The 57,671-nt window shown below is 43.3% G+C and carries 40 protein-coding genes (1 of these 40 running past the window's edge); 3 read left to right on the forward strand and 37 right to left on the reverse strand.

Annotation, left to right across the window (positions count from 1 at the left end):
* The 18 genes from H8S65_RS16035 to H8S65_RS16125 form a co-directional block, all read right to left on the reverse strand.
* The coding region (locus tag H8S65_RS16035; protein ID WP_255489274.1) for a cysteine peptidase family C39 domain-containing protein at nt 1-233 on the reverse strand (233 nt) is incomplete at its 3' end.
* Complete coding sequence (locus H8S65_RS16040) at nt 230-1,678, reverse strand: vitamin K epoxide reductase family protein (protein WP_186930873.1); 1,449 nt, start codon at nt 1,676-1,678, stop codon at nt 230-232. The genes H8S65_RS16040 and H8S65_RS16035, both read right to left, overlap by 4 nt.
* A gap of 130 nt (nt 1,679-1,808) precedes the next feature.
* Complete coding sequence (locus tag H8S65_RS16045) at nt 1,809-2,933, reverse strand: DUF4934 domain-containing protein (RefSeq protein ID WP_186930874.1); 1,125 nt, start codon at nt 2,931-2,933, stop codon at nt 1,809-1,811.
* Between the two features lie 100 nt (nt 2,934-3,033).
* Nucleotides 3,034-4,245: a DUF4934 domain-containing protein gene (locus H8S65_RS16050; protein ID WP_186930875.1), complete on the reverse strand. Its 1,212-nt coding sequence runs from the start codon at nt 4,243-4,245 to the stop codon at nt 3,034-3,036.
* A 140-nt stretch (nt 4,246-4,385) separates the two neighbouring features.
* Nucleotides 4,386-4,730, reverse strand: a complete 345-nt coding sequence (locus tag H8S65_RS16055) for a DUF3244 domain-containing protein (protein WP_186930876.1) — start codon at nt 4,728-4,730, stop codon at nt 4,386-4,388.
* Between the two features lie 347 nt (nt 4,731-5,077).
* Entirely contained in the window at nt 5,078-5,284 is a 207-nt protein-coding gene (locus tag H8S65_RS16060; RefSeq protein ID WP_186930877.1) for a hypothetical protein, read from the reverse strand.
* A 78-nt stretch (nt 5,285-5,362) separates the two neighbouring features.
* Nucleotides 5,363-5,650 (reverse strand): hypothetical protein, encoded by a 288-nt coding sequence (locus H8S65_RS16065; RefSeq protein ID WP_186930878.1) that lies wholly within the window; start codon nt 5,648-5,650, stop codon nt 5,363-5,365.
* 113 nt (nt 5,651-5,763) lie between these two features.
* Nucleotides 5,764-6,927 (reverse strand): DUF4934 domain-containing protein, encoded by a 1,164-nt coding sequence (locus H8S65_RS16070; RefSeq protein ID WP_186930879.1) that lies wholly within the window; start codon nt 6,925-6,927, stop codon nt 5,764-5,766.
* Between the two features lie 210 nt (nt 6,928-7,137).
* Entirely contained in the window at nt 7,138-9,273 is a 2,136-nt protein-coding gene (locus tag H8S65_RS16075) for a tetratricopeptide repeat protein (protein ID WP_186930880.1), read from the reverse strand.
* A 971-nt stretch (nt 9,274-10,244) separates the two neighbouring features.
* Nucleotides 10,245-12,644 carry a family 78 glycoside hydrolase catalytic domain gene (locus H8S65_RS16080; RefSeq protein WP_186930881.1) on the reverse strand — a complete coding sequence of 800 codons (2,400 nt, stop codon included), beginning with the start codon at nt 12,642-12,644 and terminating at the stop codon, nt 10,245-10,247.
* A gap of 50 nt (nt 12,645-12,694) precedes the next feature.
* Entirely contained in the window at nt 12,695-18,853 is a 6,159-nt protein-coding gene (locus H8S65_RS21135; RefSeq protein WP_255489282.1) for a family 78 glycoside hydrolase catalytic domain, read from the reverse strand.
* A gap of 322 nt (nt 18,854-19,175) precedes the next feature.
* Nucleotides 19,176-20,468, reverse strand: a complete 1,293-nt coding sequence (gene tyrS / locus H8S65_RS16095) for a tyrosine--tRNA ligase (protein ID WP_186930882.1) — start codon at nt 20,466-20,468, stop codon at nt 19,176-19,178.
* Between the two features lie 97 nt (nt 20,469-20,565).
* A complete protein-coding gene (locus H8S65_RS16100; RefSeq protein WP_186930883.1) occupies nt 20,566-21,198 on the reverse strand; it encodes a TatD family hydrolase in 633 nt (210 codons plus the stop codon).
* A 2-nt stretch (nt 21,199-21,200) separates the two neighbouring features.
* Entirely contained in the window at nt 21,201-21,422 is a 222-nt protein-coding gene (gene yidD, locus H8S65_RS16105) for a membrane protein insertion efficiency factor YidD (RefSeq protein ID WP_036723952.1), read from the reverse strand.
* A complete protein-coding gene (gene rnpA / locus H8S65_RS16110; RefSeq protein ID WP_186930884.1) occupies nt 21,422-21,808 on the reverse strand; it encodes a ribonuclease P protein component in 387 nt (128 codons plus the stop codon). The genes yidD and rnpA overlap by 1 nt, the downstream gene beginning before the upstream one ends.
* Nucleotides 21,798-22,565, reverse strand: a complete 768-nt coding sequence (locus tag H8S65_RS16115; protein WP_186930914.1) for a uroporphyrinogen-III synthase — start codon at nt 22,563-22,565, stop codon at nt 21,798-21,800. The genes rnpA and H8S65_RS16115 overlap by 11 nt, the downstream gene beginning before the upstream one ends.
* Nucleotides 22,562-23,290 carry a DUF4271 domain-containing protein gene (locus tag H8S65_RS16120; RefSeq protein WP_186930885.1) on the reverse strand — a complete coding sequence of 243 codons (729 nt, stop codon included), beginning with the start codon at nt 23,288-23,290 and terminating at the stop codon, nt 22,562-22,564. The genes H8S65_RS16115 and H8S65_RS16120 overlap by 4 nt, the downstream gene beginning before the upstream one ends.
* A 112-nt stretch (nt 23,291-23,402) precedes the next feature.
* Nucleotides 23,403-24,839, reverse strand: a complete 1,437-nt coding sequence (locus H8S65_RS16125) for a Gfo/Idh/MocA family oxidoreductase (RefSeq protein ID WP_186930886.1) — start codon at nt 24,837-24,839, stop codon at nt 23,403-23,405.
* Between the two features lie 378 nt (nt 24,840-25,217).
* Here H8S65_RS16125 and H8S65_RS16130 point away from each other — a divergent pair, with 378 nt between their 5' ends.
* Nucleotides 25,218-28,034, forward strand: a complete 2,817-nt coding sequence (locus H8S65_RS16130) for a M16 family metallopeptidase (RefSeq protein WP_186930887.1) — start codon at nt 25,218-25,220, stop codon at nt 28,032-28,034.
* Nucleotides 28,035-28,115: 81 nt separating this feature from the next.
* Here the strand turns inward: H8S65_RS16130 and H8S65_RS16135 are convergent, their stop codons facing one another.
* From H8S65_RS16135 to H8S65_RS16185, 11 genes are all read right to left on the reverse strand, one after another.
* Complete coding sequence (locus H8S65_RS16135; RefSeq protein WP_186930888.1) at nt 28,116-29,015, reverse strand: YitT family protein; 900 nt, start codon at nt 29,013-29,015, stop codon at nt 28,116-28,118.
* A gap of 105 nt (nt 29,016-29,120) precedes the next feature.
* Complete coding sequence (locus H8S65_RS16140) at nt 29,121-30,239, reverse strand: glycoside hydrolase family 43 protein (RefSeq protein WP_186930889.1); 1,119 nt, start codon at nt 30,237-30,239, stop codon at nt 29,121-29,123.
* 109 nt (nt 30,240-30,348) lie between these two features.
* On the reverse strand, nt 30,349-31,233 hold the full coding sequence (locus H8S65_RS16145) for a hydroxypyruvate isomerase family protein (protein WP_186930890.1): 885 nt from the start codon (nt 31,231-31,233) through the stop codon (nt 30,349-30,351).
* A gap of 135 nt (nt 31,234-31,368) precedes the next feature.
* Entirely contained in the window at nt 31,369-33,144 is a 1,776-nt protein-coding gene (locus H8S65_RS16150) for a hypothetical protein (RefSeq protein ID WP_186930891.1), read from the reverse strand.
* A gap of 12 nt (nt 33,145-33,156) precedes the next feature.
* Nucleotides 33,157-33,969, reverse strand: a complete 813-nt coding sequence (locus tag H8S65_RS16155; RefSeq protein WP_186930892.1) for an alpha/beta hydrolase — start codon at nt 33,967-33,969, stop codon at nt 33,157-33,159.
* Between the two features lie 223 nt (nt 33,970-34,192).
* A complete protein-coding gene (locus tag H8S65_RS16160; protein WP_255489287.1) occupies nt 34,193-35,461 on the reverse strand; it encodes a polysaccharide pyruvyl transferase family protein in 1,269 nt (422 codons plus the stop codon).
* 7 nt (nt 35,462-35,468) lie between these two features.
* The gene (locus tag H8S65_RS16165) at nt 35,469-37,292 is read right to left on the reverse strand and encodes an FAD-dependent oxidoreductase (RefSeq protein ID WP_186930893.1); all 1,824 of its coding nucleotides are present in this window, start codon (nt 37,290-37,292) and stop codon (nt 35,469-35,471) included.
* 70 nt (nt 37,293-37,362) lie between these two features.
* Nucleotides 37,363-39,051, reverse strand: a complete 1,689-nt coding sequence (locus H8S65_RS16170) for a RagB/SusD family nutrient uptake outer membrane protein (RefSeq protein WP_186930894.1) — start codon at nt 39,049-39,051, stop codon at nt 37,363-37,365.
* A gap of 18 nt (nt 39,052-39,069) precedes the next feature.
* A complete protein-coding gene (locus tag H8S65_RS16175) occupies nt 39,070-42,321 on the reverse strand; it encodes a TonB-dependent receptor (protein WP_186930895.1) in 3,252 nt (1,083 codons plus the stop codon).
* A 184-nt stretch (nt 42,322-42,505) separates the two neighbouring features.
* Complete coding sequence (locus H8S65_RS16180) at nt 42,506-43,555, reverse strand: FecR family protein (protein ID WP_186930896.1); 1,050 nt, start codon at nt 43,553-43,555, stop codon at nt 42,506-42,508.
* Nucleotides 43,556-43,611: 56 nt separating this feature from the next.
* A complete protein-coding gene (locus H8S65_RS16185; protein WP_186930897.1) occupies nt 43,612-44,163 on the reverse strand; it encodes an RNA polymerase sigma-70 factor in 552 nt (183 codons plus the stop codon).
* A 258-nt stretch (nt 44,164-44,421) separates the two neighbouring features.
* Between H8S65_RS16185 and H8S65_RS16190 the strand changes: the two genes are divergently transcribed.
* A complete protein-coding gene (locus tag H8S65_RS16190) occupies nt 44,422-44,631 on the forward strand; it encodes a hypothetical protein (RefSeq protein ID WP_186930898.1) in 210 nt (69 codons plus the stop codon).
* 314 nt (nt 44,632-44,945) lie between these two features.
* On the opposite strand, the gene H8S65_RS16195 is transcribed toward H8S65_RS16190, so the two are convergent.
* The 6 genes from H8S65_RS16195 to H8S65_RS16220 all read right to left on the reverse strand — a co-directional run bounded on the left by H8S65_RS16195 (nt 44,946) and on the right by H8S65_RS16220 (nt 54,666).
* Complete coding sequence (locus H8S65_RS16195; RefSeq protein ID WP_255489289.1) at nt 44,946-45,968, reverse strand: MBL fold metallo-hydrolase; 1,023 nt, start codon at nt 45,966-45,968, stop codon at nt 44,946-44,948.
* An 89-nt stretch (nt 45,969-46,057) separates the two neighbouring features.
* Nucleotides 46,058-47,191, reverse strand: coding sequence for a metallophosphoesterase family protein (locus H8S65_RS16200; protein ID WP_186930899.1), 1,134 nt, complete (start codon nt 47,189-47,191; stop codon nt 46,058-46,060).
* Nucleotides 47,192-47,404: 213 nt separating this feature from the next.
* Nucleotides 47,405-49,297: a RagB/SusD family nutrient uptake outer membrane protein gene (locus H8S65_RS16205; RefSeq protein ID WP_186930900.1), complete on the reverse strand. Its 1,893-nt coding sequence runs from the start codon at nt 49,295-49,297 to the stop codon at nt 47,405-47,407.
* A 31-nt stretch (nt 49,298-49,328) separates the two neighbouring features.
* Entirely contained in the window at nt 49,329-52,745 is a 3,417-nt protein-coding gene (locus H8S65_RS16210) for a TonB-dependent receptor (protein WP_186930901.1), read from the reverse strand.
* Between the two features lie 285 nt (nt 52,746-53,030).
* On the reverse strand, nt 53,031-54,008 hold the full coding sequence (locus tag H8S65_RS16215) for a FecR family protein (protein ID WP_186930902.1): 978 nt from the start codon (nt 54,006-54,008) through the stop codon (nt 53,031-53,033).
* Nucleotides 54,009-54,081: 73 nt separating this feature from the next.
* Complete coding sequence (locus H8S65_RS16220; RefSeq protein WP_186930903.1) at nt 54,082-54,666, reverse strand: RNA polymerase sigma-70 factor; 585 nt, start codon at nt 54,664-54,666, stop codon at nt 54,082-54,084.
* 552 nt (nt 54,667-55,218) lie between these two features.
* Between H8S65_RS16220 and H8S65_RS16225 the strand changes: the two genes are divergently transcribed.
* Nucleotides 55,219-55,806, forward strand: a complete 588-nt coding sequence (locus H8S65_RS16225) for a DUF417 family protein (protein WP_186930904.1) — start codon at nt 55,219-55,221, stop codon at nt 55,804-55,806.
* Between the two features lie 74 nt (nt 55,807-55,880).
* Here the strand turns inward: H8S65_RS16225 and bamJ are convergent, their stop codons facing one another.
* Both bamJ and H8S65_RS16235 read right to left on the reverse strand, forming a co-directional pair.
* Nucleotides 55,881-56,447: a BamJ family beta-barrel-assembly machinery protein gene (gene bamJ / locus H8S65_RS16230; RefSeq protein ID WP_186930905.1), complete on the reverse strand. Its 567-nt coding sequence runs from the start codon at nt 56,445-56,447 to the stop codon at nt 55,881-55,883.
* 4 nt (nt 56,448-56,451) lie between these two features.
* A protein-coding gene (locus H8S65_RS16235) for a glycine--tRNA ligase (RefSeq protein WP_186930906.1) crosses the window boundary here: on the reverse strand, nt 56,452-57,671 show its 3' portion. 325 nt of this gene lie beyond the right edge of the window; only the last 1,220 of its 1,545 coding nucleotides appear in the window; its start codon lies beyond the right edge, outside the window; it ends in the stop codon at nt 56,452-56,454.

Genomic DNA, 57,671 nt, shown 5'->3' on the forward strand with positions numbered 1-57,671 from the left:
TCTGCCCTGAGCTGTTCCAACGTCACTTTCACCCCCATCGTCCGGAACCCGATCCGCTCGGCGGCATCGCTGATGCCTAACATCGACACCCCTTCGCGCGTGATGAATGCCTGTTCGCGGAGGTACTGGATGGAATAGCTGCGACCGTAGTATTTCGCGATCATGCGCAGGCACGAGGGACCGCAGTCGGCGGATTCGAGTTGGTGGTAATGGGGGAATGATCGCGAAGTCATATTAAATAAATCAAATCTTCCACTTTATACAAATCCGGCAAAACGCAACCATTGATCAATATAGTCGGGGTACTATGAATATCATGCTTATCTATAAAAGATTTATGTTTCATATATTCATCTTCCAAATCATACTCAAAATTATTTGATATGCTCTCTATCTCATTATCTATTTTTGTTTTATCATTCTTAAACCAACAGTCTAAACCATATAAAAATCCTGATTCTCCCTCCTTACGATACAAATTTATCATCCTTTTAGTATATTTCTCTATTTCTTCCGTTGGAGAGAAAAATATATATTGGATACAAACATCACTTTCCAGTTCTCCTTCTAAAGCTTTAATTCTACTATGCATATATGCACACGGGACACAATACAGATTTGTAATGAAAGAAATGACAATCTTTGCATTTTTATTTCCAATCAAAATAGAAGAAGCCTCTTTATAATCTAAATACTTATCCGACCTATGCAACACATATCCAAAAATATCCTCATTATATTTTAGTTTTAAAAGCCGTTGATAAAACTCTTTCTCTCCCTTATCTTCATTTCTACTCAAAGAGTACAAAAACAACAGAGAAAAAGGCACGCTATATATCATGAATAGAACCGGCCAAGACCAGATATCAGTCGGAAAAACTAATTTATCATGAAAAAACAGATTATGAAGAAAAATCACCCATAATAAAGCCTGAACTACCAGGCATAACACACACCACCGCTTCAATTTGACCTTTTGGCACCATATACTCCAAAATGAGTAAGGCAAGGCGAGTATGGATAAACAGAAAAAGAAAATATAATACCGCGGAAAAGCAAGTAGTAAAAGGATATTAGATAAAAAGTAACCTAATCCTATCTGGCTCCAACTGATTATCCCAAAAAGCTTGGCCTCCGCGCTATTTACCACATCATCGCAAGAACCTGATTTTATAAACGTACAGATTTTATCCACATACGAACGTGATAATCGAAAATCTTTCTGATATAGAAGAAAAGAAACATAAGCGCCTGCCATATTCAGCACCAAAGAGCTTAAAACAGCAATAGAATAAGGTGTATTCTTCACTATGATCGCGCAAATACAGAAACAGATGGATGCTAGAATCAATAACAAGCAACCCCTTTCCATAAACTGCGACATCAAATGCCGCTTATAATCTGGCTCCACTGAGAAATCTGTTTTTTCAGCTAACAAAATAACACCAGACCATTTTTGTAGGAAATCATCCAAAGAAGAAGAACGTCGCTTGCCCTCTTCCCAGTAAGAAACAACTGATTCAGATATCTGATATACAATAACAAAACCTTCTCCAAACGGGACAATAGCAGGTAGTTGACATGACACCAAATCAGTCTTTTGTTCAGCCATATCAATTACTAAATTATCAACTTTATATCTCTTCAACAAACTTGAATATCCATATAAAGTATCCATGAAAGGTAATTTCCAACAGTTTTTTTTCAATACTGAAGTATATTTCACTTTCAATAAAGTTAGGAAAAATGATAATATCTGATATGAATTCATGAATGTAGGTCGCTTCAAAATTAATAATGTATTTAGATCAATTTTTCAATGTAGCAATTACTATAATAGGATTATCTTCTTTAGAAATAGATTCTAAAGATTTCATACTTCCTTTTAATTCTATATTTGTTTTATTAATATATTCACAAACATCTGATGCAGACAATATACCCAAACAAACTCCACTTTCCAACATCACTAAAATCTCAAATGGCATAAAATTATTCAAATCATCTTCAAATCCATTCTCATAAGAAAAAAAAGAAGCTTTCGATATTTTTTTATCATAAACTCCTAATTCACGAAATATTTCCCTGAAATAATCAAATATTATAACATTGTCATTTTCAAAAATATAATACGGAGAAGAGACCGAGTTTACATCTACACGATAACGATCTTTATAGGGGAAAACATAAGGCGAAAAATCTAATCGATATTTCGGGATTAATTGCTCATTATTAACTTGATACACTGTATCTATAAACTTTTCTCTAAAATAAACTTGATTTTTATATCGATAAAAAAGTCCATCATTAGCATCATATACAAATTGATCAGTTTTCACAAAATGATAATTCGGATATTCTTTTACAGTTTCACCATATTGATTAAACAATACGATTCGTTTAGAGACCGAACCATTACTATTCGGAAAAAAAGCACAAAAATTTGTTGAATCTAATGGAATTACACATTTTGTAGAAGACCAGTTTGAACTCATTGGCATTTTAATTTTACCCACAAAATTCCCTTTCAGATTATATTTAATCAAAGAGTTGTAATAATCAAAAAAGTAATTTAAACCATCATACGGGTTATAAAAATTATCATACGTCTTATAAAATGCCTCTGGATCATCACCTTTATGCCCTATTTTCCTTATAAAATGCCCAGTTTTTGAATCAAATAGAAAACAATTGTCCGCATCCCACACTAATAAACTATCCCCAATCATATTTACTCTCATGGTTCCTAATCCCAGCAAACATGCATCAGTCGTTTCTAATGGTACATAATGAACTGAATCAAAAAACATACTTACTTTTGCCTTTATTTCCGGACGATTTTTTGATATATGAATTACAGGTAAATCTTTCGCGAAAGAAAGATTAAATACAAAAATAAAAACAAGCAACAACAAAGATCTATAAAAGCTCATATTCCATTCATTTTAAGCCTAAAAAACAGTCAAATATCGTGACAATAACAAATATGCATTCATAATTTCATATCGTATCAGAATCAACAATAAATCAATCTTACTCTTTCAAGGTGGCAATCACCACGATCGGATTATCATCAAATTGGAGGTTTTCCAATACTTTCTTTCCAGTCGGACTTAACTTCACATCTTTATGGGTCTCCATATAATCTAAAAGCTCTTCCGGCATCAGCAAACCAACCAGCTTATTTCCATCTAATTGTTCCATGAAAAAAGTACCCAATCCATCTATGTCATTCACAAAACCACATCTTTCCCCTTCACGCTTACAACTATACAATTGCTTGCTCCTCTTATCATAATAATTTGAAAAGCTAATATTAGAACTTAGCCCTTCCCATTCTGAGCAAGCAAAAAAGATATACCGATCCATCTGAAAAATACGCCAATAGCTCAAAAAGCCTTTTTTATATCGTCTAACCATTTCTACATCATCCGCTCCAAAATCGAATTTCCCAGTTTCGTATTTTTTTCCAAGAGTCTCGTTAAAATGGAATGCAATAGAGGGGATCAGCCGCTCTTCGCCCACCAAATAAATAGTATCATTGTCCGATGCTCCAGAAAAATACAAATTACCTCCTACCTCCTGAAACCATCCTGCATTATAGCAAGAAGACCGGGAGGATTTAAATGTTGGAGCCTGAAGGCCATTGTCTATCACCTTCAGAACCTCGCCGTTTTTATTAAAAACATAAAGCGCACAATGATCATTAACCTGTTCATCATTGGCAAAACCTAAATATAGACTATCCTTATAAAGGCAAAGGTTATTTATTTTTTGCTGAAATCTCATTTCCTTGATATATCGATATTCAGGTTTTACCACCTCATTTACACATTTGTTAGTTTCAATATCTATTCCTCTCCACTTCCTCCATATATCCACATAAAAAACATTTCTTTCCTTATCCAATGTACAATTTGTCATAAGATGTGCATAATCATCCGGTCCACCTCCTTCTTGACTGAGACGACGGATATACTTTCCGTTTTTCCTATCAAATAGACATATTTTACCCGCAAATTCAGTGGTTATAATATATCGATCTGTTAAAAAAATAGAGGGCTCTTTCAACAAAGATTCTTTTGTTAATTCTAACGGAATATATTCCAATTTAGAAACAAATTTACTCAACGGAATATCACCTACTTTTGCTTTCGTCATATCTATCACTAATGCTTTATCTTTAGCCTGTAAAGACAAAGACAAAAGGATACTCATTAATGCACCTATATATTTTATATTCATTGGCAATAAATCACAACACTATTAAAACTCAATAATACAAAAAAGAGACTGCCTGTCCACATAGTAAAATCACTAAGACTTCTCATAATCTTTTTTAATTTAATTGTTAAACAAATAAGAATAAATACATAAGCACTATTTTACATCTTAAACTCTCCAGTAAAAATCTTTTCCTCATAACTAATCTCAATCTCATACCCCCCACTGCTTTCTTGACTCATTAGTATAGAGACTGTTTGTGGAAAAGAAAAAGACATTGTCTGAATCTCGCTATTCTCTGTATTGGTAATAACGACAGTAGCAGTACTTGGCAAATCAAGAAACAATACATAAACCGTTTGGTTGTCTATCCAAGCACGAACGGGCGGCAAACTCCGCAATTCTTTATTTCCTGCTTTTGTCCGCAATTCTATATCACGTGTATCCGTTACTTTAGCGGACAATATAACAGGAGAGACAAATGTCAATCCCCATACAATAATCAAAAAAGAAAATAGTTCTTTTTCATAAAGCAGTCTGTTTTTAAAATTTCTATTGTAAATTTAAAGCCCTCCTCCTCTTAGATAACAGGAATAAATATATTTTTCTATTTTCACACATTAATAACATCATAATCAATCTATTAAACATCATTTTCACCCATTCAAAATGGTCCTGATTCCTGCTTTCAGAGATAAAAGCAGGAATCGCTAATATCATTTTTTATGATTTCGTCCAAAGAGTAAGCAGTAGATGTCGGAAAACACCGTTTCCGGATATCCGACTTTATCCGCCGGATCATATCTTCTCCCAAGTTGAAAACAGTAGAAACTTTCGCGGTCTTCAATCCCAATTAGGCCAGGCAGACAATCCGGATTTCACGTTCGGCCAAATCAAAACTGCCGGTCAGATGTGTGAGAAAACCTGGATATACCTGGTTGAAATTTTCCATAAAGATTTTCCAATCCCGCTCTTCCCAAATGCCCAATACTAACCGGTCTTGAATACTGGATAAATAACTATTTTGACTAATCAACTCCTTCTGCCAAGCTTCATACATTTTACACAGAGAGCTATAGTCTTCCTTGCTTTTTATTTCCTATGTTGTTTTCTGTTGCTCGCTCGTCAGGATGCCTATCTACTCTTTATATAGCTTTTCATCTTTCGACATCGAACTTAATTTCAAATTTTGCTGACTAAACAATAAATCCTTTTGATTGATTAAAATGTCTTTTTCACGCAGTATTTTTTCTTTTTCTTCAACAGTTCTCTTGCTTCGGGTTTCGATCTCTTCCAACTGCTGTTCATATTCAGCTTGTCTTTTGCGATTATCTTCTTCCAGCATACGGACTCGTTCATTTCTTTCTCGCGCCAAACGGTCTTTTTCCTCCTGGATTTGACTAAGCGATTGCTGAGCTGTTTCCAATCTCACATTATTCTCGCTCAGTTCTTTGTCTTTAATCGATAGTTGCCTCTTTTAGAAAGAGATCAATAGTTCTATATAAATATTTTTCTTGACTAATCATCTTTATATATATATCATTTTTTAGGGGTAGCTATTACGACTATAGGATTATCATCTTCCATAAGATTTGAAACAAGACGTTTACCTCTCTCACTCATTCCTCTCTCTCCATTTAGCTTAACATACTCACTTAATGCTTGTACATCCAAAACACCATAAACTTCTCCATTTTTATTCATACCACGTAAAATAACAGAAGTTAATCCATCTGTGTCATTTGTATATCCATAATGAGACTCACAAGCTTTTTTGCTATGAGGAATATATAGTTTTTTATTTTTTTTATCAAAAGCACAATTATAAGTTGTCATTGCCGAATATCCTTTAGCATATTTAAAGAAGATAAAACGATCACTTTCACCAACCCACAATATATTAATTTGGTCACTGACAGCAGATGAAGGAATGCCATCAAGTTGTAGGTCTGGAATCTCTTTATTTCCAGTCCGAAAAATAATATGAGGTAATATCTGTTTATCCCCAACCTCGTAAGTCATAGCATTAAAACCTATTCGTGAAAAATAAAGCTTCCCCTTATAATTATAAAAGATCAAGAGTCCATCACCTGACAAAACATCCGCTCCAAGAATGTTTTCTTTTTTATATACTTTAGAGATAAATCCCTGTTTATTAAAGACAACAAGCCTATATCCTTTTTTACAAAACTCAGCTGAAACATTTCCAATATATTGATTTGAATTTATTGCCCACGGACTAAATACTGTAATAATGTCATTGTTTATACTTGGCTTCTTTATAATATCTACCATCTCACCAGTCTCTATATCATAGCCTTTCCATTTATCAATATCATTAGCATAAAGAATATTACGTTTTTCATTCAACCCATTTAAATAAACAATCCAACGACGATATTCATCTGGGCCACCACCTTCACGATCCAATCCTCTAATAAACTTTCCTGTTTTTCTATCAAATAAATAAGTTTGCCAAAAAGTATTCATCGCGACAATATACTTATCTGTCACATAATAATAAGCTCCGGGCTTCAAGAAACATTCTGGTGTTGTTTCCAATGGGACATACTCTATTTTATCAAATAAAATGTTTAAAGATACATCTTCATTACTCTTTTCAAGATCAACAATAAAAGGTTTATTTTGAGCTAAACTTAAAAGTGAATATAATAAGCTACATAAACAAAAGAATATTTTCATACCTCTCTATAATTAAGAATATAAAATACATATTTATCCCTGTGAAATTTCGCAGGGATAAATTTAAAGCCCTCCTCCTATTAGATAACAGGAATAAATATATTTTTCTATTTTTCCACATTAATAACATCATAATCAATCTATTAAACATCATTTTCACCCATTCAAAATGGTCATGATTCCTGCTTTCAGAGATAAAAGCAGGAATCGCTAATACCATTTTTTTATGATTTCGTCCAAAGAGTAAGCAGTAGATGTCGGAAAACACCGTTTCCGGATATCCGACTTTATCCGCCGGATCATATCTTCTCCCAAGTTGAAAACAGTAGAAACTTTCGCGGTCTTCAATCCCAATTTGGTCAGGCAGACAATCCGGATTTCACGTTCGGCCAAATCAAAACTGCCGGTCAGATGTGTGAGAAAACCTGGATATACCTGGTTGAAATTTTCCATAAAGACTTTCCAATCCCGCTCTTTCCAAATGCCCAATACTAACCGGTTTTGAATACGGGATAAACAACTATTTTGACTGATCAACTCCTTCTGCCAAGCTTCATACATTTTACACAGAGAGCTATAGTCTTCCTTGCTTTTTATTTCCTGTGTTGTTTTCTGTTGCTCGCTCGTCAGGATGCCTATCTGCTCTTTATATAGCTTTTCATCTTTCGACATCGAACTTAACTTCAAATTTTGCTGACTAAGCAATAAATCCTTTTGATTGATTAAAATGTCTTTTTCACGCAGTATTTTTTCTTTTTCTTCAACGGTTCTCTTGCTTCGGGTTTCGATCTCTTCCAACTGCTGTTCATATTCAGCTTGTCTTTTGCGATTATCTTCTTCCAGCATACGGACTCGTTCATTTCTTTCCCGCACCAAATGGTCTTTTTCTTCCCGTAGTTTTTCTTTTTCTTCAACAGTCCTCTTACTTCGGGTTTCGATCTCTTCCAACTGCTGTTCATATTTAGCTTGTTGTTTCCGGTTATCTTCCTCCAGTATACGGACTTGTTCATTTCTCTCCCGCACTAAACGGTCTTTTTCCTCCTGGATTTGACTAAGCGATTGCTGAGCTGTTTCCAATCTCACATTATTCTCGCTCAGTTCTTTGTCTTTAATCGATAGTTGCCTCTTGTTTTCATTCAACATTTTCATTGTCTCCTGATTACGCAGTTTCTGCAAAGACAACTTCTTGTTAAAATAGAAATAGATAAACGTCCCGACTAACAAACTCGCCAAAAACAGGACCACCCACAACAACTGCCGGATCTCAGCCTCTTGTATCTGCCTGTCATGCCGGTTCTGCATCCGCTCTTTGTTGTAGAGGGCTTTCACCCGTTCCAATTCGTCAGGACGATAAAGATGCTCAATGGAATCCCTTAACTGCAAATAGGTTTCATTATACACAAAGGCGGAAGCATACTCCCGATTTTCTTTTGCCAATTGATATAACAAACGGTTGGCATTGCATTGAGTAAATAAATTTCCACTCTCCAATATCTTTCCAACATAAAACAGAGCGGAATCGGTCTGTCCCAACGCATGATAGATATCCCCCAGATTATAATACTCTGTATCCAAAAATTTCGGATTATCGGCATTACGAAATGCACCTTGATAATATTCCAATGCCGTGACATATTCTCCCCGAACTTCACTAATATTACCAAGAGAAGTAAGAATCATTCCTTTTTGCGTTTGGACATGCCCCTCGTCAGCCAATTTCAATGCTTTCTCATAATAGATTGACGCACTGTCAAGCAAATTCATCCCTTGAAAACATTTTCCGACATTACATAATGTATTGACCATACCTGCCGTATCAGAACTATATACATATGCCTGATGAGCCTCTTTATAATAAACAAGACTTTCCCGATGATTCATATTTTTCCAATACAAACCGCCCAAATGATTATTTATACGGGCACGTAAATCATAATCAATCGTTTGAGTCACTTGTTCCTTCGCCCTCAGATAGGCTTCCAAGGCCTCTCCTTCCAAATCAAGATCCGACAACACCCGCCCCTGGCAATAATAAGCCTGCGCCTTCCGATGCGGGTCTTTCCGTTTCTCAAAATACCGCACCGCCACATTGATCACCGAATCCGACGTATGTTCCACATAATTCTTATCCCGCGCTTGCGTGACCAGCAAACACCAGGTGGCATAGTCTTCCGCGGAAAGCTTTTCCAGAGAGCGGACGGATTCCAACAAGATCAACGAACTGTCCGGACGATTCGGCATGAGCGTTTCCGCCTTCTGCAAAAGAGAGTCGACATAGTGAGGCTGCCGGCACGCGCCCTGAACTAAGATCAACAATAGGAATATAGGCGATATAAGTTTTTTCATCAGACTGAGTTTGTTTTACATATTGCAATATTACTAATATTTGCCCGCATTCCCTTCTTATTTTGCCGACAATATCAACCCGCAACTACACACCTCTCGATATTACGGATCTCTTCCTGCTCCAAACGGTTCAAATCGTAATGGCAACTTTCATGCCTCCTTATTGTCAAAATCTCCGAAAAAGCCATTGGTTCAAATCGAAACTACTACCGCATCCAATTTGATTTTATACCCCATATAATCCAAATTACACGCAAGGATAATCTTTTTTAACAAACAACATATTCCATATATACCTACTAATCAAAGACTTACAAAATGGCTCTATTTCAGGAGGGGATATTGTCAATTTTTAGTACAAACTTAGAGCCATCTCCTGTAAACCATAAACAATATCATTTATCCTGAAAAAACCATATTTCCTGTCATTTTAATTCATTTCAAGCCATTTCCCTAACACACGCTTTGCTTGCTTTCCTCCTTTCAGCCTTAAAACGGCACGATTCCGCAGGGTCTTCCCGAAATCATCTAAATGATTTTTCAAATGATCTGAATGGTTTTGGAAAACTATTCAGACAATCGGAACAAACGATCAGGATAAAAATAGAAAATCATTTAGATGATTTTAGGGAAGGGTGCGGGACAAGGCATAAAACGGTCGTCAAGAGACTGCAAAAAGCCTCCAAAAAGCAATTTTAACAGCTAAAAGCCCTGTTGGAAAGATCGGTTGACGGTTGACGGTTTGACCGTATTTTCATCCTTCCACCCGACACCTTCCACCAATCGCACCGCACAACTTCACCCTTTCGGGAACAAAAAAAGAGATTTCCGGAGAAAAGAAGAGCAAAATGTCAATTCCAAACTGCTCTTCCTTCCCCTATTTGTAATCATCAGGATAAACGTACGGATATAAGCGGACCTACGAGTGGCAACTCTAACAAATTGTCAATTGTCCGCTATTTACAGATATACTAATTTGCCAACGGAAAAAGATGAGCGATCGTGTTCCTGCCACCAACAAGATTCAACTGCTGCCCGCCCCAGACAAACGTTCCGCTCAGCGAAGCCGGTAAAACGATATGGCCGGAAAGTCCTTTGCCGTTTTTCTTCAAACTGACTTCGATAAGCCCTGCCGGGTGAGGGATCTTTCCTTCTATCTGGTTCAACGATCCTAAATGAGGGGCGATGCGGACCGAACGGAATCCCGGTTCTACCGGCTCCACGCCACAGACCGTTGCCAGGAAGTCATAGACAGGGCTTGCACTCCAGGCATGGCAGTCCGAACGGGTCGGTTCGGGATTCTCGGCAAAGGTGGTCAAGCCCATTGCCAGCATATCCTGCCAGGGTTTGAGCATATCCGTGTATCGATCGGCCAAACCGACCTTTTTCAAGGCACGGAACAGGTAAAAGCGATAGTAGAAGGTAGCCTGGATCAGAGAAGGATCCGTATTCAGTTTATCGAACAACGCCTGCTGTTTCTCATGCGGGACGGCATCCGAAAGGATTCCCATGATATTAGCATGTTGGCTGTAGCTCGTACCTTCCAAATCATCCGCAAGCAACTGTTTTCCTTCGTCCCAGCATTTATCCCAGGTATTGTGGCACAACGAGCGATAGACTGCTTCATAACGGGCGGCCAGATCCGCTTCTCCAAACGCTTCCAACAACTCGACGGCATCTTTCAGTGTATAGGCCAATTGAAGGGAGAGGATCGAAGAACCTCCGCTGATAGCCGCCTTATGTGTTCCGCCCAAAGGCTGGTTATTGTTCCAGGGCCACTGTTTCGGCCAGTCGATAAAGTTCCAGTGAGGGACCGGTCCCAGCAGGTCGGTTTTCGGATCGATCTTGCCTGCAAACCACTCCAAGACACTCTTTACGCCCGGCATACATGCCTTTACAAATGCAGGATCATCCCTGTACATCCAGTAATCGTGCACCATATTGATCCAATATAAGGAGAAAGGCGGGATGTATTGCGGAACCCGGCTCGGATAACGGCTGGTCGTAATCCCTTCATACGAACGGGAATAGTCGAACATCCTGATCGCCTTGCGCATCAACCGGTCGTCACCGTCCACATACAGGGAAATCAATGCCTGGATACGCGTATCTCCCACATATTGGAGCTGTTCGTAATAGGGACAATCGTAATAGGTTTCATTGGCACACAGCCGGGCTGTACGCCAACCGGCTTCCCATATCTTTTGCAGTTCCGGTAGATTGCTGCTGAAACTGCCGTTCTCTTTAAACGGATAGGCGGTGTACATGCCATAGAGGTCCGACAAAGTTAGCGGTTCCTCCTTCGTCTCGATCTCCATTTGCAGATACCGGTACGTCCGGAACCATAGCGGACGGAACAGCCGGTTGCTTCCGCCGTCCGGATAAAACTTATCCGTGAAGCCTCCTATTTCACGCCCTTCTATCTCGTTACGGTTACCTTTCTGTCCATCCTTGTAGAGCGCCTCACCGTAGCGCATCCTGATCTCGCTGCCTTTCCCTCCCGACACTCTCAGTTCGGGATAAGCATTTGTCAGATAAGACTGGTCGATCAGCAACGTCACTTTCCGGTTCGCCGGGACCACCAGCGGGGCATTCCCTTCCAGGAAAGCGGACGATGCGGGCATTCCTTCCGAACGCCGGATCGTTTTCATCCGGAGCAACGTATCTTCCATCAAAGGAATATCGCGCCGGCACAACACCCAGTCATAGCCTGTCCCAGCTCCATAAGGCTGTCCGCGTCCCAACTGGACGGCGTTTTTCCATGAACCGTCGTCATATCCCTCCGTTTCCCATCCCCACGGATATAAAGAGGCGTTTACGATGTCAGCACACCCGACATCCTGACGGTTCTCGACAGACGGCTCATAAGCGGTATTCCGGTAAACTTTCCAGTCCGGCCCGGTATTCACAAGGGCTTCCAGGGCTGTATTCCCTTGTACGATCAGTCCGGTTTTCAATGTCATCTGCGCTCCGGGGGTATAGGGACCGGCATTCCAGACAATAGCGGCAAGCGTATTCTCGCCTGCTTTCAGTAAAGATGCAATATCCACTGTCTCAAAATACCAATGATTCAAGTCCCCGCGTGCCGGACCGTAGCAGACAGGCGTTCCATTCACAAAAAGCCTGTAGCGGTTATCCGCCGAAACATTAACCACGAACGATTCCGGTTGCCTGTCCAGTTTGAAATTCTTACGGAAATGATAAACGCCATAATCATAAAGAGAAACATCCGGGCAGGAAATCCAGTCGGCATCCCATTTGCCGGTCAATAACGAGGGAGCAGGAGCAACTTGTCGCACACTCTTGTTTTCTACGGCAGAACATAAAGCTGTACACCAGAAAACGACTGCTAATAAATAGTAGTATTTCATATTGTTAATTATTAGATCCAAACGAATAAAACCACACTCTCATCAAACAATCAAAAAAACGAAATGCTGACCGGTCCGATCAATCCGGCACACGGATCTCCTCGATAAGGAGTCGGCAAAGTTTGGTAATGATTTGCCAATGTGCTATAGACCAAAACTTCGATCCTATTCGTCCCTTCTTTTATATACGGACTGATTTCGAGCTGATAGGGCGGACTCATCATAATACCGGCGGAAGTGCCATTTATTCTGACTTCACAAGTTGCAACGACATTGCCTAAATCCAACAAGACCTCTCGTCCTTGTGATTTTGCCGGGAAGATAAAATCTTTTTCATATCTCATACCTCCGGAGTAATGGCGTAATGCTCCTGTTTCCGACCAATCGCCTGCCTGCATAAGCCCAGTTCCGCTTTTTAACTTCACCGGTTCTGCCAATACGGCTGTTCCTTGCCATCCGGTTTGAGCCTTCACAGAAAAGGCTACGACACCTGTCCTCCATTGTTTTTCCTGGCATTGAACCTGATAACGGTTGATACCGTCTGTCTGTTCTTCACCAACAAGCCGAACGGCTGAATCCGGTAGTCTTTTCCCATCAACCCAAACCTTCAAATCAGTACCTCTAACAGCAAACGACATCGATTCCAAGCCTGGGACAGAACGAAAACGATAATTCCACACCGAATATCGCCCTTGATAAGGATCAAAATACAAATGGTCTGAATTTGTCCAGCACATAGCCACCTGATCTGCATAAATGGATGGCTTTACCGGCATAGGAGCCTTCTCCGGCAAGAAGACGACCGCCCCTCGGGGACGGAAATCCCTGAAATCCCCCATTTTAGACTTGTATTCCATTTTAGGCGTATCTGCATATTCGACCTGCAACTGATGCCAACCCTTTGTTATATGGACTCTGTCCTCAATCCGTTTGCCATCTAACAATATGTTCTCTGCATACGTATGAACTTGCCCGATCCGGTAAACGCCAGATTCCCGCACATACACATAGGTCCTGAACAACTGCTTTCCTCCTCCGGACAGGATAAAGAAACCGTCACTGACTTTACTCTTCAATCCGTGATAACCTTGTGAACCCGGTTGGTCCCAAACTCCATACTGCCAGGAAAACGATACCGGACGCCAAACAGGAAGCGAGTCGGAATAGGTCTCTGCTTGCGGCCCATATCCATAAATGTCCTCGTCCCAGGAACTGTCATCGAAATCTGCATTCGTCCAGCCCGAAGGAACTGTTTCGCCAGGCATAAAACGGAAAACACGAGCTTCTGCCCCGATCAGTTCATCCGTAGCCGGTAAACGGAAATCTCCCCATTTATTATTCATGGTAGGCAGTAAATCAACTTTCCATTCCCCATCAACCTGTATCTGGAAAGAAGGAACGGTTTCCTTTTCTAACTTTTGTTCAACAACAGGCTCTCCCGGAGAAAAGACGATCAAATATGAATTGGTATATTCTTTGTTCATCCTCAACCACGTTCCTTTCCCGTCCTGCCGGATTATCGGATAAGGGCGTACGGTTCCATCCTGTGCATTCCACAACTCAACTTTTCCGGTGTTGCGGAAAAAACATTCCGATCCCTTATCGACATTCATCACCATATACACGTCCCGGTTTCCCGCTTTTCGATGCAATACTTTTCCACCATTCGCATTTGGGATAAAATCAGGTATGATCAGAGATGGTATATATTTTTCAACCGCACCATCAGCAATATACCATCCGATCCCGTTCGCGGCATTGGTCTGTTTTTGTCCTTCTTTACCCAAAGCTGCTTCGGCGGCAGTCATGCCAAATACTTCCTCCAGTATCTTATCGACTTCAAGATCCTGTTCCCCTTCCCGGCTGCTTGCAACAGGCAGTCCTCCCGTAGCTAAGACAATCCCGCCGGAACGATAAAAATCCCGTAACTTTTGCAAAGAAGAAAAATGCATGGCTTTCATTCCTGCAACTAACAAAATCTTATACTTTTCATTCATTATGTGCAGTTCCCCTTTCTCAGGACGGCTCTGCCTCAACGAACGAAAATCGACAAAATCATAATCCAAACCCTTCTGGCTGAGATTCATCGCTACATTAAATGCGACATCGGCCGTTGCCTCAGGATATGCCTGCATGGACTCGGTCGGATACATCAAAGCGATATCGCACACATGATCTCCCTGGCTCAACAAATAACTCAACCGTTCCGTATATGCCAACCAGGTTTTCATGTGCTCCCAATAAGGCATCCTGAAATGAAAACAGGGAGGAGCCCATTCCCACCATCCACCATGAGTGGAATAATATAGTCCATGCATACAAACCAGATTTCCTCCCGCAATAAAATGATGATCTATTTGCCGGGTCAGCCATTCGCCGGAACTACCCCAACCCATACTGTGAAACGCTTCCAGCCAGGTACGGGGACGATTGTACAAGTGAGTGATGGAACTGGAGACTTTCGTCTGCAAGAAGCTGGATCCTTTGGACGGAGCATCATTGCCTGGGGCTGTAAACCAACTGATTGCCCGGAAATAGTCAATATAGGCCAACGGATCTTTGCCTCTCCCTAAATTATCACAACCATATATAAGCCCCCTGTCGGCATGCCATTGATAAATCGGTTTATAATAGCGTTCTTCCGACAAATCCATCAATACTTCCGTATAGTCTAACCGTATCTTGGGGGTCAATGGGCCAATATATTCTTTCAGAGCGGGAAGATAAGGAGTTATATCATATCCTTTCCGTTTCTTAAACTCAGATTGGAAATCTTCAGACCAGGATAATATATGGATCGGGTACGACAGTTCGTCCTGAAAAAAGTAGTTCATCCCGGCCCTCTCTTTCTCATCCATCTTACTTTCAAAACGGTTGAAATAGACATCTACCAGAGCTTTTCCGTAATCGGGATGAAGGAGATAGCCATTCTTTGCCGTAATCACATAAACTTTAACGTCCTTCTTGGCCTGCCATTTGATTTTTCCTTGCCGTATATAACTGTCCAGGTCGATCTTTCCCGGCCAGGCTACGGCAGAAATATAGTTTTCCGGCAATTCATACTCAAAATATTCATTTTGCTTAACAGGTATTGCCTGAATATCCAGTTCCCCTTTATAACGTTTGAAAGTCTCCCGCTTTTCCAGTTCATCCGGATAATAGCCGTTTCCGATCCAACCGACAGTGTAGTCGTCCAGACCGACCCCTAATCCCCGCTTGGCACATTCTCCTGAAAACCATTTCCAGATATTCCACCATTCGTCTGAAAATACAGCCGGATCACCCGGCTCGGTCCGCCCGAACAATCCATGCCCTTTTTTATTAAAAAGCGAATCGGTGACCGGATCGGTATGTATATAACTGACAGCAAAGCCATCTGTCGCCGAAGTAGAAAGCAAATCCAATTGGGCTTCGAGACGATCCTTCGACAAATGATCTCCGCTCCACCAATAGAACGGGACGTTTCCGTACCCCTTGGGCGGACGTTGGAAACCCGGCAAAACATCCAAGTCAGCCTTTCTCGAAGGGAATCCTTTGTTTCTTTGTAATTGGGCGAAACCGGATGGCTGCGGGTCGTATTCCGATTCAAACCGGTGGATGCCTGATCCGACATCCCTGTATTTCTTGCCGTCCGGCAGGATAACCGTAGCAGTCGTATTGACGGGTATCTCGACTGTCAACTCGAACGAATCCGCTTCTATCCGCCAGTCCGAGCGGACAGGGCCGTACAGGGATTGATACGATCCCCGGCAATAAGTAAGGCCGCCTACCGGTTGAGGAGCGATGACGATGCGTTTCATACCCGGCTCCGCTTCATCATAACAGATTCCGGCAAGTGTCCGGTAAAACCAGGCCACCACGCTGCCGAACATCGGATGGCAACGGGAAGCCTTTCCTTCCCACCGCTCCCATAAACAGGAATAACGGTCGTCCATCACATACCCGAACCCCGGCATCTCACGCTGGTTCATCAACCGGAAAGCGATATCGGCACGTCCGTTGTCGCTTAATACTTTCAGGAGCAAAGGCGTTGCCATGATGCCTGTATCGAAATGATTCCCTATGCTGTCCAGATGAGCGAGCAAAGCGTTGAACACGGCTTCCTTTTCAGCTTCCGGAACCATTCCGAAAGCCAGCGGGAATACATCCGCACCTTGTCGCCCTTCCCAATAATGATGGGTCGACGGGTTGAAAAAGACTGTATTGAAATCCTGCCTGATCCGTGCGCGCAGCCGGTCAAAGTGCTGCCTGTCTTCCTCTTTCCCTAAGACAGCCGCAACCTTCGACATCAAGTCTGCCGAATGATAGTAATAAGCCGTATTGACCAGCGGTTCGGGCAGTTCCATCTTCTTCCCCGGCGCACACCAATCTCCCAGACACCAACCATCCGGCTCTTCCCGGACAACGATTCCACGGGCGTCGGTTCTCGTTTCCAGATAGGCGACCCACTGTTTCATGCCCTCATAATGGCGGTTCAGCAAAGCCGTATCGCCATAATAGCAATAATAGGCCCAGGGCATGATCACATAGGCCGAGCCCCATGCCGGACCGCCTCCTCCTCCACCGAAGGGTGCGGTATGCGGAACATAGCCGCTCTTCCGATTCCGGGCGTCCTCCATATCGTCAAACCATTTCCTGTAAAACTGGGTCATATCGAAAGACAAGATGGAACTTTCCACGACCACCTGCGCATCTCCGGTATAGGCCAGCCGCTCCCGGTGCGGACAGTCACTGCTGATACTGCCGTGGAAGTTATTCTGCTGCGTCCGCAGGTAGACCTCGTTGATCTTGTTAAACAATTCGTTCGAACAACTGAAACTTCCGGCAGGCTGCGGATCGGTATGCACGACTTTTGCAATCAGACTTTCCTTGCTCATCCTGACCTGGCGGGATATAACTTCGATATAGCGGAACGTGTGCCAGGTGAAACGCGGCTCCCATTGTTCCACCCCGCCACCCCTCAACGTATAGAGGTCCACCTGCCCGAAATCATCCTTTTCCTCTCCGATAAAACGGAGCTTGATCCGGTCCCCGGCATTGCCTTGCACCTTTATATGCGCCCAGCCGGAAATCATTTCCGGGAATGCGTACCAATAGGTGGAATCGTTCTTCTGTTCACAGCTTACCGGCTGCAATGTCCGGGTAATTTTCTCATAAGGGGCAAGTTGTGCATGCAGGCTGCCTTCCGGCGCCCTTACCAGAAGGGCTTTCTTCCAGGAAGAATCCTCGTACCCGTTCCGGTTCCAACCGTCCGGTTCCAGCCGGGCATCATATTCTTCACCTGTGAATATGGCGTCATGCAGCAAAGGGCCGGTCGTTGTCTTCCAGCTATCATCCGTAGCGACCAGTTCCGTCGATCCATCGGCGTATTCTATCTCCAACTGGCATAGCAGGCGGGGCGTATCGTACCACATACAGCCTTCCACCGTCCGGTCACGCTGGTTATACCAGCCGTTTCCCAACAGGACTCCGACCGTATTCTCCGCCTTTTGCACCAAAGGCGTGACATCGAACGTATTATAGAGAACCCTTCGGGCAGATTGATCGTCAAAGAAATACAACATCTTTTTGAGCGGACGGCGGTCGAAATTGGTAACGGCGGGAGCCAATACCTGGTCGCCTACCCTTTCGCCATTCAGGTACATTTCATAAAAACCCAGTCCGCATATATAGGCTTTCGCCTGCTTGACCGGCTTGTTTATCCGGAATGTTTTACGGAAATAAGGAGCCGGACCGGTCAACGTCGAATCGGGATAAGAATCTTCCCGGTTGCCGATCCACCGGGCTTTCCAGTCGGACGGTTTCAACAGTCCCATCGTCCATCGCCCTGTTTCACTCCAGGGCGAAGCCTCTCCCTCTTCATCCCAAACCATCGCTTTCCAGTAAAGCGTTTGCCTGGAATCAAGCGGTTTTCCTTCATATCCGACCTGGTTGGAACGGGAAGATATTACTTTTCCGGAATCCCAGAAATCCGCTTTCCCTTCAGCCAGCAAGGAAGGGGAACTTGCCACGAGGACACGGCAGGCTGTCTGGCTTTTCGCTTGTCCGGAGGATTGCAACTGCCAACTCAACAAGGGCTTTTCATTCTCCACCGCAACCGGATCTTCCAGATATTCACACCGCAGATTGCAGACAGACATTCTTTCCTGTCCCGAAACAGAAACCACAAATCCCCAAAGGAAAGAGAGTAACAGACAATAATACTTCATAACATTAAGATTAACTGAGTTTCCACGATATCCAACAGACAAATATATGGATATACCACCGTCTGCCACTTACAAATTTGGGAATTAATTATGCAGAAATGATACAAGAAGAAAGATTTCCCGCCCCAAAATCAAAAAAGGGCCGGAACTTTCATTCCGACCCTTTCGTTCTGTGAGTTGTCTCACGAGGATTCGAACCTCGACAGACAGAACCAAAAACTGTAGTGCTACCATTACACCATGAGACAATCCGACGCTTTATCTAAAGCGATGCAAAGGTAAGAATAAAATCTTACCTTGCAAGCATTTTTGCATAAAATTCTTATTTTACGATCAGCAAATAGTAGTTCTTCTTACCTCTCTGAACCAACAAATATTTCTCATCCAGCAGGGAAGAACAGTCGATAACCATATCCTGATCCGTCAGTTTTTCCTTGTTCACACTGATGCCGCCGCTCTGAACCAGCTTGCGCATTTCTCCTTTTGACGGGAAAATAGCGGCTTTTTCAGTGAACAGGTCGATAGCCTTGACTCCGGCACTCAGATCCTCGCGGGAAACTTCGAACTGGGGAACACCGTTGAACACATCCAACAATGTTTGTTCGTCCAAATGTTTCAATGCTTCCGACGTAGAGTTTCCGAACAGGATGTTGGAAGCCTCGACGGCAGCATCGTAATCTTCCTGGGAATGAACCATGACCGTCACTTCCTTTGCCAAACGTTTCTGCAACGGACGGAGATGCGGCGCTTCTTCCTGTTCCTTGATCAGGGCATCGATTTCATCCTTAGGCAGATCGGTAAAGATCTTGATATATTTGGCAGCATCGTCATCGCTCACGTTCAGCCAGAACTGGTAGAATTTGTAAGGAGATGTATAACGGCGGTCCAACCAGACGTTGCCGGACTCGGTCTTACCGAACTTGCCTCCGTCGGCCTTCGTGATCAACGGACAGGTCAAAGCAAAAGCCTCACCGCCCAACTTGCGGCGGATCAGTTCCGTACCGGTCGTGATGTTACCCCACTGGTCGGTTCCCCCCATCTGCAGGCGGCAGCCTTCGTGTTCGTATAGATACATATAATCGTATCCCTGGAGCAACTGGTAAGAGAATTCCGTAAACGACATGCCGACCGAAGATTCGCGGCTCAGGCGCTTTTTAACGGATTCTTTAGCCATCATATAGTTAACAGTGATATGCTTGCCGATATCACGGATAAAATTCAGGAAAGAATAATCCTTCATCCAGTCGTAATTGTTTACCAACTTGGCAGCATTAGGCGCGTCCGAATCGAAATCCAAAAACTTGGACAACTGCTTCTTAATGCTATCCTGGTTATGACGAAGCGTCGCTTCATCGAGCAGGTTACGTTCTGCCGACTTCATTGAAGGGTCTCCGATCATACCGGTAGCTCCGCCGACCAGAGCAATAGGACGGTGTCCTGCACGTTGGAGATGTTTCAGCATCATAACCGATACCAGGTGACCGATATGTAATGAGTCAGCCGTCGGGTCAATACCTACATAAGCAGAAGTCATCTCTTTTTGCAACTGTTCTTCTGTTCCGGGCATCATATCAGCGATCATGCCCCTCCATGTTAATTCTTCAACAAAATTCATCGTTTTAGATTATAGTATTAATTGAATGCGGGCAAAGGTACGACTTTATAATTGAAAATGGAGAATTGCAAATTGAAAAATAGGGAATAACAGTGATTTATGGTAGTTGGAGGATGTGACGAACGTTCTCGGCGACTTGTGCGGCGAAACGTTCCAATGGAAGGTCCAGGGAGCCGGAAAGGTTCTGATAGATAGTGCGGATTCCGGTTTCACGGTCGTCAGTTTCAACAAACAAATAGTCAGGCCAGGCAGCATGTACGGCTTCGGGGTTGAAGCGGTAACCAAAAGATAGGTAAAAACCGTGCCGGATCAGTTGTTTCGCCAATGTCGCATTACCACGAAAACCGTGGATAATCCACGGCACATGAGGTTTAAGTTCCTTTTTCAAGGCGATCAGTTCATCCCAGGCTTTTACGCAGTGTATGATTACGAACAAACCGAGGTTCTCAGCCAGGGAGACAGATGTTTTGAAGATTTTCTGTTGAAGTTTCAACGGGGTTTCCACTCCTTTGTCCAGACCTGTTTCACCTATGGCGACAACGTCCGGTAAGACGGCCTGCCGTTTAAGTTCGGCAAGTTGTTCTTTTACATTATATATATACCAGGGATGAATACCGACAGAATGGAGCAATCCCGTTCCCGCGCTTGACGCTGGATCGAGACCGTTGACAATGGCGACATCTTCCGGATGGACGGGAGCATGATGGGTATGTATATCGTAATAAACCATGATTACGGAACCGGATCATATCCGCTTCCTCCCCAGGGATGGCAGCGGAGAATACGTTTGACAGCCAAATACAATCCTTTTACCGGACCATGTTTTTTGAGAGCCTGCACAGCATATTCGGAACAAGTAGGTGTGTACCTGCACGATGCCGGCGTCATGGGAGAGATGCAATATTTATAGAAATAGACCGGCAACAACAGAAGAAAAGTAAAGAAACGCTTTATCATGCTTTGTCGCGAAGTACGTTCAATGCTTTTGTCATGGCTTTCTCCATATCGGCAAAAGGATGGATTTCCTTGTCCAAATAGAGGAAAGCAACCAGCATACGCTTGTTTTTTTCCGTCAGCGGATCGATCAGGTCATATTTGCGTACCCGGTAGGTTTCGCGGACCTGACGTTTGATCAGATTCCGTTTTACGGCACGCCTGAATTTCTTTTTGGGGACACTTACCAAGATAGATACCGGAGCCAATGTCTCCTCCTCCACCGGTAAATAAACGACCCGCAGTGGAAACGCCACAAACGATTGCCCTTTTGCAAACAGCAGGTCAATGTAACGTTTCCACGACAGGCGCTCTTCTTTTGAAAGGGTATACCTTCTATTTACCATTCTTTTTGTTGCTACCCATCTCTTTTTTCAGATACAATTCCAGGGCAGCCGTCATAGACGGAGCTTCGGGAGTCGGCGCTTCCACATCCAGGCGCAAACCGGCTTCTTTCACCGCTTTGGCTGTTGTCGGGCCGAAACATCCGATCTTTATATCTTCTTGTTTGAAATCCGGGAAGTTCTTCAGCAGAGAAGAAATTCCTGAAGGGCTGAAAAATACCAGCATATCATAGTCGAACTTCTCGTCTTTAGAGAAGTCATTGCTTACCGTGCGGTACATAACAGCTTTCGTAAAAGAAATCTTCTTCGCTTCCAACATAGTCAACAAATCATCTTTATGCACGTCAGAAACAGGCACAAGATATTTTTCTTTTGCATGCTTGCCGATAACTGTAACCAGATCATCCAGCTTTCCGGTCTGTCCAAAAAAGATTTTACGCTTTCTATACACAATATATTTTTGCAAATATACAGCGATAGCCTCAGTCATACAGAAATACTTCATCGTTTCGGGAATGGCAACACGCAGTTCCTCACACAGGTGAAAGAAATGATCGATCGCCGTACGAGCCGTAAAAACAACAGCCGTATGATCCAAAATAGAAATTTTCTGCTGCCTGAACTCCTTAGATGTAAGAGGTTCTACTTTAATGAATGGACGGAAGTCAATCTCAACTCCATACTTCTCTGCAATTTCGAAATACGGGGACTTCTCGGATGCAGGCTTCGGTTGTGATACCAGCAACTTTTTGATGTTCAATGCCATAGAGTACTTGTCTCGATAAAGTTATACAAATAAACCATACCTTCGTACAAAAATACCAGAGGTAAAATTTCTTGGGCGCAAAGGTACAAACTTATATACAATAAACCAGTGCTTTTCTTGTGAAATATCCGTATTGTCTTATAAATTATTACAAAACGACACAAAATATAGAGAATACAAAACATTGTTATCGGTATAGTTACGTATGTCCCGACAAACACTAACCACAACACCGGAATATACAAAGAGACTCCCCAAATCCCCATAATGGCATTATAGCTCGTCTTCCATAACTTATATTTATTAGGGTCGGCAAACACGCTGCCTAAGAGGTAATAGCTGCATTGTTTAAACTGATAAAACAGGAATAAGACACAAAAAACCGTTCCGATCGCCGATAAAACCGCCTGCCATTCCACATAATTCACGAACCCGTATATCCTGCCGATCGCAATCAGGGCGATACTCGAAAGGAATAATGCCTGGAATGTCATAAAATTGCGGAAGAAGAAAACGCTCTTTCCCATCACATCGTCAAAGAGGTTCTGCCTTTCCTTCACGAGAAAAGCATCTTTCAGCATCTTCACAAACAATTGGAAATTAGCCCGGAACACAAAGGAAAAGACAATAAACAGGAGCAACAGCAGGGAGAAGATTACATCATCCACCAACTGCCCGTCCCACAAGCGAATGCCCACATATCCTTCAAATATATTCATATTCCCTGCCTATTACAGGTGCAAAGATAATCAAAAAAGAAAGGCAAGCTTACCCGACAAGCTTGCCTTCTCAAACAATCAACCGTTATGAATAACGATCTTAGAAACTATCTTAAATATTGTAATACTGTTCCCAGCCTTTACGCGGCATTTCGCCAACCAGCATCTGGTTCATAACCGGATCGTTCACGATCTGCTTCAGGTCGCGGTCGAACACAATCTTGCGGTTCATGCGCTGTGCCAGCACGCCGAGACAGAATACCTGGCTCAACGGGCCTGCGATAGAGAACGGAGAACGGGTCTTTTCCTTTCCCTGGCAAGCCAACAGGAAGTTTGCGTAGTGGTTGGACGGGCTCTTCTGGTATTCAGGAAGCGTAGGATTCATATCTTTCGCGATCTTATCCGGAATGACAGACAGCGTGCTACCGTGGGAACCTCCCTTGAATGTCAAAGTCTTTGTATAGATTTCCTTACCAGGGTTCAGTTTAGACAACTGCAACTTGCCACCGGCAACCGTCGGGATATTCGGATCGACATCAGAAGAACCGTAGTTTTCAGGTACGGTCGGGATGTTATCCAAGCCATCATACCAGGTAATGTCTACAGACGGCATATCTTTTCTTTCCGGGAAACGGAACAGGATACGGGAAGACATCGGGAAGAAGAACGGGTTGTGATCTTTCAGATACAACGGGTTTACTTCCGTCGGCAGGCCGAGATCCAGGAATTCGTGAGCCGTGTCGATGATGTGCGCTCCCCAGTCACCCAGCGCGCCCATACCGAAATCGTACCAGCAACGCCATTGCCCCAAATGGTAATCGTGATTATATTCGTGGAACGGACGGACGCCTAACCAAGTGTCCCAATCCAGTGTTTCGGGAACCGGTTCGCCCATCGGCATGTGTGTCATGTTCGGATTCCAGTTATGCCAGCGGCGAGGAGAGTTCATGTGAGCCGTAATCGCTGTAACATCTTTGATCAGACCGGCTTCTTTCCATGCCTTGAACTGGAAATAGTTGGCTTCGGAGTGCCCCTGGTTACCCATCTGGGTAACGACGCCGAATTTCTTTTCGGCACGCATCATAATTTCTATTTCCTGGAAGGTGCGGGCCATCGGTTTTTCTACATATACGTGTTTTCCATGAGCCATTGCCTCGATAGTGATCGGGAAATGGGAATGATCCGGAGTTCCTACGGTTACGGCGTCGATCTTGTCAGCCATCTTGTCGAACATCTGGCGGAAATCCTGGAAACGCGGAACCTTCGGGAACATAGAAATAATCTTTTGAGTATGAGGAGCCCCCATATCAACATCGCAAAGTGCTACGACTTCGCATAAACCGGTTTTATACAAATCCTGTGCAATATCGGCTCCACGGTTACCGATACCGATAAAAGCGATTCTCACTTTTTCGTTGGCACTGACGAAAGGAACACCCGGCATGGCATTGGCCTTGGACGGAATCCAGAAAGAAGGAATTGCTGCCGCAGCTGAAAGAGCGGCTGCCCGTTTCAGGAACGAGCGACGTGAAATATCTTCAGATTTCATGGTAAATATATTAGATAAATTATTAATGTTTGCGTGCACATAAAAACAACAACCTCACAAAAATAGATATTTTTTTCTTACACAAAAGCTTTCTCTCTGTTTTTTTCTTGGTAAACCGCATAAAAAAGACTTCCTGACCTTGCTTACAATCATTCTTTACTGCCTGCACATTCTGTAATCGGCGACGGCGATTATAAAATCACAGTCGCCGATTATAAAATCACCGACGCTGATTACATAATCGCCGGCGGTGATTACAGAATTATAGGCGTAAGAAAATAAAATCCAAGCTCCTGAAAGATATATTTGCCTATATGCCGCAACTATTGATGAAAAAACTTATACATTTGTCGACTTTTAAATAAGAATATAAGTGATATGAAGATCAGACAGATTCTATCCATCGGATGCCTCCTTTGGATACTTGCCGCCCTCCGTTTGGCAGCGCAGCAACCGGAAATACAACCCCTGCCCATAGACCCGGAAGTGAGATACGGACAGCTCGACAACGGGTTAACCTATTACATCCGCCACAACGCACAGCCGAAAGACCGTGCGGATTTCTTTATCGCCCAGAATGTCGGATCGATCCTGGAAGACGAGAACCAGCGCGGACTGGCCCATTTCCTCGAACACATGGCGTTCGACGGGACCAAGAACTTCCCCGGACACGGCATGGATGAATTTACCGAGAGCATCGGGATGCGCGGGGGCGAGAACTTCAACGCTTATACAAGTTTCGACGAAACGGTTTATATGATCATGAACGCTCCGGTCACCCGCGAGAGCGTTGTCGACTCCTGCCTGCTGATCCTGCACGACTGGTCGGGCTTCATCACGCTCGCAGATACGGCCATCGAAAAGGAACGGGGCGTGATCCGGGAGGAATGGCGCACGCGACAGGATGCCCAGGCGCGTATCTGGGAACAGCAATTGCCGAAAATGTTCCCGGACAACAAATATGCACACCGGATGCCGATCGGCACGATCGACGTGATCAACAACTTCAAGCCGGACGAACTCCGGGCTTATTATAAGAAATGGTATCGTCCCGACCTGCAGGGTATTATCATTGTAGGGGATATAGATGTAGACAAGGTAGAGGCCGCCGTAAAACGTATCTTTGCCGATATTCCGGCTCCGGCCAATCCCGCCAAACGGGAATATACGGAAGTGGCGGACAATGACAAGCCGCTTGTTTCCATCGCCACGGACAAGGAGGCTTCCAATATCATCCTTTCCATATTCTATAAGCACGACAAAATGCCGAAGGAGCTGTATGCTACCGCCGCGGGTTTGATGAAGGACTATATGGAGAACGTCATCGAAACGATGATAAACGAACGCTTTGCCGAGATGATGCAAAAAGCGGATCCTCCTTTCGTCGCCGCCCAGGCTTCGGACGGCGATTTCATGATCGCCAAGACAAAAGGCGCTTTCACGGTTGCCGCCCTCGTAAAGGAAGGCGAGATCGACAAGGCGCTCGATGCGCTTGTGACGGAGACGGAACGGGTGAAACGGTACGGCTTCACGGCATCCGAATATGACCGTGCCCGTATCAATGTCCTGAAACAGTACGAATCGCTGTTTAACGACCGCGACAAACAAAAGAACCGCTCTTATACAAATGAATATGTCCGCCACTTTACGGACGGCGGTTATATTCCGGGCATCGAAACGGAATATCAGCTAATCAGCCAGATCGCACCGCAAATCCCGGTCGGGCAGGTGAACCAATACGCCCAGGATTTGATCGGCGACAAGAATATCGTAATCGGCTTGACCGGCCCTGACAAGGCAGACATGAAATATCCGACCGAAGCCCAATTATTGGAAGACTTTATCAAGGCACAACAATTGCCGGTCGAACCCTATCAAGAAACAGTTTCCAACGAACCGCTGATCCCCGAGCTGCCCGCTCCGGGAAAGATCAGGGAGATGAAGACAGACCCGCTGTTCGGTGCGACGGTCCTGACACTCGGCAACGGCATCAAGGTCGTACTGAAACATACGGATTTCAAGAAAGACGAAATCCTGATGACGGCCACCAGCCCCGGCGGCAGCACTTTGTTCGGAGCGAAAGATATCGACAACCTGAAAGTATTCAACGATGTCATTACGCTTGGCGGAGTCGGCAACTTCCCGGCAACCGATCTGAACAAGGTATTGGCAGGAAAGAAAGTCTCCTGCTCTCCCTCCATCGGCCTGAATACGGAAAACGTAAACGGTTATGCCGCTCCTACCGACCTGAAGACATTGTTCGAACTGGTTTATCTCTATTTCACGGCTCCTCGTATGGATGAAGAGGCTTATACTTCCTTCGAGAACCGTATGATCGCACAGTTGAAGAACCTGGAACTGAACCCGATGGTGGCGTTCAGCGACACGCTGACAAAGGCGATTTACGGCAACAACCCGCGTGCCGCCCGCATCACGGCCGGCGATTTCAAGCAGATCAGCTACCCGCGCATCATGGAGATGTACAAAGAACGGTTTGCCGACGCTTCGGACTTTGTCTTTACGTTCGTCGGAAATATCGACACAGACAGCATCCGTCCTTTTGTGGAACAATACCTGGCAACGCTCCCGGCAAAAGGACGCGTCGAGAAAGCCAATCCCGCCGAAGTGCCGGCTATCCGCAAGGGCGAATACACCAATATCTTCAAACGCGCCCTGGAAACACCGAAGGCGTCGGTTGTCGACTTCTGGTCCGGTAAGATGGAATATAACCTCGAAAACATCCTCACCGCCACTATGCTGAAGCAGATTCTCGATCTGGTCTACATGGAAAAGGTACGCGAGGACGAAGGCGGTACATATGGCGTGCAGACTTCCGCACAGATTTCTTCCTTCCCGGAAGGACAGACATTCCTGCAAACCTATTTCGACACAGACCCGGCGAAACGGGAAAAGATGAACACCATCGTCCGCACAGAGTTGGATAACATCGTCAAGTCCGGCCCGCGCGAAGAAGACTTCAAGAAGAGCCGGGACAATATCCTGAAACGCCACGCAGAGAACCTGCAGGAGAATGTTTACTGGCTGACGACTTTGGATAATTATTACTTCCGCGGCTTCAACGGCGAGACGGCATACGAAGAAACGATAAAAGGCATCACGCCAGCCAAGATCCAGGCCTTTGCCAAAAAGCTGTTAGGACAGGGCAACCGGATCGAGGTGGTGATGGAGCCGTAAAAGGGGCAATATAAAAAATCCGGCCGGGCTTCCTGCTACATATAGAGGAAACCCGGCCGAATTTGATATTATAACAATCGGTCAATTGGTTTTCTTCTTCACTTTGAAGCGGTCGAACCCTTCGCCATACACACCGATAACGGCGCTCTGCGAAACAAAAGCATTCGGGTCTATATCGTTAATGATCTGGAAAATCGTATTGGACTGGCTCTTTTTCGCCAGCACGAACATCATCTTTACCTGCTTACCTGTATAAAGTCCTGTCCCGTCGATCACGGTCACCCCGCGGTGCAAGGCGTTTATGGACCTGCCGATTTCTTCATATTTGTTGGAAATGATAAAGAACTGGACAGACTGGCGGGAACTGTTGACAACCTGGTCGATCATATAGCCGGTGACGAACAGTGTCACATAACCGTAAACGACCTTCTCCAAATCGTGCAACACGAAGTAACTGGACGCAATAATGATCATATCGCAGAACATGACCATGCGCCCCAGGCTGACATCCCGGTATTTGTTGACAATTGCCGCAATAATATCCGTTCCGCCCGTACTGCCGTTCGATGCGAAAGCGATGCCGATGCCGCCGCCACAAAAGATAGCTCCCAAGATACAAGCCATAAACGGCTGGTCCTGCAACAGTTGAAGTCCGGCGGTCAACTGTTGTATTACGGAAAGGAAAAACGTCAGGACAAAGACCGCATACACTGTCTTCATACTGAACTTCCAACCTAAGACTTTCAACGAAAGTAATAACAAGAGGCCGTTAATGGCAAAGTAAGTGTACTGCACAGGCAAGCCTGTTCCCCAATAAACAATAGAAGCAATACCCGGAACGGCCCCGGAAGGCAAATCGTTCGGCAACAGGAAAACGGTCCATCCTATACCGTACAAAATCATACCTAAGGCAATCCCCAGGTAATCCTTTAATTCTCTAATCTTAATAAGGTTAGATTTAATCGACAATGTTGATTTCATTCTTTGTTTGTTTTATGCGGCTGCAAAAGTACAGAACAATGAACAATGGACAATGGAGAATTGACAATTAAATATCGCCTCTCCCCAATTATCCATTGTCAACTATCAATTGTCAATCGTCCACTCGTCTTTCCACTCGATAACCGGCTGTTCTCCTTCGAAGCGGATAGGTAGCCAAATGTATCGGCCGTCTATGGCATTCTTGGGTGTCCAGCGGTCGCCCATATAGATGAACCGGCCTGGTTTTCCGGGGACAGGCAACACGTATGTGCTCTGCGAATGGAAAGAGGTTTCCGAATCGGCTCCCACAAACGGGTTCGCCAACTCTTTCCACGGCCCCCAGATAGAGGAAGCAACAGCCGAACGGCCCGGATTCGGCGCCCAGCCGGTACAACCGGACATGATCAGGTAATACTTGCCGTCTTTCTTGAACATGGCAGGCGCTTCCATGAAGCGACCGACGAAGAAGCGGGCGTAATTGCCGGAGCAAGCCGTATAATCGTCCGTCAGTTCGGAGATATGCAACGTGCTGTTATCCTCCGAAGCATAGATATGGTAAGCCTTTCCATCGTCGTCGACAAACAGGTTCATATCGCGCGCCATCTGGCCACCCTCGAAATCGCGTCCTAACAGGTTGAGCGTATCGGGATGAGCAGGCAGGCCGCCGCCGCCGAAACCTTTCTTCGACTCCTCAGGCACTTTGCCTTTGTGGATATCCAAGACGTTCTTCGGCCAGAAGCCGGCGTTCGGGCGATCGGCTGAAAGCAACACGTAAGGGCCCGCCACCTTGTCACTGACAGCGACGCCGCTCCTGGCCCCTGCATAACCGGCCCCTTTCGGTTCGAGATGGAACCACATCACATATTTGCCTGTCTTCTTGTTGAAGATCACCTTCGGACGCTCCAGGATGCAACCTTTTACGATCGGGCTGGATTCATCGTCCGAAACGGACAAGGCGATTCCTTCGTCTTTCCAGTTATACAAGTCTTTCGAAGAATAGCAATGCACGCCTACCTGTGCGACATTGCCCCCTTCGCCTTCCGTCTTGTGCTCGCCGAACCAATAATAGGTATCGCCTTGCTGCAGCATACCGCCGCCGTGGGCATTGATATGCACGCCGTTGTTGTCCGGCCACAGCTCGCCGGGTTTAAAGTTGTTGTCTACTTTCTTACAACTGCACAGAGCCAGTATCAGGAATAGGGAAAAGAATGTAAGTTGTTTCATTTATAAAAGATATTACATTAAAAAAGAAGTGTGTCAACAATGCCACGTTCCCGCGCTTGACGCGGGGACAAGGAACTTTTGGCACACCTCTTTATATCATTTGTTACAGTTATACATCGCAAATGCGGATACATTTCTCAAGCGAAGCGATCTTGTCTTCCTGCTTCGGGACGAATTCCTGTCCGACAAAGCCTTTGTAACCGGTTTCCACAATCGCTTTCATGATCGCCGGATAGTAGAGTTCCTGCGTTTCGTCGATCTCGGCACGCCCCGGACTGCCACCCGTATGGATATGAGAGAAGTATTGATGATACTTGCGGATGTTTTCAATGATATTCCCCTCCATAATCTGCATGTGGTAGATATCATACAACAGCTTAAAGTTGGGAGAGCCGACACGACGGCAGAGTTCCGCACCCCAAACGGTATGGTCGCACTGGTAATCCTTATGTCCGACACTGTTCAGCAGTTCCATTGTGAGCACCACGTTATGTTTCTCGGCAAGCGGCATCAGGCGTTTCAGTCCCTTCTCGCAGTTTTCCCATCCCTGCAAGTCGGTCAACCCGTTCCGGCGTCCGGAGAAACAGATCAGGTTTGTCAGTCCGGCCTCGGCCACCATCGGGATCACCTGTTCGTAGCTGGCGACCAGTTCGTCATGCAGCTTGGGATCGTTGAAACCCCGGTCGATACCTAAGCCCGCACCCTGCGCCATCGCAACGGTCAAACCATGTTTCTGCACGACAGGCCAGTCTTTCGGGTCGAGCAGCTCGATCGATTCGATTCCTATGTTTTTACAAATCTCACAAAATTCATCCAGAGGATAACTGCCGAAACACCATTTGCTCACCGAATGGCGAATGTTACCTTTCAGCGGCTCAGGTTTCTCTACTTTCTTCTTCTTTGCCGGGGCGGCTGCTTCCATGCCGGACACAGCCATCGCTGCGCTTCCTGCCAAGACCGTCTTAATGGCGGTTCTTCTTGAAATGTTTTTCATACTATTTTCATCCTTTTAATTTATAATTGCCTGGGAATAGCCGCGTCCCTTATCTGGGACACGCCTAATCCCAGGTAAGGGAAGAGGTTAGTCCCCGGTAAGGGAAGAGGCGCTTCCCTGATCATGAATGCTTGTTTATCGGATCAATTCCCATTTGCCTTGCAAATAAGCCTTGTCGATCACGCTTGCCAACGCTTTGTCGTTTGTCCGCTCGGCCAGGTCTTTCAGGTCATTGTACAAGTAGAACTGCAACCAGAAACCGTAATGATAGCGTTCGCGGGTAGACTTCGGCTGCAACATCAAAGCATACCATTTGGTATTCAGCTTTTTAGCTTTTGCCACTTCGACCGCTTTCTCGGCATTCTTCCACATGGCGTCGGAGACTTTCGATTCGAGATCGACAAAATCCTCGTACTTCATGGAAGCGGTATTGATCACCTGGCAACGGTCGTCCAGCCCCAGTTCCTTCATGGAAAGGCGTTGTTCGAACACCTTGTCGCCATCCAGGTCGAACTCCATCAGGTCGAAGAAGCCGTTATTGTCCGTATCCGTATATTTGACAGTCGGAAACACGGTCGGCTCGGTCTCGATGCGTTTCGGGCCGTAGCCGTCATAGATTCCGCCCATTCCCTGATAGAAACGGGCGTTCTGGTCGATGCGCCAGCAACCCCATTCGGCTCCGTACAGGTGAATCTTGCCGTCTATCGGGCTGACATACAACTGGCCGTGACCGGAATTGTCCTGGTCCCATTCGCCCCGGTCGCCTGCCGGATCGGCCTGTCCGTTGTTGTCGATACCGCCTTGGTTCCTTCCTACCTTGAAAGGATCGAGCGGCTGATACAGTTCGACGCGCTCCCAACGGTTGCAATCGTCGTCCTCGTCGTAGGTAAACCAGACTTTATCCCATTTACCTTCCTTGAATGTCAGATCCCAGGCGGCATCATGATCCGGATATAACAGTTCCGGAAGCTTGCGCCAACGGGCATCGAGGAAAAACGTATCGGCTTCGGGAAGTCCGCGCAGGTTCTTGTTGATATGTTTCTGGTTTTCGTAGTTGAAGCCGGGGCCTGTAAAATGGATGGTCATATCGAAGTCGAACTCATTGCCCGGCGCATTGTCGTTATCCGTATCCATCGAAACGGAAACCCAATCGATATTACCGGAGAGGACGGAATTTGCCTGTCCGTTCTCTTTCACGATCTTGGGAGAGTCGCAGAAACGGATTGCCATCTCTGTCAGCCCGTCATTGTCGGGATCATAGAACAGGAACGGGTTTTCCCAGTTCATGCGGACATCGTTCACACGTTCGGTCGTGCTGTGTATCTTCATGAAAGTGCTCTTCCCGTTATAATCTTCGTAGAAATCCGACAGGCCGTTATGTATCCAGCAGCGGAGGGTGAACGTGTTCCAGTCGATATAGTTGAACACATCGTCCTTATCCGTATCTACCACCCACATATAATGACCGTTGCCGGTCTTCATCCGGTTTGCTTCGGGGATATTGTCGACTACGACCTGCATGGCCGGATTTCCGTCTTCATCTTCGCCCACCCAGTCGATGATAAGGTCGCCGTAACCGCCGTAGACACCGTCTTTATTACGGTCTATCATCAGGCAGTCGTTATCGGTATCGCCTTCTAAGTCACCGTACTGCATATCGTCGTCGTCATCGATCCATTGCACCGGAATGCCGTTGGCCGTCACCGTACGGAGGATATCCGGATCACCGTCTCCGTCCAGGTCTATATAGGTCGGCTTATACCCCGCGGGAGCAGGCGGCAGCCGATAAGGGATCAACAGGGTATTTGCATTCCAATATTCCTTTTTCCCGGAATTGTCCGTCTGTGCGGAAAGTCCTTGTGCGCTCAGCAGCAGGGAGCCTGCGGCCAGTAATAGTGTAATCGGTTTCATGATACAGGTAGATTAATCGGTGATTTTTATATAAGTAAGCCATTTATGTATCAGGTCTTTCACTTCCTGATAGTAGGTGAAGTCATACCGGAATCCCCAACCGTGTCCTCCGTTCGGGAACATATAGAGGGAAGCCGGAATATGGTGTTCATTCAGTGCCGTATAATAAAGGATAGAGTTCAACGGCGGAACGGTCTGATCGTCATCGCTCAGCAGAAGCAAAGTCTTCGGTGTCTTATCGTCCACCTGTTTCTGCAAGGAATAACGGTCGATCAGTTCCTTATTCTCGATATCTTTCCCTAAAAGATTCTTTTTGGAACCGCCATGTGTAGTCATATTGTCGAAGCTGATCACCGGATAATAAAGGATCGCAAAATCCGGCCGGTTGGCATCTGCCGCAAGCGTGCTGAGTGAGGCCGCCAGATGTCCGCCTGCCGACGAACCGATCACTCCGACTTTATTCGCATCCAGGTTCCATTTGGCTGCATTGCCCCGGATAAGAGACATTGCTTTCTCCGCATCGCTCAGCGGGATCGTATGCACGCCCTCTGGCATCCTGTATTTCAAAACGACTGCAACAAATCCGTTCGAAGCGTACCATTTCGCCATATCATGCCCTTCATGGTTCATCGCCAGCCCTCTATATCCGCCACCCGGACATATCAGTACCGCCGGCGCCGCTTTCCCGCCCTTCGCCGGATGATAGACAAAGATTTCCGCCTCGCCCGCTTCCGGCTTATCCGCCCAGAGCTTGAACTGTTCCACCTGCTGCCCCCATACCACGGGTGCAAAGAGTGATAAGAGAAGTAAAAGAATGTGTTTCATAAGGTATTAATTCTTAATCATTAACTGAGTTATTAAAAACAGGTGCTAATGTAACGAAAAAAAACAAGTTCACCTATAGAGAGGGACAAAAAGAAATAATATCCCCCATCCCGGAAAACAAAAGACTTACATATCAGAGAACAAAGATGTACGTTTTTGTCCTTGAATATGTAAGTCTTTTCAGAAGGGAATATCCACCTCAAAAGGATATGCCCAGGTCTGTTTATAAGAATTGAGAAACGATTTTCACACCCGTATCAAACAGTTCGGAGGCTTTATACATTCCTTCTTTACGATATGCCTGCGCACTGTCATAGTCAGAATAAACTTCCATCAGGCGGTCGGCAATCTGTTTTCCTGTCGTGTCGTTAATCTCAAACACCCAATTATCGAAACCTAAATCATAATACATCTGCCCTTTTATCGTATCTTCCGGCTGGCGGAGGTAAAATGCAGGTGTCCCGTTCCGCAAAGAGATAATAGGAGAATGGCATTCAAAACTAAGGACACAGAAAGCCTTGCTATACAAAGAAGCAGCCTCATCCGGTAACCAATAACCACGTTTGACGACATTCTTTTTAACATCATCCGGCAGCGGGTCGATCAAAAGTTCATCCATAATATCGACCTGATAAGTCATTTCCGGACAAACAAGAACCTTATTCCCGGTTTCCCTTACCCAACGGACGATTGCTTCGCGAGCTTTGGCATGGTCGATCTCTTTCCATTTGTCATTCAATGCCGTTATTTCTGCGATCTGTTCCTCCGTGTAGCTTTTCCTGCGGATCAGCCAGTACGGTGTTTTACGCAACCGGGGAATCACGCAAATAAACTTACGGTCTTCCAGGCTATTCGCCGCTAAGAAATAATGGGCATTCTCTTCATCCTGAATATCCAGAGCGAAAGTAGCATCCGGGACAAAACGGATTTCAGGCTTCGTTACCCCCGCTTCTTTCAATTTCCCGATCGAAGCTGTCTCGCGAGTAAAAACAAACGATGCATCGTCCAGCAGGTTCTTCAATGAAGGAGATATATCCTGAATCGTTGTTCCATAAGTTCCGAAAGGTTTATCCGTAATTTTACGCCAAGCCTCCAAACAGTTGGCTGCCACAACCGACGGTCCCGATCCGTGAATAAAGACATCGGCACGATTGATAGCTTCCAGAATCTTACTGTCCGTAACCGTAAAGTCTTTATCCGGATTGCCGTAAAGAATCTCTATCTTCGGGAAATTCTTCTTCAATAATGCTTCCACCTTCTCGCTTTTGCTCCGTTTCCATAAAGTAATCGTTGCTTCAGGCAAGTGCGTTTGCAAGATATGCAGCAAACCCGGCGTATGGGCAATATCCCCGATATTCACATCCTGCCAGCCGGAAACGACCAATAGATATGGATTTTTCTTCTCTTCCTTCACCTTATTCAGGCAGGCCGGTAGGAGCAGTGCAGCAGAAAAAGCACCTGTCTGCTTTAAGAAAGTTCGTCTGTTCATCATGATAATTTTATTTCAATGAGTCCAACAATTCATTCAAATGTTTGGTATATACTTCACGTGGCAAACAATTGTATTTTTTGCAAAGTGTTGCTGCTACTGCGACGACTTCACCCATCATGCCAGTCGTATTCTGTACACGGGTAGAAGACAACGCTATATGCGAGACGCTTATATTTCTTCCCGCCATAAACAGATTGTCTACATTAACCGAATATAGACAACGATAAGGAATACGATAAGGAGGTGGAACCTGGTCGTCACGCAGATAACGGCGGGGAGTTCCCAAATCATTAAAATAATGTTTCATTGTTGAAATAAATTCCTCTCCCGGAAAAAAGAATGTATTTTTAGGAGTCGGGAAATGTTGGTCTATCGAATAGGTTCCTATTACAACAGCATCATCATACCTTACATACTCCTTCTCTATATCTTGTTGTACAAAGAATACATCTCCTATCAGACGACGTGATTCCCGCTTTCCGGCAATATAAGTCATCATGTCCAATTCCCGGTTTGCATATTCTTTCTTAAACTTACTGTCGTTTTTCAAAAAAGCCCAGTTTCCATAGATAGCACGGAACAGATAATCTCGGATATATTCTGCATCATTTACCTGGTCATAGCGGAAACCACTTTCCCACCAGTTACTACCGGAAATAACCTTTTCACAAGATTCATCATTAAACTGTATCGCCCATTCGCATCTCGGAAATGATACTTCAGCCGGTATCACTTTGCTTTTCCATGAAATTGTCGCACCCAACACGATATTATCCGGTCTATCCGGAGCTAATGTTTCTCTTGTTTCTTGCCTCATCTCACGCCCCACACGATATTCAGCACCAGCCAGATAACCTAAGTTTCCATCTCCGGAGCAATCGACAAACAATGGGGAAAAGAACTCCATCTCTTTTCCGTTCTCAATATGTTTAGCGGTCACAGACTTTATCTGCTTGCCTTCCTTGGAAGCTGCAAACACATGCATATTCGGGAAATAGGACAGCGTTTTCTCCGCTTGTATCATTTCAATAACCTGATCTTCCTTACTATATACATTCCGTATTTCTCTGATTACATTTCCTAAAACAGTATACGGTTTTACATTCATCTCCCCGCTGGCAACCACCCTTATCTCGGTACTGTTGTTTCCTCCCGGAACAGGACGGTTATTAATCAACGCTACTTTCAAACCTTCCCGCGCTCCTTTGATAGCAGCACTCAACCCTGCTGTACCGGCTCCAACTACGACGAGATCATAATGTCCTCCATCTTCCGGTTTAGCCGGGATATTCAACAGTTGTTTTCTGAATGCCGACAAATCTTCTTTCCGGTTAGGGATAACGGCATTTTTGTCCTTTGTAAAAAGGATCGCATCACATCGTCCCTCAAACCCGGTCAAGTCTTTCAATGTAACAATATTGCTCTTATCTTTTATCTCGACACTTCCGGCATATTCCCAATCCCATTGTGTCCCCATTCCCAATTCATTATCAAGAACCGCTCCGTTTACAGCAATTTTAAATCTACCTGGGGACTCTTTCGTCTTCCAGGGAGAACACCAATTCCAGGTACGGGCATATACATGCCAAGTCCCTTTTTTCGGAATCATTACTTCCGTTGAAGCATCTTGCACCGGCTTTCCTATGCCGTGAGCCAACAGGAAAGGAGATCCCATCTGATCCATGAACTGCTGGTCCAATACCCATCCACCTTTTTCATTAAAACTCTCTGCTTCAACCAGCACAAAATCCTTTTTCTGCGCAAGAAGCGAAAAAGAAATAAAAGCCTGGCACATAAGCATCATATAAACAACTCGAAATACTTTTTGCATACCTATTATTATTAATCGTGTTACAAACTATGAGGAAGCAGGAATACTCCCGCTTCCTCACTTGTATTATTTACTCGGCTGCACCGGGGTAGCCGGGATTTTGCTCAATTTTTATAGCCGTATTAGCATCAATTGCTTTTTGGGGTATCGGCCATAATTCATGATAGGGCTGCATATTATTTTTCACTCTATAATTATACTTCATAGTTCTCTCATACATTTTATGAAGTCTAACCAATGTCCTTCGTCTCGGCTCTTCGATGATCAGCTCTCTCATTCGTTCATCCAAAACGTAATCAATATTTACATCAGCAGGATCAACCGGAGAAGCTTGCGCTCTCTTTCGAACAACATTAATATCAGCAGCGGCATTTACTCTATCTCCTTTATGAAGATAAGCCTCCGCTCTAAGTAAATAAGTCTCGGAAAGGCGCATTTTATACCTATCATTCATGGTCCGACCCTCCATATTTCCCCAAGGCATAAGTCCCTCTATTTTACGAAAATAAGGATAAAAATTCCTTGTTGTATCTACAACTGAATTTGTAACACTTCCATCAGGCAGAGTGATATACATCTTTCCATCCTCTTTCTTCGTCAAGACAACCTCCATTCCAAAGTATTCTGAGTCTGGATTATTCATCCAAAATCGACTTTTAAAATTATGTACAGAATGACGAACATCATTCGGATCAGACCAAATCTCATAATTAGCATGATTCGTCGGACGTACAATACCGCCAGACATACGCCCTAATGAATCACATACCAACATCTTTTTTCCATCAGGGAATGTAACAAAATCAAGACTGGGTCCCCATAAACGAAGATCGATATTTTTTTTATCTCCTGCACCTGGTGTCAAATAATCATATTGCATAACCCAAATACCTTCCAAATTACCAGATGCTCTATTTTGTTGGTTAGTCCAAAACAAATCTGAATAATAATCACCAGAGCGGCTCGTATCACCAAATCGTTTTGACACAAGTTCATATTTTCCACAATCTCCATTAATTACTTTGGATGCGGCACTTATAGATTTATCAAAAAAATTCTGATCACCTGTTTCCAAGCCCAAACTAATATAGATTTCTGATAATAAATGATTCGCAGCTGCTCTGAAAATTCTTCCATCCTTACTTGCATCTGAAGATACTATCGGCAAATAAGTCGAGGCAAATTCCAAATCCGATTGAATAAATTCTAAAACTTCTTTTCTGGAAGCCCGTTTGTAATCAAAACGGGGACTTGATTCTTCTCGATCGACAATAGGTACACCTCCAAACAGATTTATCAATGCATTATATGTATATCCCCTAAAGAACTTAGCTTCCGCCAAAATTTCATTTTTTTCCTCCTCAGTCCATGCAATATCCGGATTATCAGCCCTGGAAATAATTAGATTTGCATTCTTGAGCATTTTAGTATATGCCCAATCCCACATATTTTTAGGGGCAGCATGTTCTGGCAGGATAATACTGTAATCATTGAAGAACCGTCCATCCGGTACACCGGAATAGCCAACATCCGTACCTTGATTCATCGGTTCATCATTTGTCGATAGATTTGCCTCATCTCTTGCATAAGAATGAAGAGAAACAATCACTGTTTCAAAACCAGCCTTTGATGTTAATAAATTTTCCGGACTAAATTTATCCATCGGCTTTTCTTCGAGGTAACTATCGCTACAAGAAACAGAGCAAGCAAGCATCAAAATAAATGCAAGAGCTGAACCTTTATTTATTATATTTTTCATATTTCCTGAAATTTAATGTTATAAACTAATTTGTAATCCGAAGATCCACGATCTTAATAAAGGACCATTCTTCGCACTACGTCCTCCAGTCGCATGTTCGGGATCCCAACCATTCCAATCCGTCCAAGTTGCAATATTCTTTCCACTGACATAGACTTTCAGATTGCTTAATGATATCTTCTGGATAAGATTTTTCGGCAGGTCATATGACAATGAAATATCTTGAAATCTCAAATAACTGAGTTTTTCATAAAATCCATAGCTTCTTGGATTTGAATATCCAACACTCGGACGATCATTTCTCGGATTTTCCGGAGTCCAGTATGGTAAATCTAACTGATTTGTCCTGTTATACTGATTCGTTCCAGGGTTTGTCCAAGCATTTGGAGCATATCCTCCCAAACGAGCATCCAGCAGAAATGATAAAGAGAAATCCTTATACCTGAAACTGTTATTCAATGAAATCATCGCTTTGGGACGATTATTATGCAATACCATACGGTCTTCCGGACCAATCGAACCATTTCCACTAAGATCTTTAAACTTTATATCTCCGGGCTTAGCCGATTTATCAATAGAAAAGTCCTCACCTTCCTGCCAGATACCATCAAAAACATAATCATAATTAGAACCCAAAGAATAACCTATAAACCATTTGGAAGCCAAGTCGTCATCTTCCTTTCCATCTCCATTCAAATCTTCACCGGTAAGATGAAGTATTTTATTAAAGTTAGAAGAGAAAACCAGCGTAGAATTCCATGAAAAGTCCTTTGTTTTAATATTCTCCGTATTGATAGTTATTTCAATACCCTTATTCGATGTTTCTCCGATATTTGAAAGAAAAGTCTCATAACCAGACATATTCGGGATACGAACCTTTAATAATAAATCCGTAGTCTTTGTAGTATAAACATCTAAAGCGCCACTGATTCGATTATTTAATACACTGAAATCAACTCCCAGATTATATGACGAAGACGTTTCCCATCCTAAATCCGGATTTGCCATAGAGGTTGGATATAAACCAATAGAAGAACTTCCTCCGTCACCATATACAAACTGCGTTAAATCCATATTACTAAGAGAAGTATAACTATCAATACCGCGATTACCATTTTTACCCCATGATAAACGTAATTTCAGATAATTAATCCATGAAATATCTTTCATAAACTTTTCCTGTGAAACAGCCCATCCTAATCCCACAGAAGGAAAAGTTCCGTACTTTTTATCTGCACCAAAAGCAGAAAAACCATCATTACGGACAGTCAAGTTAATCATATATCTATCTGAAAAACGATAACCGACACGAGCCATACTGGATACAGCTGCAGATTTTCCAGCCCCTGACTCTGCTGTCTGGTTTTCACCAATCCCCAAACTATTATAGCCAAGTGCATCATTAAAAATATTACTACTACCCAAAGTAGACGAACTCCATTTACTTTGCTCATACCCATACATAAGCGTTACATCCACATTATGAACTTCCGCAAACGTATTGTTATACTTCAATATATTTTCAAAGATCAAATCATGCCTAAAAGAATGTTCCTTATCACCACTTCCAAGCCATGAGAATCCATCACGATCATATGACGGGATATAATTATCCAGTTCCTTAAAGCGCAAATTATTTGCAACATTCATCTGATAACTTAGTCCCTTAAGAGGTAATTGAACAGTCATATAATTGTTATTAGTCAAACTATAGCTGACTTCTTTATTATCCTCCATTTCCACTTTCCATAATGGATTCGTTATCATACCATCTCCCGACGGTAATCTACGCAAACTGCCATCGTCATACCGTAAAGAAGAGAAAGGACTCAACCAACCGGCAATACCCCAGTCTGCTTTATTTCCAGAATAATCTTTCATGGCAAAACTTGAGTTTGTTCCAATCTTTAGCCATTTAGTAATATCGATATCAAAATTTGCCCGGACAGACAAACGTTCAAATTTATCGCCAGCCAAAGCAGACTTCTGATTTGTATAAGCTCCGGACAAATAATAAGTCATTTGCTCTCCTTTACCTGAAACACTAAGTTCGTGTTCCGTCATCGGGGCACTTTGCTTGATAACATCCCATGTATCGATCGTACGTCCTGCTTTAATATTTTCTTCTTCAAGAGTAGGGAACGGCCAAGGTTGATCCATATAAGCTTCTGCATCTTTTCTCAATTGCAGATAACGATCAGGTCCCATCATCTTAGGCATATGGGCAAAATCAGAAAAACCGACATAACCATTATAATTTAATCTTGGTTTGGAAGTTGTCCCTTTTTTAGTCGTAATCATAATAACTCCATTCGCTCCTCGAGAGCCATAAATCGCTGTAGAACTTGCATCTTTCAGTACATCCATAGATTCAATATCATTGGTATTTATATCTGAAAGTTTTCCTCCAGAAAAAGGAACGCCATCCAAAACAATCAAAGGCTCGTTACTTGCAGTAATGGAGGCAGTTCCCCTAATCTGAATATTACCATCTGCACCAGCCATACCTGTATCAATGACTCTTAAACCTGCAACACTACCACGTAATGCCTGAACAGCGTTAACATTCGGGCTTGTCTCTTTTTCCGCTATACTAACACGAGTTAAAGCCCCTGTCACATCTTTTTTACGCGCAGAACCGTAGCCGATCACGACAACTTCTTCCAATGCTTTTGTATCCTCTGCCAACTTGATATTATATGAGTTTTTTGAGGTTACAGAAATGGTTTGTGTATCATAACCAATATAGGATACAACCAATAGAGCTTTATCCGAGACATCCAAAGAGAAACGTCCGTCAATATCTGTAATGGTTCCATTGGTGGTCCCTTTTTCCACAACATTAGCCCCGATAATCGGTTCCCCGTTTTCGTCTGTAATTACTCCTGTAATCTTTCGAGGCGCTTGGGAACTTGTTGTAGCCTTCGTTATAATAATATGCTTACCTGTAATCTTGTAAGTCAGATTATTGTTTTTTGTAATTTCACTAAGTACCTCTGAAACTAACTTATCCTTAACCTTCAAATTGATTCGCTGATTATTGTCAATTTCCTCACTTTTATAGAAGAACATAAATTCAGACTGCTTTTCTATTTGTGAAACAACATCATAAAATGTCCCGTTTTCCACTGCAACAGAAATACGATGCTCCTGAGCGTACGTTACTGCAGACACCTGAATAATACCCGCCAAAATAAATATTGCCGTGATTTTCATAATACGTGTAATTTTTAGTGACAGTAATCGACTGTCATCTCGTTCTTTTTTCATACATTTGGATGTTTTTTATTATTAAATTGTCTCGTTCGCAGCGTTTTCCAGACAAGAGCGAAAGAGAACGGTTAACTAATCAAAAATGATTTTTGAATCGGGAAATGTCGCAACCATTTTCCGATTCTTTTTTTAAACAACTGAAACTTTGTACATAGGCTATCAGATTTAATGATTTGACAAATTATTTACTTGTTATGAATATATCCTTTTTCACTCGTTTGAAAGTGAACTGCTTTTCATAATCAATAATCCGGAACACATCCAAAATGTCTTGATCCAATGAGAATGTGCCCGTATATTTGATCTTCTCCAAACGTTTATCATCCAGATGTATCTTGACATTGTAGTAATTCTCCAAACGTTTTACGATAGAAGCTAATGGTTCATCCTTGAACTTATACTCTCCATTAATCCAGGCATTTGACAACGATGCATTGACTTCTTGCAAAGAGACCGAGCCCGTCGAATTATCAGACAATGCTTTCTGGTCCGGTTTTAAATACATACGGCTCATAGATTCTCCTCTTTCGTTGAATGCTTCCAACAAAATCTGGCCAGTCAAGAGTGTCACTTCACTATATGGTTCATGAGCATAAGCCTGAACATTAAAAGTTGTCCCCAACACTGTTATTTCTTGCTTTTTCAATTTAACGACAAAAGGTTTCTCCACATCTTTAGATACTTCAAAATAGGCTTCTCCATCCAAATAAACCTGGCGGTTTTTCCCATTAAAACTGGTAGGATAGCGAAAAGTGGTAGCTGCATTCAAAATAACCTTACTCCCATCTGAGAGAAATACAGTATTGGCACGTCCGCCCTTCCGGACATGTATCTCATTATACACTACGTCTTTTTCTGTTAAATCAGACTGCTGTCTCTTTCCCTGGAATTCATGAATTCCCCAACCAGCACCAATTGCAAAAATTATAATAGCTACATATTTTACACATGAAAACCATAAATCACGCATGCGTGATTTACCAAGAGAAGGATCCTTCTCTTGGTGCTTATCTATGCGCGCAAGCATTCTTTGCCAACTTGCCTCATTCACCTCCTCCTTTGAGAAAAAAGAACGTCGACTGGAGTCTGAGATGCTTTTCAGCCCAAAGAAATAAGATTTATGTTCCGCATCTTCTTCCAGCCAGGACTCCAGGTAACGGAGTTCTTCTTCATTTATATCCTGTTGCAGGAAACGGATTATTAATTCTTCTATGTTATATTTTTCAGACATTCCGATGTTCGTTTATATTATACACGATTATCTCTTCAGATCTACTTACGCAATTCTCAAAAATTTAGAAGAAAAATCAAACAACTGAGTAAAACGCTCCGCAAAATCTTCAATGCCTTATAAAGTTGTGCCTCCACCGTACGGGTGGAAATATTGAGCAGTACAGCTATTTCCGAAGTTTTTCGTTCTTCCAGATAGGACATTGTAAAGATTTCACGACATTTCTCCGGCAACTTATCCATCTCTTTATAGATAAGCTCCAGACGCTCGTCTTCCGCAAACAGGGATTGCGGATCGTCATTGTAATATATCTCTTCTATTTTTAATTTGGTCGTGACGGCATTAATATAATCACCTTTTACCTCCTGATGTTTCAGGTAATCCAGACAGGCATGTTGAACGGAGCGATACAAATAAGTTTTAATCCCTTCTTTCAAAAACAGAAAAGTCCTCTTTTGCCAGACTTTAAGAAACACATCCTGCACCAAATCTTCTGCAGTAATAGCATTTACATACTTTCCAGCATAGAAAATCAGCATTGGAGCATTTGATTTATATAGCTCCTTGAACTGTATCAACTCTCGATCATCCTCCTTCGGTCTATCCATAACGCAAGCAAACAAAGAAACGTTTCTACAAGTATAGACGATTTATCCGGAAAAACTACTTACGGAAAAGTTATATTTTTATTTAGAGATGGCTTTTTAACGCTTGAAAGAAGAAAGTTTACCTTGTGTCGAGTGAAGCAAATTCCTCTCAATTGGCATATTGTCACATGAGCCAATTGGCATCTTATCTCCACCCCTTATTGTAATTAAAGGTTTATTTAACATTAGAATGACTTAATGATAGAATAAATTCAGACATTGCTTTTTCTTGGACAAAACGAGCTTTTCTCCATCTATTTGCCGTTTATCGCCACAAAGACGGTCGTCATCGCCATGACAAGGGACTTCATCGCCATGAAGACGGTCGTCATTACCCATGAACCAGGTGCTCACGGCAACGAAGACGGTCGTCCTGAAAAATTTCTGCGCACCTCACAGCGGGAAGGCGGGGAAATACTTTTTCCATAAATGATCTGTGCCCCGACCTTGCCCGCAAATATCCGATTCTCCGGCAGTTGAGGTTTATCATATTGTTGCGTTTTATCCGTTTTGACTGGCAAAACGGAGCCGATACCGGATGATATGCCAACCCCACAACGTCTACAGTCAATCCTGAGTGTCGGAACCAGAGCAAAAAGTAAGATAAAAACAAACCGAGATTTCAGGTAAAATAGAAAAAAACTGCAAAAAGGGGTTATTGTAATTTATCATCGTGGCGATCGGACAATATCTCATTTTTCTGCGCATTCAGAACTCCGTCCCATTTTTAATTGGAAATCGGGCTATCGTTTATACCAATAGACCTCTCCCCACGTCATTAAGCAACTGGGCGTTCTAACGTTTTCCAATTTAATAAATGAAGTCCAATAGGACTCACGATGATCAATCGTGTGCCCTAATTCATTTTCATGTCCAGTAATCACGAGTTTTGGATTGAATCCTTCAATCGTATCGGACAAACGGTTCGCCCAACAGTTGATCAACAAAACATCCAATGCAGGAATTTTTGTTTCCACATCAAATAACCACTCCAAATCATCTTCACTATATTGATCACCTGTCTGTGCGAAAGTAAAACCTTCAGGAGTCGTCACCACATGGATATTGTTAATCAGTTCACTTTGATGTCCTGGCAATATTTTTACCTCCAACTTGCCCCCCTTTGTTTTAAATTCCCTATCGATGATCTGCTCCGAACGAATGTGGGTTACCATTTCATTCCCTTCCAAACTATTGTTCGGAGCAATCACTTGTTTTCCCATATCTGTAAACATTTTTACGACAACCGGATCTATATGGTCCGGATGATTATGAGAAAGGAACATAATGTCACACTGTTCAACAATAGCTTGCATCGTTTTATCTGAGATCAAAGAAGGAGATTCTTTCATAGCCCCTCCACGGTACAAGTCAAAAGCGACAGTGACACTTTTTGTCTTTACGATAAATCCGTCATTATAGAGTTTATACACTTTCATCCCTTCCTCCAATGGTTTCTGCATGTCTTCCAAAAGACCGCCCAAACGAGATTCCATGAATTGGGAAATCGTTCCACTACCATCCAAACGCGTATCATGGAATATACCATCCAGTAATTGTAATGCTGCTTTACGAGCCAATGTCGGATTACCAGAGGAAGGGGGATTTTCTTTTAAGAGAGCATCTACCAGATGAAAAATTTTTTCAGTTTGATTAATCAGATACACTTCCTGCTTACCCCAAAAAGGCACCGTTTTTTCCTGCGCTTGTAACAACATATACAATGGCAAAACAAACAATGCTAATAAAAATACACTCTTTCTCATTTGAATAATTATTTAATTTTTGCTCGTGAAATTTCACCCTACTCTCACGTCACATTCAATAAAGCTATATCTGGATGAGTACGCGTTTATCACCTCAACTTGAAATGTTTACTAATCTTCTTTGAATTACCAGCATAGAAATCGATGGTTACATGCCGATCAGAAACATTCATTTTATAAGAGCCTGCCGAAGTCGAACGGATATAGGTTTTCAAACCGGATTTATATTCATTCAACAGCTCAATGTCATCCTCATATTTGGATCCATCCTCTTTTTTCTTGGATTTAGCCATTTTGTGAATATTACCGTAATCCTGCGGCTGTTCCGACGTACAAGAATAGGTCCCTAACTCCGGTTTAGACCAGACACTATTAACCGTCATTTGTGTAATGCGGCCACCATCCCCATACCAATCTGCCAATTCAGTCGTATGAATGTGTCCACAGATACACAAGGCGTTCCGTTGGGCAAATACTTTACGAAAATGTCTACGTGCAGCAGTCTCTTCAGCCGACTTACCCCCGTGGAAGAACCATCGGCAACTTCCTCCGTCATAGGGTAAAATCGGACCGTGAGTCAATATAAATGTATGTCGGGCTCCTTCACACTCTTTTAGCATCTGATCAATGAGTGTATCATCCGGGTCATTGAAATCCAATACAATATAAGCATCACTGCCGATCGTGAAAAAAAAGTTTGTATGGATAATGGACTTTCCTAATTCCTCAGACATCCGTTTCGGCATATAGGCATGATAAGCCTCTTTTGCGTTCGTTCCGCGGATATCATGATTACCCGTCACAGTCACAAAGGGCAAACCATGAAGTTCTGACTTGAAGCGGTTCATCACGTCATCTAACATTTTTTTGTGGACCTCCGGATTACCGCAATCTCCTTGAATCAAGTCGCCCAATTGAAATACCATTTTGGTGTCAGTACCAATCAGTTGGGCAGCCCGTTTAAGTAACAAAGGACAACGCTCTCGCCACATCTCCCCATTACGGGCAAATTCAGCACGTTGTACTCGGTTCAACCATTCTACCGGTTCATTATAGTCTGCATGATACACACTGGCCGGTTCCGTATCAAAGTGTGTATCGCCTAACAATACGATTGAATATTTTTTCTCCAGGTTCGATTCAGATAAATAGGACAATCGGCTTCCGAACGCCAAACCTGCAAGCGATGTTGCACTAATTGTTAGAAATGCTCTTCGTTTCATGATATGGATCTTTTATATGATGTAAAATATAATATGGTTTAAGATTAGTGTGTGTGTCAAAACTGCCTTGTTCCCGCGCTTGACGCGGGATCGCATGAAAACCGGCCGTATAAATATCTGATTGATAAGGCCTGTTCTTTTGCGGCCCCGCGTCAAGCGCGGGGACAAGTAGATTTTGACACACCGCTATTTTCGTTATTCACATTTTACAGATTAATCCTGCCAGCCCGGATTCTGCGTAAGACTTGAGTTCATCTCTCTTTCCTTTGCAGGGATCGGCCAAATCTTTATTTGTTCACCAACACTAAGATGCTTGTAAGTAGTCTCACCCCAAATCTGCATCAAACCATTCGTATTAAGTTCTCCTACCTGTTTGGAAGAATGATCTTTAAACTTCCTGTCGTACCATGTACCCCAACGAAGCTCGTTAAAGAACATAGAGTCTTCACCTCCAAGTTCAACATAAAACTCTTTACGAATACGCTGCCTCATATCCTCTTGCCCACTCACAACAGTCGCAGGATAAGCCTGATCATTAAGAAGAACATGCCCGACACGCTGTCTTACCCTATTTACAAAGGCAACAGCCTCGCTCGTCCTGCCCAGCTCATTCAAGCATTCAGCCCGCCTAAGAAGAATTTCAGCATAACGGCAGAGTATAATATCTTCGGAATAGACCCAACGAGTCGTACATTCATCATTTTCTGTTACATATTTTCTCCAAAGATAATAAAACTTAGAATTGGTATCTGTACGAATGTCATAAGGCTCTCCAGCATCCAGGATGTACGGCCAACGGAGTGTCCAGGTATGATTTCCCACACCTGCCTGATTCCCGTCGTAAGTCGAGTAAGGAGTTATAATCGACTGCATCAGACGCGGATCACGATCTTCATATGCCTGACGTATTCTTGCCTCATTCCCTTGATCCAAATATTTGCTCATATCGGCTCCATAAGAAACCATATTATTATAAAGAGCCTGATAATTAGAAGTCGCTTCAGTTGTTCCCCATTCTCCTTTACCGGATTGAAGTCCGTCACGCAGAAAGAAAGCAACCCTTTCCTGGGGAGTCATCGAATGCCATCCGGGACAATATTTTTCCCAATCAAATTCGGATCCGTCCGCACACTCGTACATTTCCACAAAAGCTGGATTCGGGAGATAATTGTTCCAAGCAGAACCACCCGTACAACGATTACCATAATTGATCCCTCTCGGATTTCCCATACCACTTGTTTCAACACATTGTATTGAAAAAATCATCTCATCGCATTGCTCGTTAGCCGGTTTAAAGAGCTGAAAGAAATCTCTGTTTCCTTTTACGCCATTACTCGGACTGTAAAGCGAATATCCAAGCCCTTCAATTGCTTCAAAGTCTGCAAGTGCTTTAGCATAATCTCCCATAAACTGATAAGCATAACCTCTGAAAGCATAAGCAGCACCTTTTGTTATACGTCCATAACTACTATTACCTTGAGCATATTTACCAGGAAGATTAGATTCATTGATGCAATCCGTAAGGTCTGAAAGAACTTGGTCCCATACCTCAGCTTCCGATGAACGTGCTTTAGTTGCTTCCGAACTCTCTACATTTTCCGTATAGATAGGAACACCTCTCCACAAGACATTCAAATGATAATACGCCCAAGCACGCAGAAATTTACATTCGGCTTTCAGTCGCGCTTTCTCGCTGTCCTCCATTTCCGGGACATTATCAATGTTGTTAATAACATCATTAGCCCTATATACAATCGTATAATAATACTTGTAATGATTGCCGACATTTCCATTCGAAGGCGTACAAGAACCGGAAATCACAAAACAATTATTTTTCCAGTTCATATCGATATCCATTACGGACGACCAGGCATCAAACGGAATACCGATAGAAGGACTATCGTAATTTTTAGAGAATTTCTCATACAGTTCATTATAAACACCCATCACAGCTGCACGGGCAAGGATAGGGCTGGTCCACACATTAGAACTTGAGAAACTATAACTTGGAGATGTATCAAGAAGATCGCCGGCGCACCCTTCCAAACCGAATAACATACCCGATAAGGTTCCGATGATAGCTATTTTTCTGAATAATTTTTTCATATTTTCAATATATTAGCTGTTTCCAAAATAATTAAAATGTTAAATTAATACCGAAGGCATACTGACGCATAGTAGAATATCCCATACTAACACGCATCTCAGGGTCCATACCGGAGAAGCCTGTAATCGCAAAGAGATTTTCCCCGGAAGCATATACACGAAGTCTTTCAACATAGAACTTTTTAGAAATACTTTTAGGCATTGTATATCCTAAAGTCAAATTTCGAAGTTTAATGAAATTCCCTTTCTCCAAATGAAGTGAAGAACTTGCCGAACTCTGAGCCCCCGATACATTAACCAAACGAGGTTGTTTCGAAGATAAATTGGTTCTCGGATCCGAAGGATTTTCAGGATCATAGAAATAATGATCATCCGCCACCGCATCCGGAATTGCATAGCCATAAGTAGTTTCACTTGAATTCCTTGACTTACCATAGTAGTAAATACTAAATCCGGCAGATCCGCCCCAAGTCATAGAGAGGTCGAAATCTTTCCAGTTTGCACTGGCCTGAATACCAAAATTATATTTAGGGATCGTTGAAGTTCCCTGAAATTCAGAATCATATGAATTACCATAAACTCCATCTCCATTCGCATCTGCATAAATATACTCACCATACCAAAGTGCATTTTTAGCAATATTATTATAAGGCTGGAAAGTATAACCTGCCGCTTGCATGGCCTGAAGCCATTGCATATCGTTTTCCGTACGGATCATACCATCTTTGGGACCACCATTTATATTGACCGTACCGTCTGCATTGAAATAGGAACCATTACCACTGTAAACATTAGGAAGATAAAATTCATTAATCTGACGTCCTTCGATAACCCTTGTAGTACTACCGGTAGAAACATCTCCTATATTGGTAGAATATTCCGTATGTTCCTCATTCCATCCTTTTTCCAATTTACCTTTATATTTGCTGACAAAGTTCTTATTAAAAGAAAACTGGCCTTTAATGCTATAACTGAAATCCTTGCCGATATTATCTCTCCATCCGAGTTCCAATTCAACACCCCTGTTCGTAACTTCCGCAATATTCGCTTTCGGAGCAGTTGCATTTCCCATTACCATATACATATCAGGAGTGTACAGAATTCCGGTAGTCAACTTGTTATAAACATCTATATTACCATTCAATTTATTATCAAAGAAACCAAAATCAAGACCGACATTAGTAACGGCCGTCTCTTCCCAAGTAAGAGCGGCATTGGCAATAGAAGTGATGGCGATACCACTTGTCAAAGCTTGACCGGTAGAATAATTTGCTGCCGAATATACAGACTGCCAATCATAATTGCCGATTGCATTGTTGCCAAGTTTACCCCAAGAAGCACGAAGTTTCAAGTTGGTCAACCACTGTACTGGTTTAAGCCACGTCTCTTCATTCATACGCCAGCCGGCCGAGAAAGAAGGGAAAGCTCCCCAGCGATAATCAGGAGAAAACCTCGACGAGCCATCATAGCGCAAGTTAAACTCAAACAGATATCTGCTCTTATAAGCATAATTCGCACGCCCGAACACCGAGCGGGCAGCATATTCAGTCCCATAACCAGCCGTCGAGTAAGGTGTTGTAGCGGCATCAAGGTCATTTACAGCAGCATCTGTAAGTCCCAGCTTACTCACATTTGTCTCCCTGTAATCATACGTTTCTTCCTCATAGCCAATCATAGCCGACACATCGTGAACGCCAAAAGACTGGTTATAATTAAGTAAATGATTCAACTTCGTGCGATTCGTCCTTGTATAATACATACGAGTATAAAGAGTTGAGGGATCATCGGCTCCTGTTGAATAAGCCCCCTTAGAAAAACTGAACTTTCCAACGGAAGCGTCCGAGACTTTTCTCTCACGGCGAAGATCCTGATAGTAGAAATCAAAGTTATATGTAAAATATTTCAGAAACTTGACTTGAGCATACCACTCCGTATAAAGCTGTGAATATTTGTCAAATCCGTTCAATACATTATCCCAAAGTCCGTTATGTGACTGCGGATCCTCTTCGGGTCCTTCCGGCGCACCATATTTTCCATCATAATACGGATATATACAAGGAACCATCTTCTCCGTGTTCATGGAATTGATATGACTGCTCCCATTATAACTGGTAACACTGACTTCTTGATCGGTAACATTTCCCGATGTACGGGTTCCAACCCGCAACCAGTCGGTAATGTCAGAATACAAATTCACACGCCCCATATAGCGATTATATCCCGTATTCTTCATGATACCCGGATTATCTATATAGGAAAAGCTCATTGAATAACCTGTTTTCTTCTCCTTGCCATTGAGTGAAATCGTATGTTTCTGCATCCATTGCTTCGTATAAATCTCATCCCACCAGTCTGTATTGGGATAAGCGACATAGTTCGGATAGCCCGAAGCGGAAATGCCGTTAGGATCAGCTTTAGCGGCTTCCCAAAGATCAATAGAACTCTGAGAAAACATATCGGAGTTTCCCAAGTTATTAGATGATTCATTCATCAATTTCATATACTGGACATAATCCGAAATTGTATGAACAATTTTGAAAGGTTCATTATATGAGACTGTGCCATCATACGTCACACTAATTTTACCCTCCGTGCCGTTTTTGGTCGTGATAAGGATAACACCGTTAGCACCGCGATTTCCATATATGGCACAAGAAGCCGCATCTTTAAGGATGGAAACATTGGCTATATCAGAAGGATTGACCATACTGATACTTTGTTCCATTCCATCAACAAGAATAAGAGGGCTGGAAGAGTTCAATGTCCCGACACCGCGAATGTTATAAGAAAAACTCTCTGCATTAGGTTGCCCGGAACTTTGCATGATCTGAAGACCTGGTGAGGCACCACTAAGAGCTTGAGAGGCATCGGTAACGGGCCTCGATGACATTTCTTCAAAATTAACAGTGGAGACCGAACCAGTCAGGTTTACTTTCTTCTGGGTACTATAACCAACGACAACTACCTCTTCCAATGCTTGCGTATCCTCCGATAATGTAATATCGACAACGGAACGATCTTTAACTTGAATTTCGATTCTATTATATCCTATATAAGAAGCTACCAACACAGAATTTCCATAGACGGATAAAGTGTAATTTCCATCGACATCGGTAATAGTCCCATTAGTAGGATTTCCTTTCTCAATGATATTGGCGCCGGGGATCGGCTCTCCGTTTTTATCCGTTACTACGCCTTTTATATTTTTCTTGGCCTGTAAAGCGACTAACCTTTCGTTCCCTTTATACAAGGCAATATGCTTGTCGTTTATCACATAATGGATATTCTCTTTTGCAAATAGTTCATCCAATACTTCAGGAACTGTCTTATCCTTAAAGTTGACAGTAACTTTACGAGTTACTTTTACTTGTTCTAAATTATATGTGAAATAGAAACCACTTTTTTGTTCAATAGCAGCGAGGACCTCCTGTACAGTCGTATTTTCCATATTCAATGACAATTTCACCGACTGTGAATAGCTTAAATTAGCAAAAGACTGTAAGGTTCCCAGTAGTATGAATAATATAACACATCTCATAATATTTAGACTTTTTCGAAGCCATGACGATTTATATACACCGCATGGCGTATTTTTCATAATATAATGCATACATTTGTAAATGATTAGTTAGTAATAAATTTAGGTTCACTAAAGCGTTACTCGCTTAATCCCGGCTGAAGATATTACCGTATCTTCAGCCTTCGTTTTTATAAATCCTTTCCCATAGGCTTTTTATTTTAATGGTTTGAAAATCCGTATTTGTTCCCCTTCAAATGAATAATCCAATCTCCGGGTTTCTTTCAGCAAGTGCAAAACCTGTTCAATGGTAGCTGTATCCTTAAAGCGGCAAGTAAAAACTTCAGAACTTAAAGAATGATCTGTTATAATTATTTTCACATTAAATTTCCGTTCCAAATCACGAACAATATTATCAAGTCGGCATTGGATGAAAGCACCTTCTCCTTTCATCCATAATTTAACCGTATTCGTATTGATATTTTTTTCCAATGTCAAACCGGAACTTTCCGAATATGAAACCTGTTCGTTTGGTTTAAGAGTCAATTTGTTTTTACGGTCGTTTGTTTCCACTTCAACTTTTCCCTCTGCTAACGTGACAACAGATTTTTCGTCGAAGTAAGCTTTTACATTAAATTTCGTACCCAACACCTTTATTGCCAGCAAAGGTGAATGCACGACAAAAGGAAGATGTTCCTTATGAGCCACCTCGAAAAAAGCCTCTCCTTCAAGCCGAACATTCCTTTCCTTATCTGAGAATTGAGTCGGGTAAATAAGTTTACTTTGGGAATTCAACCAGATCTTTGTTCCATCGGCAAGCATTAGAGATGCTCTTTGCCCTTTCGGTACTTCAACCGTATTCTCGCCTACAGTTGCCGGCTGAACCATTTCATAAAGATTTAATCCTAATAATCCGATGATAAGGATAGCTGCAACATATTTTAATATGTGGATATATGTAAAATGCTCTTCAGCATTTTTACTCTTTCCCTGGGAAAGAGTAAAACGATTATACGCCTCTTCTATCTCTCTCCTATCCGAGAATCGCAGTTCATCCTTCAAACTCCATATGCGTTCCATTTCGAACAGCCAGTCAGCATTGGGCTTGCCGGATGCAATCCATTGGTCGACTAAACGGAGGTCTTCCGGGGTACAGGTATGTGTGAGGAATCGTATGAGTAATTGTTCGTCCATCTTCTTTTATTGTGCTTATATAAAGAAGACAATCGAGGCAGGACAAACTACGTGGTCAAAAACAAAGAAAAATTCAATTTATGTTGCAGAGCAGGAAAATGAGCAGGAAAAGCCCTTTCAAATCTTCCCGGAGGAAGGCAAGCGCTTGCCGGATATGTCCTTCAACTGTGCGGGGAGAGATTCCCATAATCTCGGCTATCTCCTTATGACTGATATCATGGAAATAGGCCAGGCGGAAAGCCTGTGCGCATTTGGGAGGCAGTTTATTAACGGAGAGTTCTATGATTTCCCGCAAATCCTGGTTTATAACGGCCTTAAGGACATCGTTAGCGTCGCTGGACTCATCCAAGAAAGCGATACGCGCCTCAGCGATGCGAACGCGTGATTCGTACTCGTCAACAATCATCTGGTGCTTGATGTGGTTCAAGCAACTATTTTGCAGCCATTTAAAAAGGAAAGATTGGATATTGTCGGGTTGTATAACCTTTTTCTGTTCCCAATAGGAGGTAAAAACTTCTTGCACCAAATCTTTGGCAACCTGCTCATCTACAAAACGACAAGCGAGTGCCATCAATTTAGGATAGAAACATTCAAAGAAAGCTTTAAAAGCAACATGATCTCCTTTTCTTACTTTTTCAATGTCAATTTTCGCTTCCATAATATTGTCTCCTTTCTATTTGTGGTAAAAAAGCGTGGAGCTATTGTCTCATCCGGTTAGGAGCTCTGGTAAGCTGTACAACAAATAAGCAATAGCCCACGCCCTATGGGAGCGCGAGCGTTTTTGCCTATTATTCTTTTTGTACAATGAATTTACCAGATTCCTAACCAAAGAATAATACGAAACGCTTCTACGTTTTTCTTCAATAATTTCAGACAAAGATAGTTTTATTTTCAATAAAAGGCTTATTCGCCAGCAATTAATTTTTATTGGAAGTCCAATAACACTATTTAGCATCTCAACCCTTGACAAGTTCAGACAAACCCGTATCTTTGCATCGTGGTTTTTTCATAATAGTATTAGATTTAAGGTTAACAAAGTTTGGTTAGGGGTTGTCGTGAGACAGCCTTTAATTGTTTATAGGGGTTTCCTTTTCCTATAAATAGCCAGATCGGGGAAAATTGATAAGTTATCCGGCAGAATTGCCATTTACCGCAAGACACAATAGGTCGATCTTTGCATCATAAAACAAACACATAAAACAGCAAAGACATGACGACTAAATTAAGTAATCTATTTTACACTTTCCTGAACATTGCAGCTTCGACTCAAAAGTTAGGTATTAATCTGATTCGCGTAGCGATCCTGATCATTTTCGTATGGATCGGAGGATTGAAGTTCTATAATTATGAAGCGGAAGGTATCGTACCGTTTGTAGCGAACAGTCCTTTTATGAGCTTCTTTTATACGAAAAGCGCTCCCGAATATAAAGAATATAAGCTGAAAGAGGGGGAATTCAACGAGGCAAAACATCAGTGGCATGTGGAGAACAACACGTACGGCTTCTCGCACGGATTGGGCATTCTGATCATGGCTATCGGCATCCTGACATTCTTAGGTATTTTCTCCCCGAAAATCGGCCTGGTAGGTGCAGGACTTGCCATTATCATGACGATCGGGACGCTTTCTTTCTTAGTGACAACGCCTGAAGTATGGGTGCCGGATCTGGGAAGCGGAGAACACGGATTCCCGCTGCTGACCGGGGCAGGCAGACTGGTGATAAAAGACACGGCGATTATTGCCGGGGCGATCGTTGTGCTTTCGGATTGCGCACAGAGGATATTGAAACGGAAGAAATAAAAAGCAAGAAGGGGCTGCCTACGCAATAGTGTAGACAGCCCCTTTTATCTTTTTAAAACCAATAACCTTTACATTTAACTTGCCGAAACAGCCTGCTCATCCACAGATACCAGTTCGATTTCAAATATTAAAGTCGAATAACCCGGAATACTACCGCTACCGCTTGCGCCATAGGCCAACTGCTGCGGAATCCAAACCTCATATTTATCCCCTTCAACCATGTGTTGCAAAGCGACTGTCCAGCCTAATATGACGGAACCATATCCATTCGGATTGGAGTTCGAATAATTCGCATAGTATGAACTGACCGCGCATTTGAAGGGCGTACCGTCTTCAAACAGCCGGGCATCAAACTCCGTCCCATCCGTCAAAGAACCTTTATAATATACGGATACACGACTATTGAAATAGGCTTGCTTGCCATTTCCTTTTTTAATCAGTTTGGCAAAAACATAACCGTCACCAGCCTCTGAAACCCATTTTTCAAAACCGGTATCATTCACTTTGGCCTGGAAGGCAATGTCCTGTTCCAACCGATAAGCTTCTTTCTCAACAGCTTCAGTATCATCGTCGTCATCCTTACAGGAAGAGACAACGAGGACACACAACAACATCAACGCGATATGCAGGTATTTCTTCATGCGTTTATTCCATTATCTTTTTTAATAAATTCTTCATGCTTACCTTTTCGGAGATAATGTCGTGCAACTTGTCGATGCTCACACGTTCCTGTTCCATCGTATCGCGGAAACGGATCGTGACACAATTATCCTTCAAAGTATCGTGGTCAACTGTAATACAGTACGGGGTTCCGATAGCATCCTGGCGACGATAGCGTTTGCCGATAGAATCTTTTTCATCATACTGGCAACGGAAATCGAAGCGCAGCAGCTTCATGATCTCTTCGGCCTTTTCGGGCAGACCGTCTTTCTTTACCAACGGCAATACGGCGAGCTTGATAGGCGCCAATGCTGCGGGCAACTTCAATACGACACGTGTTTCGCCGTTTTCCAACGTCTCTTCGCAGTAAGAACCGGCCATCACACTCAGGAACACGCGGTCTACGCCGATAGAGGTTTCGATCACGTACGGAGTATAGCTCTGGTTCAGTTCGGGATCGAAATACTGGACTTTCTTGCCGGAGAACTTTTCGTGCTGGCTCAGGTCGAAGTTCGTACGGCTGTGGATACCTTCGACTTCCTTGAAACCGAACGGCATTTCATATTCGATATCGGTAGCGGCGTTGGCATAGTGGGCTAACTTTTCGTGATCGTGATAGCGATATTTTTCGTTACCCAATCCCATAGCCTGATGCCATTTCAAGCGGGTAGCCTTCCACTGCTTGAACCACTCCATTTCTTCGCCCGGACGAACGAAGAACTGCATTTCCATCTGTTCGAACTCGCGCATACGGAAGATGAACTGGCGGGCAACGATCTCGTTACGGAAAGCCTTACCGATCTGGGCGATACCGAAAGGTATTTTCATGCGGCCGGTCTTCTGTACGTTCAGGAAGTTGACGAAAATACCCTGTGCCGTTTCCGGACGCAGGTAGACTTTCATAGCTCCGTCGGCAGTCGATCCCATCTCCGTAGAGAACATCAGGTTGAACTGGCGGACATCGGTCCAGTTGCGGGTTCCGGAGATCGGGCAGACGATTTCGCAATCCAGGATCAGCTGGCGCAGGTCTTCGAAGTTGGAATCGTTCATGTCTTTCGAGTAGCGTTCGTGGATCTCGTTCCATTTCGCTTGGTATTCGAGCACCCGTCCATTCGTTGCGCGGAACTGGGCTTCGTCGAAAGCATCGCCGAATTTCTTCGCGGCCTTGGCCACTTCCTTATTCATCTTCTCCTCGATCTTTGCCA

The sequence above is a fragment of the Parabacteroides hominis genome (assembly GCF_014287585.1).
In the GTDB taxonomy this organism is placed as follows: Bacteria; Bacteroidota; Bacteroidia; order Bacteroidales; family Tannerellaceae; genus Parabacteroides; species Parabacteroides hominis.

Bases quoted from the DNA above. Each gene is read 5' to 3' on its own strand.
- rnpA (WP_186930884.1), bottom strand. From the start codon at position 21,808: ATGGTAAATAGAAGGTATACCCTTTCAAAAGAAGAGCGCCTGTCGTGG.
- H8S65_RS16180 (WP_186930896.1), bottom strand. From the start codon at position 43,555: ATGTCTGAAAAATATAACATAGAAGAATTAATAATCCGTTTCCTGCAA.
- H8S65_RS16185 (WP_186930897.1), bottom strand. From the start codon at position 44,163: ATGGATAGACCGAAGGAGGATGATCGAGAGTTGATACAGTTCAAGGAG.
- H8S65_RS16125 (WP_186930886.1), bottom strand. From the start codon at position 24,839: ATGAAATCTGAAGATATTTCACGTCGCTCGTTCCTGAAACGGGCAGCC.
- H8S65_RS16040 (WP_186930873.1), bottom strand. From the start codon at position 1,678: ATGGATACTTTATATGGATATTCAAGTTTGTTGAAGAGATATAAAGTT.
- H8S65_RS16170 (WP_186930894.1), bottom strand. From the start codon at position 39,051: ATGAAAAATATAATAAATAAAGGTTCAGCTCTTGCATTTATTTTGATG.
- H8S65_RS16200 (WP_186930899.1), bottom strand. From the start codon at position 47,191: ATGAAACGAAGAGCATTTCTAACAATTAGTGCAACATCGCTTGCAGGT.
- H8S65_RS16045 (WP_186930874.1), bottom strand. From the start codon at position 2,933: ATGAGCTTTTATAGATCTTTGTTGTTGCTTGTTTTTATTTTTGTATTT.
- H8S65_RS16130 (WP_186930887.1), top strand. From the start codon at position 25,218: ATGAAGATCAGACAGATTCTATCCATCGGATGCCTCCTTTGGATACTT.
- H8S65_RS16050 (WP_186930875.1), bottom strand. From the start codon at position 4,245: ATGAATATAAAATATATAGGTGCATTAATGAGTATCCTTTTGTCTTTG.
- H8S65_RS16160 (WP_255489287.1), bottom strand. From the start codon at position 35,461: ATGATGAACAGACGAACTTTCTTAAAGCAGACAGGTGCTTTTTCTGCT.
- H8S65_RS16080 (WP_186930881.1), bottom strand. From the start codon at position 12,644: ATGAAATACTACTATTTATTAGCAGTCGTTTTCTGGTGTACAGCTTTA.
- H8S65_RS16060 (WP_186930877.1), bottom strand. From the start codon at position 5,284: ATGTATGAAGCTTGGCAGAAGGAGTTGATTAGTCAAAATAGTTATTTA.
- H8S65_RS16165 (WP_186930893.1), bottom strand. From the start codon at position 37,292: ATGCAAAAAGTATTTCGAGTTGTTTATATGATGCTTATGTGCCAGGCT.
- tyrS (WP_186930882.1), bottom strand. From the start codon at position 20,468: ATGAATTTTGTTGAAGAATTAACATGGAGGGGCATGATCGCTGATATG.
- H8S65_RS16215 (WP_186930902.1), bottom strand. From the start codon at position 54,008: ATGGACGAACAATTACTCATACGATTCCTCACACATACCTGTACCCCG.
- H8S65_RS16075 (WP_186930880.1), bottom strand. From the start codon at position 9,273: ATGAAAAAACTTATATCGCCTATATTCCTATTGTTGATCTTAGTTCAG.
- H8S65_RS16175 (WP_186930895.1), bottom strand. From the start codon at position 42,321: ATGAAAAAAGAACGAGATGACAGTCGATTACTGTCACTAAAAATTACA.
- H8S65_RS16205 (WP_186930900.1), bottom strand. From the start codon at position 49,297: ATGAAAAAATTATTCAGAAAAATAGCTATCATCGGAACCTTATCGGGT.
- H8S65_RS16120 (WP_186930885.1), bottom strand. From the start codon at position 23,290: ATGAATATATTTGAAGGATATGTGGGCATTCGCTTGTGGGACGGGCAG.
- H8S65_RS16140 (WP_186930889.1), bottom strand. From the start codon at position 30,239: ATGAAACAACTTACATTCTTTTCCCTATTCCTGATACTGGCTCTGTGC.
- bamJ (WP_186930905.1), bottom strand. From the start codon at position 56,447: ATGAAGAAATACCTGCATATCGCGTTGATGTTGTTGTGTGTCCTCGTT.
- H8S65_RS16145 (WP_186930890.1), bottom strand. From the start codon at position 31,233: ATGAAAAACATTTCAAGAAGAACCGCCATTAAGACGGTCTTGGCAGGA.
- H8S65_RS16195 (WP_255489289.1), bottom strand. From the start codon at position 45,968: ATGAGAAAGAGTGTATTTTTATTAGCATTGTTTGTTTTGCCATTGTAT.
- H8S65_RS16155 (WP_186930892.1), bottom strand. From the start codon at position 33,969: ATGAAACACATTCTTTTACTTCTCTTATCACTCTTTGCACCCGTGGTA.
- H8S65_RS16150 (WP_186930891.1), bottom strand. From the start codon at position 33,144: ATGAAACCGATTACACTATTACTGGCCGCAGGCTCCCTGCTGCTGAGC.
- H8S65_RS16210 (WP_186930901.1), bottom strand. From the start codon at position 52,745: ATGGAAAATACGACTGTACAGGAGGTCCTCGCTGCTATTGAACAAAAA.
- H8S65_RS21135 (WP_255489282.1), bottom strand. From the start codon at position 18,853: ATGAAGTATTATTGTCTGTTACTCTCTTTCCTTTGGGGATTTGTGGTT.
- H8S65_RS16220 (WP_186930903.1), bottom strand. From the start codon at position 54,666: ATGGAAGCGAAAATTGACATTGAAAAAGTAAGAAAAGGAGATCATGTT.
- H8S65_RS16135 (WP_186930888.1), bottom strand. From the start codon at position 29,015: ATGAAATCAACATTGTCGATTAAATCTAACCTTATTAAGATTAGAGAA.
- H8S65_RS16225 (WP_186930904.1), top strand. From the start codon at position 55,219: ATGACGACTAAATTAAGTAATCTATTTTACACTTTCCTGAACATTGCA.
- H8S65_RS16070 (WP_186930879.1), bottom strand. From the start codon at position 6,927: ATGAAAATATTCTTTTGTTTATGTAGCTTATTATATTCACTTTTAAGT.
- H8S65_RS16100 (WP_186930883.1), bottom strand. From the start codon at position 21,198: ATGGTTTATTACGATATACATACCCATCATGCTCCCGTCCATCCGGAA.